The following is a 44,591-nucleotide window of genomic DNA, read 5'->3' on the forward strand; positions in this document are numbered from 1 at the left end:
CCCTGCTCCAGCCGCTACGGGCGGAGAGGGAAGCCCGGTTGGGCGCCGACTGCGGCCACGAGCTGGCTGAGCGGCCCGCAGTGCAACGCTCCAGCGTCCACGACGTTCTCCGTAGCGCCGGCCGGCCCCTGGACGACTCCACCCGCACCGATATGGAGTTCCGGCTCGGCGCTGACTTCTCGCAGGTGCGCATCCACGACGACACAGCCGCCAGGACCTCCGCGTCAGAGCTCGGCGCCCGCGCTTATACCTCGGGCCACCACGTGGTCATCGGCGACGGCGACAAGCACACCCTCGCGCACGAGCTGACCCACGTGATCCAGCAGCGTCAGGGGCCCGTCTCCGGCACCGACAACGGCTCGGGCCTCAGCGTCTCCGACCCGTCCGACCGCTTCGAGCGCGAGGCGGAGACGAATGCGCGACGCGCGATGAGCAAGCCCCAGCCGCTCCAGCACAGCGTGGCGCAGGCCGCACACGCCGACCGGTCTGTCACCGAGCTACCAGTGCAACGGATGCCCAAGGTGACTAAGGAGACTACGGAGTCCGAGGAGCCCAAGGCGAAGAGGGCTAGGACCGACAAGGGGAAGGTCGGTGGGCAGAGCCAGGTGAAGGAACTGTTGATCAAAGAACTCACGGACAGATGGGGGTGGAAGACGCACGGCGGCGGGCAGAGCCTGACCCTTCATCTCACGAACGCACTGGAGGAGACCAAGAAGACCGCCGCCACGAAAGTGGAGCAGATCTACGGGGCCAGTAACAACATACGGAAGCCGAAGTCCTACAAGAACAACCGGACCATGCAGAGCATGCGATGGATCTCCACGCTTGCGAAGGACTACCTGGACCGGAAAAATCCCTCCAACAAAGCGGAGGAGGTCCAGGCGACCGTCATCGGCACCACGATGTACATCTCGGCCAACCAGAACAAGCACAACACGCAGCTGGGCGAACTGGCCGCGAAGCACAACACGGGCGAGGAATTCGCGAGGGCTCTCGTCGCCGACCTCGGTAAGCCGGAGACAGATGCGACCGACCGCTTCTCCCGGCACGCCGGCAAACTGAGCAAGCGGGTGGCCAACGACGGTACCGGCGACTACGCCGAGATCGCTTCCAAAAAGGTGGCGGTCCCCGAGGACGTGCCGAAGGCCGACGACGGGTTGCACGCGGAACGGCGACTGGGCCAACTCGCTGGTTTCGACCCGAAGATGACCATCGGCATCAAACGTCCCTGCGTCGTCTGCTACTCACAGCTTTACGCGGTGGTCGACGCGGAACTGGTCGGCGGAGGCAACCTCAAGGTCTACCCGGGCCCGCTGTGGCCGAGCAAAGCGGCCAACAAGGGCATGGCCAGCTACGAGGAGAAGAGCGTCAGAAGAGCGTCTCGGAGTATGCCAAGTACCTCCATGAAACGGTGCAGAAGGCCGACGGCACCTACATCAGCTTCACCCGGGCAGGGAAGTATTCATGGGACCAGAACAGCGACTCTGACTCGGACGCCTGAATTCTCATCCGCCGGCTCGCTCTACGGCCTTCGTGGAATCCGGGGCCGCCGCCCTGGTGCCCGAACCGTTCGCCACCCTCATCCTGCGCTACCGCGAGTTGCGCCCGAACATGCGCACCGCAACCAACCCGAACTCCCGGTGGCTGTTCGTTGGTCAGACGGGTAGGACAGCCGATCCGCCCAGGCGAATCGACTAGGGTCTGGTTTGATTTCGGCTTTGTCGCCCGAGGCAAGGACAAGGTTGCTCGTACGCGGATCAAGTGGCCCGGCCATGACGAACATGCCGCTGGCGAACGCCTTGCCCAGATGATGGCGCCGCTGGCTCGTTTGGTGGCGGAAAGAGCCGGGCCGCGCCGTTTCCGATTTCTCGGCCTTTCCCTTACCGGTCAGCGCAAAGCCACCTTGCAGCTCGTACCACGCGAAGTGCCGACCTCGAACCGGGTTCCCCGCTCATCCAGGCAAGTTCTCCGTCATCGCTCCCCTCGCTCAGCCCGTGCCGTAGAACGCGTCGATGCCTTTGCGCCAGGCGGTGTCGAGATCGGCGTCGGGTGGGAAACGTTGGTTCAGCTCGAGGATGACCATGCCGTGCGCGAAAGCCCAGATGGCTCGTGCCCGTTCGCGGTCACCGCCGGTGGCGACGAGGAGCGGCGTTGCGGCCGCCTCCTCGACGCCGGACGTGAGCAAGTCGCGGCGCAGGGGCCGTTCGGTCATCAGCCGATAAAGGTTCGGCTGACGGCGCGCGAAGTCGCGGTATGCGGCGGTGAGGGCGGCGATCGGGGTGTCGGATCGATGGACGGCCTGCGCGAACAGTTCGGCCTGCTCCTCGAAGCCGACCGAGATCAGCGCTGCCTCGAGTGCCTGCTTGTCGCGGAGGTGCTCGTAGATCGAGGAGGCGCGGATCCCGAGTTTGGCGGCGAGGCGGCGCATCGACAGCGCATCGGGACCTTCCCGCTCGAGGAGTTGCCGCGCGGTCTGCACGATCTCCCGGGCTCGCGGGGTGAGCCGGCTCAGTGCGTGGGACGTCATCCATCCCGCCTTCCCAGAAGGACCTAACGGTGTTAGTTTAGATCCCTAACACCGTTAGGGTGAAAGGTGGCGTCGATGCCCGCTCGTGCCCCATCCCGTCACGTCAAGACCGGCAGCGGCGCCGCGCGGATCCGTGACCGCGTCGCGCGGGCACTGCTCGTCCTCGCCGCCGCTGGTGCCCTCGCCGCAGTGGCCGGCGCAGTGGGCGCCGTCGCGGACGCCGGACCAGCCACACGGATGGTCGAGACCTGGCGCATGCTCGGCTTCGGTGTCTTCGCGGGCGTGTTCCTGCTGCTGGTCTACCGCCCCCGGCTCTACGCCGGGATCTGGGAGCTCGCCATCCTCAACAAGCTCGCCCTGACCCTGGCCGCCTTGTCCTTCGGCAGCGGGACCGACGGCGCTGGCGCGGCGCTGATCGCCGACGGAGCGGTCACGCTCATCCTGCTGGCCGCGTATGTTCTCAGCCGGGGCTGGACGGCCTGGTCGACCGCAAGGGCCGTGGCGTGACGCAAGGCGTCCGCGACCGCCGCCGAAAGCCACTCCGGACACGCTGACCGCGTCCGCGCCACGCTTCCTGGCCGAGAGCATCGCCTGGGCCGTCGTGACACCGTATGAAACTGCAGCGGAAATCAGCCGGTTTGCGGCCCCGTTGTGTTTGGCTGAGATCAGCGAGCTGCGGGATTGCTTGCCGTGCGGCGACACCGAAGCGAGCAGCAACGGCCAGCGCCGCCCGTCTGCTGCGGTAGGTTTCCGCCGCTGTGCCGACCAAAGAATCATCGGCGTCCGCTCGACGACGCGCCCGCCTCCGCTCGTATGTCAGGCCGGCACACCGACCGCACACCGCAGCTCGGATATGAGCGAACGGACATCGGATGCGGCCGAGACAATCGGCGGAGCAACACCGGGCCCGACGAGCCTCGCCCACTTCCCGCCGATCGCTTCGTTGTCCGGAGGAACGGACCACAACGTTCGGGGACGGTCGGGGAGATCGACCCGGGCCCACGGCTGGTAGGTGGTGTCCTGATCCTCGGCATCGACCCGGACGACCACCGTGTCGAAGGCAGCCCGAACCGCTGGTTCGATCAGACCGTCACGAATCGCGTCGTTGTCGAGGCGCCCGTAGTGCAACGCGCACGCGATCGTGTAGGGCAGGCTCATCCGGGCTTCCGGGATTCCTGCGGGCCACGCCGTCGTCGTCTCGTCGGCAACGAGCTGCGGGACGGTGACATCGACGGTGCCGCGCCTGCTCAGCTCGGCTCGCAATGACAGAACGACCTCGACGGCCGGGTGCGTGCCGCTGCAGCTCGGGTAGAGCTTCGCAAGCATGTCCGATCCGTCCACGGTGTCGTCGCGAAGCGCCGCCGCCCGGAAACCGAACGCCGCAGCCATCGCCGGGAGTGACGCCTCCCCTGCCCAGCTCTCTTGCACCGCGATCCTGTGCGCCAGAAGAGCGTTCTCCGCCGCACGACCCGCGTGCACGCACTTGAGGCTCGACATGTTGTTCGCACGCAGACCGCCCATCAGCGAGCCCACGATCCCAAGCGCTCGACGGGTGCGCGCGTGGTCGTCGACCAGCGCCCCGTACGCGACGACCGCACCGAGCGCCGAGGCGGTCCCGGTTGCATGCCATCCCGCCCGCAGGTGGTTCGGCACGACGAACCCGCCGAGCATGCGGAGGAACCGATGCCCTGCCGTCGCTGCCCGGGCGACGTGGAGTCCTGGGGTCGCGGAGGGCACGACCGCGAGCAGTGTTGACCAGACGACGCTGGACACGTGTGCCGTCGTCGATAGCTGAGTGTCGTCGAGATCCTGGCTGTGGGCCGCCGCTGCGTTGACGAATGCCGCATCGTGGCCGGGCACGTCATCTAGCGAGGTGTGAGCGAGAAGCCGTGGCGGTACGCGCCGGGCCTCGGCGAGCGCGGCGACGAAAGGTTCGTATCGACCGCCGGCGATGCATGCGATCGTGTCGACCGCCGTGCGATCGGTGATGGCGGTTTCGGCGCGAGGTGTGGCGAAGATCCGGCTGAGAGCTTCCTCCGCAGCCTCGGTGAAGCTGAGTTCGTTTTCACTCATTGGTGGCCCCCAGCCGCGATTTGCCGGTCTCCGGTGCGTAGAAGTAGCACGCGCCACCGCCGAGAACGAGGACGACGACACACGCGAGCATCGCGACGTGGATCCCGAGAAATTCGGAGACAACCGGGAGCAGGAAAGTGCTGATGCTCGCGCCGACCCGACTCGCGGCAACGGCGGTGCCGACTCCGGTTCCTCGCAGATCGGTCGGGAACAGCTCCTGCGGATATATGAACGCAAGCGTGTCCCGCGCCGACAGGGCGAAGGCGAGTACCGCGAATAGGGCGATCGTCACCGAGGTCGGCAGGTTGAGCACGGAGAGCGGAAACAGCAGGACAGCTGAGGCGGCGAAGCTGCCGACTAGGAACGATCGACGTGCGATGCGGTCGATCACGAGCATGCCCACGACCGCACCGGCGAGGAGGAGCAGGTTGTAGATGGCTCCACCGAAGTACGGGTCGCTCACGCCTAGGGCTTTGAGGATCCGCGGGCTGAAGGTACTCAGAGCGAAGTAGGGCATGATGTGACATGCGTAGAAGACGCAGATCAGGATGGTACGACGACGCAACGGCGGCTGAAACAGTCTCCGGAACGTGTTGCCGTTCTCCTTCGCCCGTCCCGGGGCGTCTGCACCGATGGTCACATGCGAGCCGAGCTTCACCTGCAGGATGGCAGTGGCTTCCTGGGCGCGCCCCTTGGCGACGAGCCAGCGGGGCGACTCCGGGATCCCGATCCGCGCGAGGAGGATGGCCACTGCCGGAACCGCGCTACTCGCCAGCATCCACCGCCATGCGCCGTCACCGACATCTAGACTCACGATGAAATAGCCGACCAGGTATGCGGCGGCGTATCCGGCCGCCCACGACAGCGCGAGCAGGCTCATCATACGGCCGCGGGTTTGCCGAGGAGCGAACTCGCTGACGAGGGTCTTGCTCGCGGCGTAGTCCGCGCCAAGGACTACACCGAGCAGCAGGCGCAGGACGAACAGCTGCCACGGCGCTGCAACCCAGAACTGGACCAGTGACAGGATCGCCAGGACGATCATGTCGAATGCGAAAATTGGCCGCCTACCGATGCGGTCGATCAGGTAGCCGGAGAACAGACTTCCGACGAGAAGTCCCAGCATGGACGCCGCGCCGAGCAGCCCGAGCCAGATGGCGTTCAGGCCGAGGACGGAAGTAGCGGTCACCAACGAGATTCCGACGATTCCGAGAATGTATCCGTCGGAGAACTGTCCCCCTGACCCGGAGACGGCCACATGAAGGTGGAACCGCCCGAAGGGAACATCGTCGAACTGCACGGACTTTTCGGGATTGGCGACGCGCCCCACGGATGAGGTCGTCGACTGTGACGACGATTCGGTCATGAGAGTTCCTTGATAAGAATGGGTTTCGAAGTTCCCAGTGGTCGAGTGCGTCGGCGAGGTTGCGCTCGCGATGCGGGCCGTTCCAGGGCAGGCCATCGATACAGCGGTCCGCGAAGGTCCGTACGTCGGCGGTGAGGTCATCGAAGTCGACGATGACCGGTTCCATCAAGTTGAGCTCGGGCTCTCGGTCAGCGACGGCACGATCGCCGACCCTTCCCGTACGCGGAATCGTGAGATCGCCGAGTCCGCCGCAGGCCCGAAGACAGGAACCGGATATCAGCGGCGATCAGGTGGAAATGGGTGAGCGGAGCATCCTCATAGGCGAGAGCAGTGGTCGTGTTCTGGGTTTGGGTGCTCATACTGTCCGCTCCCTGTTCCCGGAATCCCCGCGCAGTCGGCCGGTTGCGGTCTCGTAGCCCTCGGAGGCGGACAGTTCCACCCACTGGTCCAGCGCGCCGGTCAGGTTGCGCTCCCGGTGGACGCCGTTCCATTCCACGCCGTTGACGCAGCGGCGGGCGAAAGTTACGGCAGCGGCGGTGATGTCGTCGAAGATGGTCGTCAACGCGTCCAGGATGACCGGCTCCATCACGTTGAGCTCGAGTTCGCCGGCCGCGACGGCACAGTCCACCGTGTGGCTCTGGCCCCGGACCCGATAGCTGAGCTGCATGACGTACTCGGGGATCACCGGGTTGACCTTGGCAGGCATGATGGATGACCCGGCCTGCACGGCCGGGATCGTGAGGTCACCGAATCCGCCGTGCGGGCCGGACGAGAGAATCCGCAAGTCGGCGGCGATCTTGGCCATGCCGATCGCGGCACGAGTTCCGGCCGCGGCGATCTCGGAGTACGGGTCGAGGTGCGCCAAGCTGTCGTAGCGGTTCTCCGCGCTGGTGACCGGACGCCCGGTCAGCGTGGCCAGCACCTCGGCGCACCGCTCGCCGAACCCCTCCGGGGCCCCGATACCGGTGCCGACCGCGGTCGCCCCGATCGGGACCGCACTCAGCCCTGCGGCAGCGTTCGCAAGCCCGGCCGTGACGCGGCTGATCGCCGCGGCGTGGCCCCGGTGGGTGTCCCCGGCGGTGAGGGCCACCGCGTCCTGCAGGCAAGTGCGTCCGAGGTGCGGCGTCTGGTCGAACTCGGCTGCCTTGCGCTCGAATGCGACGGACAGCTCGCGCAACGCCGCAACGGGTGCCTCGACGAGTTCGAGGATCGTCAGCGCCATCGCAGTGGGGTAGGTGTCGTTCGTCGACTGCGACGCGTTGACGTGGTCGTTCGGGTGGACCGTGACCCCGGCGATGGTGCTCGCCCGCGCCGCGAGCACCTCGTTGATGTTCATGTTCGCGGTGGTCCCGCCGCCGCCGTGCACCAGCGGGGTCGGGAACTGGTCGGCGTGCTCGCCCGCGATGATCTCTCGGCACGCGGCGACGATGGCATCGCAGCGCGCCTCGTCGAGCACACCTGACGCGTAGTTGACCCGTGCGGCCGCGAGCTTGACCCGGGCGTAGTTGTGCACGAACGGCATCAAGTCACCGAAGGCGCGGCCACGCACCGGGAAGTTCTTCACACCCAGCTCCGTCTGGGGCCCGTAAAGCTGATCTCGGGACGTCGTGGCGTCCACGTCGGCAGTCATCGGCCGTCCACTCTCCTCGTCTAAGCGACCTGCACCCGCAGTTGTTCGCAGTACCGCAACGCTAAGCACGCCCTACCTGAACGGTCCACAGACGTTGCTTTCAGAGCAACATATAAACGGCCGCGAACTGGGTAAACTCAAGTGCGAATGATCAAGATGTTGTCAATACAGCAACACGTGAGATGATTTGCGGCATGGCATCTGGAGCGGAACGCGTCGCCGAGCTTCTACTGGCCTTCGGCGTCGGGGGCGCCGGGAACGACCACGGAGTGAGCGACCTCGCTCGGGCCGTCGGGCGGGAGAGAAGCCAGGTCTCCCGGATGCTCAAGGCGCTCGAACGCGGCGGCCTGGTCGAACAAGATCCTCAGACCAAGCGCTACCGGTTGGGATGGACCCTGCTGGTGCTGGCTTCCAGCGCGGGAGACACGGCGCTGCTGCGCGCGGCCCGCCCCGCGCTCCGCGGGATCGTGGCACGCACCGGCGAGGTGGCGTTGCTGTCCGTACAACGGGGAAACCGATCGTTCACCGTCCTGCGCGAGGAATCCACCCAATCCCTTCGAGCCGGCGGGTGGGTGGGGCGAAGCTCCCCAATGCACTGCACAGCATCCGGGCGGGCTCTGCTGTTCGACTCCGACGACGAGCTGGTCGAAGCACTCACCGAAGAGGACCTCCGAATGCCGATCTCCGGCCCAGCGGCGCCCCGGACCCTCGACGAACTTCTGGAGCGACTGCACGCCGAGCGCTTCATGGGCTACGCGATGGCCAGCGAGGAAGTGGAAATCGGTCTGACGTCGGTCGGCGTCCCGATCCGCGACCACACGGGCGAGCTGACCGCCGTCATCAACATCTCCGGTCCCACATCACGCCTGATCGGCAGGATCGACGAATCGGTCCGCCGACTCCGAGTCGCGGCCACGGCGATCGAGAACGCCCTGAAACAGCCATACGGAAAGAAAGCCGGGTCGCCCGCCCGGCTAGGCGACTGAACCACCGACCAGGATCCATCCCCCGGGAACGACCTCGAACACTCTGGAGCGGCCCCGGATCGCCAGGACCTATCTCCTTATTTCTTGCTCCGCGCCAAGTCCAGCGTCGTCGGCGGACAACCGCGAACAGAGCCGAAGGTCGTTGATGTTCAGCGGTATCGGGGCCGATCGGGTGCGTAGGACGTAGCGACGCCGGCAACTGCAAGCGAATTGCGGAGCCCGCAACTCGGGGTCTGACGGTGCCAACTGTTCCTACATCGAGTAGCCGGAAAGGGAACCGTCACCGGCACCGGGTCTGTCGTCGGTCCGCCGGATTTTGGCGTACTGCCCAAACAGATGCAGGTGCTCTTGGAACGCTGATCGTGACGGAAAGTCGTTTGGGGTTGAACCGTCACGCTAAGGTACGGGCGGACGCCCCGTGACGAAGAACGGAGTACCTGGTGGCTAATAGCGCTGACATCGACTACACCGCACCGTCATCGCCGCGAATCTGGAACTACTGGCAGGGTGGGAAGGACTACTACGCCGTCGACCGGGCTGCGGGGGACGAGTGGATTGCGCTCCAGCCGGAGATCGTGCAGATTGCCAAGGAATCCCGGCAGTTTTTGATGAGGGCGGTGCACTATCTTGCAGCTGAGGCCGGTGTCCGTCAGTTCCTCGATATCGGGACGGGGCTGCCGACGCTGCAGAACACCCACGAGGTGGCCCAGGCGGTCGCGCCGGAATCGAGGGTCGTCTACGTCGACAACGACCCGCTGGTGCTGACGCACGCCCGAGCATTGCTGACCAACACCACTGACGCGGGCGTGACCGCCTTCGTGGACGCTGACTACCACGAGCCCGAGGTGATCGTTTCGGATGCCCGGTCCACGCTGAACTTCACGCAGCCGATCGCGGTGATGTTCATGGGCGTGCTCGGGCATGTCCCCGAGTTCGAGGGGGCGTTGTCGATTACGCGCCAGGTGATGGCAGCGGTTCCGTCCGGCAGCTACTTCGTGTTGTGGGAGAACACCAACTTCAGCGAGACGGCGCGCAAAGCCGCTGAGAAGTACGCGAAGAGCGGCGCGGTCCCGTACCGGCTGTGCTCGGTGGAGCAGGTGACGAAGTTCTTCGACGGGCTGGAGTTGGTCGGTCCTGGTCTGACCCCGATCAACCACTGGCGGCTTGGCGCTGACCAGACCGACGCGGGAGAGCCGTTGGACGCCTACGGCGCGATAGGCCGCAAGCCGTAGTGGCGTGGTGTCGCCTGCCGCTGAGCCGGCCTTTTCCTGGTGGCAGGGCGTTTTCTCTCGATGCCCGATGAGAGAAGGATTCTGTCTGTGAGCCGAAAGCATCGGTGTCCCTTTCCGGCCCCGTCGGGAGCTGGCCGGTCCCTTCGGGGCAGATCGACGATTCGCCCCAACTGCTCCCAGGCGAAGCCCTCCGCCGAGGACACGACGCACGCGTGGGCCATTCCTTGGGGATTTTCCTGCTCCTCGCCGTCCTGTGCGTGCTCGTTGTCGCGGTTCTTGCTTCCCGTCGGCGGCCGGCCAGGCTTTCCCCGAATAGCGTTAGCTCTGTGCGCACCGGGCCACCACCCGGTGATCGCGGCGAAGAATTCGGGTGGGTGTTATCGGTTTCTCGTAGTGGACTGGCGCCATCGCAGCTCAGGCTGCAGGACGAGGGGAACTGCCAAGGCGGGTTGACCTTTCAGGCGGCCTAGCAAGAGGTCGACTGCCCTGAGGGCGAGTTCTTCCAGAACGAGATCGACCGCGGTGATCGGTGGGTTGTTGGCGCGGGTGAATTCGCTGTCGGTGAGGGAGGCGACCATCAGGTCGTCCGGAACGTTCATTCCAGCCATCTCGGCAGCCTGGGCGGCACCGGATGCGAATCGGCTGGCAGCGGCCACGATGGCGTCCGGCGGCCGGTTTCCGGCCAAGATAGGTGCGATGAAGCGCACCGCCCCGTCAACGCCTTCTCCTTCGTAGAGCGCATGTTGTTGCGGTCGCATCCGATGCTTGCGCGCCCACGCGCGGTATGCCTCGGTTGACCTGCAGTTCCACGCGTTGTCCTCGGTTCCGGTGAGAAGCATGACGCGACGCGCGCCCTCGGCTCGCAATCTATCGAGGAGCCCGGTCACCGCGGCGCGGTGGCCGAGCGTGACCGACCACGCGAAGTCGGGACGGTCGGGATCTTCGTCGACAGTTACCACGGGGACATTGCGGCGCATCAATTCCCCGAGCACCTTGTCGTCCCCGTAGGGGTGCGCCACGATGCAGCCATCCATCGGCACGCGTTGCCCCGCAGGATCAAGCATGTCGGGAACGTGGATGAGCCCCAGGTTGCGCTCCAGCACTGTCGTGGCGATGGCGCCGGCCAGCCGGTTGAACGTTTGAGAGCCGGCCAGCGATCCATGCACGGCATCCCGGGGCCGCAAGATCAAGCCGTTGATGCCGGACCGCCCTGTTCGCAGCGACCGAGCGTGCGGGTCAGCGCCGTAGCCCAATTCGTCGACTGCTTCCAGCACGCGCTGGCACGCTCGTCGCCCTCGGCTGGATCTCCCTCGACGACGCCACCACCATCGCAATCATCACCGCCGTGGCAGCGCTGGCCTCCGTCGCGCTCAACTTCTGCCACTTCGCGGGGATGCCACGCTCCGCGATGACCTGCATGAACTGTGCGCCGGTCGGGGGCATGTGCTCCACCTTTCTCTAATTTGCATCGACCTACGCCGGAGCGATCAGCTACGACTACACGCTCCTGACCATCCCCTCGCCTGGGTCCACGCCTGACCTGGAGTTCGTCTACGTCGAGTCCTTCGACGATGCCCGATACCTGGACAGTAAAGACGCTGTGAGCGCCTACGTTAGTTTGTGGAGCAGGCTGCAAGCCGCCGCTCTCGGGCCGAAGGAGTCGCTTGACCTGCTCGGGGCGGTGGCGAAGCAGTTCAGCTAACCGCAACGAAAGGTCCAAAACCGATGCAGAACATGCCCGACTTCGCGGGCGCTCAGTGGTTCAAGAGCACCCGGTCCCAGACGCAGAACGCCTGCGTTGAGGCGGCGCTCATCCCCGGCTTTACCGGGGTCCAGGACACCAAAGACCCGGAGCGCAAGGACCGCCTCGTCTTCGATTCGAAGCAGTGGCAAGCGTTCATCGCGAACGTGAAGGCAGGTAACGCGGACCTGTGAGTCCGCTGCGCCACAAGAGAAGCGCCCGCCCCTGGTATCGCTGCTACCGGGGGTGGGCGCTTTCTTGTAGTGCGGGCGGGTGGCCACCCGAAGGGGCAGCGTACCGAGCGCGGGCGATGAGCGCTCCCCTCGACGCGCTGCGGCACGAAAAACCCGCCAGAAGGGCAGGTCGCGTCAGGTGACCACGAGTCGTCACGGTGGCGGCACGAGTTCACACGCTGGTGGCGGGGCTTGCTGTGACGGATAGCCCGCCGGTGAGGCGATCAGCTCAGCTTCTGCAGTGCTGCACGCACTGCGGCGAGGCTGGCGTTGGGTTCGTCCCAGAAGACCATGTGCCCGGCTCCGGGAACTTCGACGAGGTCGGCGGCGGGATTGGCCTTGGCGGCCTCCTGCGCGCCAGCAGCGGTGACGACGGGACTGTCGGCTCCGTAGACGAGAACCGCTGGGGCGGGCACGTTGGGCCAGTGGGCGAAGAAGTCCTCAGTCTCGAAGCCAGCGTGAGTGGCGGCGATCGCGGTCCGGGAGCAGGAGGACAACCAGCTGGCGCGCAGCTCCTGTTCCCTGCGGGGCCATCGGGGCCAGGACTGCGCCACCTCGTCGGCGTTTGTGCCGCCGCGGGCTTGGTCGAGTTGGCGGAGGAAGGCTTCGAGGGTCGTGGGGTAGGGATCCCTGCCCGGGCCACTCATCGGGGGGTCGACCACAACGGTGCCTCGTAGTTCGTGGTGGCCGGTGGTCGCGGCCATCGCCGCGATCCGAGCCCCCATTGAGTGCCCGAGCAGGATGGGGCGTTCCAGCTGTAGCCCGGACACGACCGCGTCGACGTCCGCGGCGTAGCTGGCGAGGTCGTATCCGTGCAGTGCAGCGGCACCGTTCGCGGTATTGGGCGCGGGCGCGTTGTCGGAGAGCCCACGGCCCCGGATGTCGAGTACGAGCGGGCGCACGAGGTCGGTCAGTTCTCGCGCCACGAAGTCCATCGTGATGGCGGGGCTGGTGATGCCGGGCAGGATCAGCACCGGCACGCCGTCGGCTGGCCCGTAGTCGAGCAGGTGCAGCCGGAGCGATCCCGAGCGCACCCATCGGCTCGCCGCGGGGATGTCGCCGAGATCGGCCAGGGCCAATTGGCTCAGGGTGCGGACGGTGGGTGGTTCGGTCGGGATCGGGGGGCGGGATGTGGTCACGGGTGACCTTTCTGTCTCGGCAGGTCGGCTCAGTGGTCGGCGCTCTGTCCAGCCGCGGATGCGAGGTGGCCGGTGGTATTGCGCCCGGGAAGATGGTCGAGGTAGGCCAGTGCGTCGTAGAGGCCGACGACATCGGCGTACTTGGCTTGCAGGTCGAACAGGGCAGCATCGTGCGGTCCCCGGGCCCGGTCACCGCAGGCTTCTCGCACGATGAGGGTGTTGAAGCCGCACTGCACGGCATCGACCGCTGTCGCGCGGACGCAGCCGGAGGTGGTGGCGCCGCAGACGAGCAGGGTGTCGGTGCCCAGGCTGATCAGCAGGGTGGCCAGGCCGGTTCCGTGGAACGCCGACGCGCCCTTCTTCAGGACGAGGTGATCGCTGGGGTGGTGTTCGAGCCGGGGATCGAGCGCGACCTCTTCGCTTCCTTCCCGCAGGGCTCGCATGCCCGGTGCTTTGCGGAGCCAGGCGATGGCGTCGCCGTCGGCCTCGGCAGGCGTGTAGCTGATTGCGGTGTAGATCACCGGGACGTCGTGTTGCCGGGCCGTGGTCACGAGGACGGCCGCCGCGGTCACTTCCCTGCTGAGGTCGGTCCCGGAGGGAAAGCCGGGTTCGGTGAATCCGCGGGTCAGGTCGACTACGACCAGTGCGGGGCGGCGGCCGCGCGGAACGGCGGCACCGAACCCGGCCCGGTCGTAGGTGGTGTCGGTCTCGGCGCCGTGCAGGCCGGCGGATCGGTGGTCATCGACGGGCACGCTGCAGCTCCTTGATCAGTTTGTCCTGGGTGCGGATCCTGCCGAGCAGCCAGCCTTGGAAGAACCCGAGTGCTGCTGCGGCCGCCACGACGGCGTATCGCTTGGTCTCGGGGGGAAGCAGCATCGCTAGCCCGTCGAGGGCCTCGCCGCTGTCGGTGGCGGTGGGCCGCGCAGCTGGGACGGGTCCGGCGCCATCGGTGGCTCGGATCCCGGACGCCGGTTCGGGAACTGCGGCCCCTGTCTGCTGCCGCAGTTGGACGGCGAGGTTGCGGGCGAACTGGTCAAGCAGCCGGTTGGAGACGGTGTTGATCGCGCTCTTGCCGAACTGGGCGAGCTTTCCGCGCACGGACAGGTCGGTGTGCAGGTTGAGCGTGGCTCCTCCGGGAGCTTCGGTCACGGTCAGGGTGACATCGGCTTCGGCGTCTCCGTTGCCGTGGCTGTCCGCTCCCCGCGCGAGCAGTCGCAGCCGTCGATCGGCGGCGGCGACCTCGCTGAACCTGTGCCGGAGTATGCGGCGCTGATCGGACCGACCTTGAACTTGACGCGGCCGTGGTAGGCGTCGCCCTCCTGCCCGTCGAGGGTCGCGCCGGGTAGGCAGCCTGCCACCCGCTCGACGTCGTTGATCAGGGCGAAGACGGCGTCCGGGTCGGCCGGGACGTCGAGGTGGTTTTCCAGGATCACGGTGCGACTTCTTTCTCGGAGCTGGCGGGGCTGCCGGTGCCTGCGGGTTCGGTTGCCGGGGAGGACCGTCGACGAGCAGCGGTCGCGGCGATCGCGTCGACGATCGTCTGGTAGCCGGTGCAGCGGCACAGGTTGGCCGAGATCGCCTCGCGGATCTCCTCGCGATCAGCGTCCGGTTGCTGGGCGAGGAAGCCTTCGGCGAGCATGAGGAACCCGGGTGTGCAGAACCCGCACTGCAGTCCGTGGTGGGCGCTGAAAGCCTGCTGCAGATCGGAGAGCTCGCCGTCGTCGGCAAGCGACTCAACCGTGCGGATGTCGCAGTTCTCGGCTTGTACGGCGAACATCAGGCAGGCCCGCACCGGTTCGCCATCGACGAGGACGGTGCAGGCCCCGCACACTCCGTGCTCGCATCCGGCGTGGGTGCCCGTAAGGCCGAGATCGTGGCGCAGGACGTCGAGCAGGGTCTTTCGCGGTTCGACGACGGCCTCGTGTGCTGCGCCGTTGACATTCAGCCCGATCAGGTGTCGATCGATCATGACGGCGTATTCGCCTCCTCACGGCTGGCGGCCTGCTGGGAGTCCTCGCCCGTGCGGGCAGTTTCCAGCGCGGCGAGCACGGTCTGCGGGTGCACGGGGGTGGTGTCGAGTTCGACTCCGGTGTGGCGCAGCGCGTCGTTGATCGCGTTCAGCACGGCGGCCGGAGCGCCGATGGTGCCGCCTTCGCCGGCGCCCTTGGCACCGTTCTCGGTGAACGCGCACGGCGTCTCGAGGTGGGAGACGGTGATGTCGGGGATCTCCGTTGCGGTCGGCGCGAGGTAGTCGATGAAGCTGGCGGCCGAGGGCTCGCCGTTGTCGGCGTAGGTGATTTCCTCGAACAGTGCTCCGGCAATGCCCTGGGCGATCCCGCCGCGGCATTGACCGTCGACGACCTGCGGGTGGATCACCACTCCGCAGTCCTCCACGCAGGCGTAACGCAGGACTTTGATCTGGCCGGTGCCCGGATCGGCCTCGACGACCACGGCGTGGGTGGCGTTGGAGAACGTGCCGTCGCCAGCGACGTCGAAGCTCGCGGTCGCCGTCAATGCCGGTTCGACACCCTTGGGTAGCAGGTGGCTACGCAGGTAGGCCACGTCGGCGATGTCCTCAAAGGACAGTCGCCGGGCGGGGTCGTCCGCCTGGACGACGCCTCCGTCGCCGTCCAAGCGGACGTTGTCGGGGCTGGTCTCGAGCAGGTGCGCGGCGATGGTGCGCAGAACCTCGCCGAGACGCCCGGCCGCGATGGACACGGCGGAGCCGCCGATGGTCACCGACCGCGAGGCGAAAGTGCCCCATCCGTAGGCGATGCGCTCGGTATCGCCCTGGCGCAGCTTGACCTTGTCGAGGTGCAGTCCCAGTCGCTCGGCCACGATTTGGGCCAGGGTCGTCTCGTGCGACTGCCCGTGGTTAATCGTGCCGCTGGTGACCACGACGGACCCCGTGGTGTCCATCCGGATTTCGGAGATGTCGAAGCCGGGGACCACCCTCATCTTGCGTTTGGCGAAGGCTTCGGAACCGTAACCGGTCCGCTCCGAGAAGCAGCAGAAGCCGATGCCGATGTGCCGGCCCTCGGCGGCGGCCTTCTCGCGGAGTTCGTACCAACCCTCATCACGGAGGGCGGCCTCGGCGAGGTCGAGCGACTCCCGGTAGGTCCCGGGATCGTAGGTGATGTTGTTGACGCCGGTGTAGGGGAACTCGGTGATCACGTTGCGCCGGCGGATCTCGACCGGGTCGACGCCGAGTTCGCGGGCGGCCCGCTCCATGACGCGTTCCATCGCCATGACGTATTGGGGGCGGCTGACCCCGCGGTAGGGCGCGGTCGGCGCCTTGTTGCTGGTGATGGCGCGGGCCCGGACCCGGTAGGCGGGTACCTGGTAGACGCTCGGCATCTCGGCGGAGGCCATCAGCGGTTCGATACCGGCGGTGAACGGGTAGCAGGAGTAGGCGCCCATATCGCAGACGATGTCGACGTCCAGGGCGGTGATCCGGCCCTCGGGGTCGAACGCCGCGCGAGTGCGGTAGCGCTGCTCCCGGGCCAGGAATCCGGCGGTCAGCGCCTCCCGGCGGTCTTCTATCCACTTCACCGGCCGGTCCAGCCGTCGGGCCGCCGCGGCCACCGCGATCTCCTCGCGGCCGACCACGCACTTCTGGCCGAATCCGCCGCCCATGTCGGGGACGGTGACCCGCACGGTGCGCTCCGGGATGCGCAGCGAGCGGGCCAGGACCGTGCGCACCTGGTGCGGGACCTGCGTGCAGGTCTGCACCAGCAGCTGGTCGTCGCGGTCGTCCCAGGAGGCGACCACACCACGTGTTTCGAGCGGCAGTGCGTTCTGCCGTCCGCTTCGCGTGACGATCTCGACCACGCACCCCGGTCCGGATCCGGCGGCCTCGAACGCGGCGTCGACGCCGGGCGTGTCGAACATCGACACGTCCAGGAGGACGTTGCCGGGGGCTTCCTCGTGCACGAGCGGTGCGTCTTCGGCGAACGCGGTCTCCTCCGAGACGACGGCGTCGAAGGGCTCGTAGGTCACGACCGCGGCTTCGATGCCGTCTTCGACGCTGTACGGGTCACGAGCAACGACCACGGCCACCGGCTCGCCGACGAAACGCACCTTCTCCCGGGCGAGGATGGGCATCGCGGTGGGGACGAACTCCTCTGGTGGGCGGTCGAGGAGCGCCACGATGTCGCCGAGGTCGAGGTCCATCGCGGTGTAGGCGGCGACGACGCCCTCGACCGCACGGACAGCGGACAGGTCGATCCCGTGGATCCTGCCGTGCGCGACGGTCGAGCGGACGAAACCCGCGTGCAGCATCCCGCTCAGCCGGATGTCGTCGACGAACCGTCCCCGACCGCGCAGCAGGCGAGGGTCCTCGCGGCGGGGAACGGACGCCCCGACCCAGCGTCCACGACTCCCATCGAACTGCGGAGACCCGTGCCGGGCAGCGGTACCGGGTGCGGGAATGCGGCCATCATTCGACCGAGCGGTCATCGCGTCACTCCTTTCTCCCACGCCTGGTGCAGGGCTTGGGCGACGAGCGTCCGGGTGAGCCGGCGGCGGTAGGAGCCGGTACCTGCTGCGTCGTCGGGTGGATCGATGGCCGCGGCGGCTGCCTCGCCGCAAGCGGTGAACAGTTCGGGCCCGGGGATGCCGCCGGCCAGGACGGCCTCGGCCTCGGGAACCCGGACCGGCGCCGGGGCCACGCCGCCGAGGATCACCCGGCCGCCGGCCAGCGGAGCCTCGTCGCCGGCGCGGGTTGCGGGATCCGCGTCCAGCGCGACCGCCACGTCGACGATCGCGAAGTCCCCGTGGCGGCGGGCGAACTCGGTGAGCGCGGCCCGGGGTGCCGGGCGGGTGAAGCGCACTTCCGTGACGACCTCGTCAGGTTCGACGGCCGTGGCGTAGAACCCGTGGAACATCTCCGCGGCCGGAATCTCCCGTTGCCCGTTCGGTCCGTCGGTGACGATCACGGCGTCGAGCAGCAGCGAGAGCAGGCACCATTCGGCGGTGGCATCGCCGTGCACGACGCTGCCAGCGACGGTGCCACGGGAGCGGATCGGCAGGTGTCCCACCCACCGCATGGCCCGGGAGATCACATCGAACTCCGGCCCCAAGATGCGACCGGAGATCTCCACCTCGCGATGGGTGACCATCGCCCCGATCCGGAGTCCCGAATCGTCGCGCCGAATCGAACTCATCGCCGGATCGCGGCGCAGCGGCCCCAGGTCGACCAGAGCCGTCGGTCGAGCGAGCCGGAAGTTCATCATCGGTATCAGGCTCTGGCCGCCGGCGATGAGTTTCGGCTCCTCGCCCGCCGCAGAGAGCTCGCCGAGCAAGCCAACGGCATCGGCGACGTCATGCGCCCGGTGGTAGATGAACGCTGCGGGCTTCACGCGGTGTACCTCCTCGTCCGTTGGTCGCCTCCTGGCGCAGATCTCGCCGTCAGGGCCCCGAGGTTTCCGTCGTCGCAGCGGCCTCCGCAGCCGCCAGCGTGGTGGGCGACGGTTCGGCGGGATCAGCGATCCGGTCGAGTTCGCGACCGCTGGTCTCCGGTGCCGCGACCATCATGAACACGACCGCGGCCACCACGAGCACACCAAGCACGGTGAAGGTCAGCGGCAGGCCCAGCACCGGCCACAGCACGCTGCCGAACAGCAGCGGGGCGAAGCCGGTGACGGCGCGACTCGACGATGACGCCCAGCCGAAACCCGAGGCACGCAGCTCAGTTGGGTAGAGCTCGGAGACGTAGGCGTACATGACCGGGATGACCACCAGGGCGAACAGACCGAAGGCACCGATCGCCACGACCGCCCCGGCAGGCGATCCCAGCAGCAACGAAAACACCACCAGCGTCACCGCCGTGATCGGCCCGGCGACCGCGATGACCCTCTTGCGGCCGACCTTGTCGACGACGAGCACCGCGAGTGCGACGCCGACGATGCCCACCGCGTTCATCAACGCGGTCGAAGCGAAGGCGGCGATCTCGCCAAAGCCCTGAGCTCGCAGGATCGACGGCATCCAGCTCAGCGCGGCGTAGTAGACCAGCATCACGCTGACGAACAGCGACCACGCCACCGCCGTGATCCGCGGGTTGAACGCCCACACCCGCCGCAGCTGGTCGAAGGCTGCCGTCACTGCCCCACCGCGGGTGTCTTCCACGACCGCCGGCGGGATCGCGTAAGGCTCCGCGGTTGCTCCGGTGCGACTGACGAGGTCGTCGATGACGGCGCGAGCATCCGCCTCCCGGCCCTTGCGGACCAGGTAGAGCGGAGACTCCGGAACGCCGCGTCGCACCCAGAACAGGAGCACCGCGGGCAGGATCATCAGCACCAGCATCCAGCGCCAGTTCCCCTCCACCGGGACCAGCAACGTCGCCGAGACACCTGCCAGCGTGGTCCCCACCGGCCACCAGCCGTCCATCGCCGAGAGCACCCGACCCCGTTGGCGGCGGGGCGAGAACTCGCTGACGATCGCGTAGTCGACCGGGATGCACCCGCCGAGGCCGATCCCGGCCAGGAAGCGCAGGAGCAGGAACATCTCCAGGCTCGGCGAGAGTGCCCCGAGCGCGGAGAACAGGGCGAACAGCAGCAGCGTGATGCTGAAAGCCCGCTTGCGGCCGATGCGGTCGGCCACCGTGCCCCAGGCGATCGCACCGACCGCCATGCCGATCAGATTGGCGGTGGCCACCAACCCCTTCTGCCCTGGCGACAGCCCAAACTCGGTCCCGACCAGCGGGGTGAGGAAGCCGTTCAGGGCGACGTCCCAGGCATCGAACATGTAGCCCAGGCCACCGATCAGGAAGATCTTGCCTTGTACATTCCATCGCCAGGGCAGGTCCTGGACGATTTGGTCTCCGGTACGCATGAGTCGCTCCGTTGCGATGTCTCGGCGGCGTTACACGTCAGCGTGCGAACTGGTAGTGGATGGATTCGGTGTCCAAGTCCGTGAGCGGGCTGCCGTTCCAGAGCCAGTCATAGGAAACATCGGACTCACCGTCGAAGCGACGCAGCTTCTCGTCGCGCTCACGCTGCTCCGGGCCGTCGGGCAGGTGGTAGAAGCTCATGTTCTGGAGGGACGCATCCTGGACCATGCCCGCATGCTTCGCCCGTCGATCGACGTAGCGGACCAGGGCGGCCTCGATCCCGTCGCGGGTGACCCTGCCGAGCTCCTCGGCGAGCACAGCGGCGTCCTCCATCGCTTGGGAGGCGCCTTGCGCCTGGTAGGGAAGCATCGCATGGCAGGCATCGCCGAGGAGAGCGACCCGGCCGTCGACCCAGACCGGGTCGCGACGCCGGCGGTACATCGCCCAAACCGACACGTCCTCGTCCTTGGCCTTGGCCAGCACGGTCGGAACGCGGTCGTCCCAGCCCTTGTACTCGGCGGCGAGCTCCGCAGCGGTTGCTGGACCGCTCCACTCCCGGGCGATCGTCTCGCTGCACGGGACGATCGCGACCACGTTGAGGTACTGACCGCCGCGGATCATGTAGTGCACCAGGTGCTTGTCCGGGCCGTACCAGATCGTGGAGTGGTACCGGTCCACGAGGAACCGGGTCGCCGGGTCTGCAGCCACGAGGTCGCCGGGGATCAGAGCGCGATACGCCATCTCCCCGGAGAACACGAGGGTGTCGTCGAATCCCGCCAGCTCGCGCACTGCGGACCGGATGCCGTCCGCCCCGATCACTACGTCCCCGGAAATCCGGCGCCCGTCAGCGGTCACCACGGCCGGGCGTGCCGGGTCGGCGCGATCGAGCTCGACCACTCGCGCCGAGGTCGCGACCTGGACCACCGGACCAATGCCCTCCGGGGCCAGGCATGCCTCGAGCAGGACCCCGTGCAGGTCGGCACGGTGGTAATGCCAGTAGGGCGCCCCGTACTGATCGATCACCCGCTGCCCGAGCGGCAGCTGGGCGATGATGCTCCCGTCAGCCCAGCGCCGGCGGACCTGGTCCTGGGGTTCGGTGCGCACGCGCTCGAGCTGAGCGCGAAGGCCCAGCCCGATGAGGATCCGGCTGGCGTTCGGCGCCGTCTGGATACCCGCGCCGATCTCCCCCAGCTGTGGTGCGGCCTCGACCACCGTGACCCGCAGGCCCCGCTGCCGCAGCGACAGCGCGGCACAGAGGCCGCCCAAGCCGGCACCGACAACAACCACTTCGAACGACTGGCTCGCAGCCACGCTGACCTCCTCGTCCTCGCAGATACGTCCATCGGCCGCGCCGGATCGGTTGATCCGAACACGTACTATCCGGATGTGCAAGGATTTGTTTGAATGTGATTTCCGCGCTCCCGTTGCTTCTTAACGGCGCAAAGACGACGCAGGCGATCTGGATGCGGACGAACGAGCCAAGGGCTCGAAGGGGGCGAGTTGCCATCGCTATCCGAGAAGCCGGGACCTGGCAGCCGCGCGCGGTCCCGGCCCCGCACATCGCGCGCTGGATAGTCAGGGCGCGTGGGTCGGCCCCTCCGGGTTGGCGACCGCTCCGCTGAGCAGCCTGCCGGCGTCGGGAACGTAGGGATCGAGTCCGAGTTCGGACAAGATCCGGAACGTGGTGGCGGTGGCGGCCGACAGCACCGGGATCGCAACCTCGTCCTCCACCGGCTGGATCGAGGGCAGGGACGGCATCTGCACGCAGGCCGACAGGACCAGCGCATCGGCGTTGGACAGGTCGAGCTTGCGGTGATGCTCGCGCAGATCGGCCGGATCCAGCCGCGCTACGGCAAGGTTGTCCGGCACCTCCAGCGACAATGCGTCCACCACCTCGACCCCGGCGTCCTCGATGTAGTCCGCCACCGCCTTCGTCAGCGGCTTCAGGTACGGCGTGAGGATCGCGACCTTTCGAGCGCCCAGCGCGGCAATCCCGGACAGCAGCGCACCAGCGCTGGAGACGACCGACGCAGTGCAACCCTCAGCGCGCAGCGCTCGGGTGATGTCATCCTCCGCGGTGCAGTGGTAGCCAGGGCCCTGGGCCATGATCGCCACCAGGCAGGCGGTGGCCACGACATCTGGGCGGGCGTCCGCCAATTCCGCCGCCGCCCGTGCGGCCTGGGCATTCATCGCCCGCAGCTGCTCCGGAGTCACGTGCTGCATCCGCGCCCGTGCGGAGTGGAAGACGAACCGATCACCCGGTTCAGCCTGTTCCCGGGCTCGCAGCATCCGAGGCAGCTCGGTCTCCATAGTCAGATTCGAGCTGGGCACGATCATCCCGATGTGATGATCGCGCGCTGCCGTTTCCACGCCCGCGCTCATCGGCGGCCGACCGGGCGCATCTCGGGGACGGTCAGCTCACCTGCGTCGACGATCAACTCGTCATCCAAGTACAGCGAGTTGCCGCGCATCGGGATGTCGAAGTGACAGGCGGTGTCGTTCGGGCCGCCCAGTTCGTTGTTGGGCCCGATGGAGAACATCACGTTGCCGTAGAAGCTGCGCAGCTCCATGCCCATCCCCCCGGGGAACTGGGTCAGGCCGTGCCAGTGAGCGCGCTCGTCAAGGCCCCAGCCGACGTGACTCATCCCGTAACCGCGCGGGTCGTCGAAGCTCTCGATGTACGAGCTCAGCAGGTCCGCGTCCAACCCGGACGTCCCAGCTCCGCCACGGATGTCCCGGATGAAGCCTTCCTCGATGCTGATCTCCACTGGGGTCTGCACGTAGGTGTTGAACGGCAGGAGCACGTCCCCTGGCGAGAGCACGATCTTCCCGTCGACGCCGTCGTCAGCCCCGCCGGTGAACACGAACGCGGCCGGCCAGTGGTCCCATCGGCCGGGGGTGTCGGTGTAGCCGTACTCGGACATAGTCGGGTACATGCCGAGCTTGTAGGTGACGTCGGTGCCACCTGGGCTGGTGATCCGCATCGTGCTCGCTTTGGACAGCAGCTCGGCGCCGATCTCCACCCGCTCGCGCAGCTCCGTCGTCGGCATCAGCCGGGCCAGCAACTCCGGTGGCTCGACGGCGGTCAGGATCCGGACACCGGCGTCCTGGATGGCGAACTGCTCCTTGCTGAACAGCAGGAACGTGCAATCCACAACCATGTCGACCCCCTTGAGTGCCTCCACGGCCCTGGGGATGTTCCCGAGGCCGGAGTCACCCACGGCCCACGCCCCCGAGGCGCTGGCCGGCGGGGGCAACCGCATGTGGAACGCCGCAGCTCCCAACTGCTGAGCGGCCCACAGGAACGCGTCGGCATACTCCGCGCGCTCCCCGCCGCGGGTGAGCACGACCACCGTCTCACCGTCGTGCACCCCGGACAGGCGCAGTTGCCGCAAGCAGATGTCGTTGAACAGGTTCTGGTCCACCGTTGACCACCTCCGCATGTAATCCGAGCACGGATTATCCGAGCACGCAAGAGTAGTTTTCGCCGAACCTGTCTGCGCCGAAGCCGCGAGCAAGATCCACCCGTCGGCAACGGCGCTTGTACACATCACCTCACCCCGCTGGCGTCAAAGCGCCCGATGTCAACGCCCTGCCGGCAGCCGACGACTGCACTCGGAGAGCTGGTCAACCTGATGGCATGGCGGATAAGCGATCCCTTGCACAGCCAGAGTTGCGCAGGTAAGCCCGCCCGCACCCAGCCCGACCCGACACGGCCTGGCCCGCGCCGAAATGGCTTGCGTTCGCCCCGGTCGTACCCACCTCGTGCTCGCACTACCGTCCGGGCACGTATTATTGCCCGGAGACCTGGCCTCGGGTCCCGGGCTGTATGGGAGGAATGCAATGGGGGAGCCAGCGCGCGCGGACCGACGTGTGGCAGCAGGTAAGCCTGCCGTCGCTCCTGCGCCACCCGCCGATCTGCTGGCCGCCCCCGGCTACGGCGCCCGCCGTTTGTACCAGGCTTACCTTGCCGCTTGGAACCGCCACGTGGACTCGGTGTTGACCGGCCCGCAGTTCGCAGTGCTCTCCGCCGTTCGCGCCTATCCGGGTAACGACCAGAGCTCACTGGCCGGCGCCGTCGCCCTCGACACCTCGACGATGGCCGACTTGTGCCGCAGACTCGAACGGCGAGGCCTCATCCGGCGCATCGAATCCCCGCGCGACGCACGGCGCAAACTGCTGTCCCTCACCGATGAGGGCGAAACTGTACTTGCCCAAGTGAACCGCCGAGCCCGCCGACTGGACAAGGCGCTGCTCGACGGCGACGACATCGCCAGCGACGTCGACATCGCAGCACTGCTCAACGCCCTCGGTGCCCGATGGGAAGCTGTCGCCGCGTTCGACGAATTGGACTGAGACCAACGCCGGAACGGGATCCGCAAAACCATTAATGGGACGCACGAGGCGTTCGACCGAGTCATCGGGCATCAACGCTTCCAGCACACGTCCCGCTTCGGCCAGTTCGGCGGCACGTTGCCGCCTCACACACCTTGACTTGGCCGCAATACCGTCAGTGGTGGTGGGGCGCAGTCAGCGGCCCACCACCACTGTCACTCAGCGCCGGTGAGTGGCACGGGCGGGTGGGGCAACCCCGACGCCGACCTTCATCGCCGATGTCCGTTGGGCGAACTGCGCGGTCAACCTGGTGAAGTCCCAGTGGTGCTGCGGCACGCTGCTGCAGGTGCCCAAAGTCTGTCCGTTGGCGGGCGGTGTGCATGGGTGGTCTCGGTTGAGCGACCAGAACGTGTACCGGGACATGCCGCGGCTGATCGAGTAGTCCAGCAGCGTCTGGAAATCGGCTTGGGTGTAGTACTCGCCGAAGTCCGAGCGCCCATTCATCAGCGACATGCCCTCATGAGCGAACGCGGTCGCGCTGTCCCAGCCGAATGTGCTCATCAGGACTCCGTGAAACGCCTCGATCGCGGCGATTTGGCTGCGGACGTCCGGGAAACCGTTGAACGGCATGATCGAGTAGTTGTTCGGCGTGAAGTGCAAGGACTTGGCCGTGTTCAGCAGGTTCTGCCCCTGCGGTGTCGTTCCGCTGGGTGCGGCCACGGTGGTGACCGAGATGTACAGGCCAGGGTTCCTCCGCTGCAGGATCTGCGCCGCTCGCACTTCCTTCCTCGTCGCGACGGGGTCCGAGTACTCCGGCTCTTCGAGGTTGAAGTCGAGCGCCCGGAGAGCGTACTTGTCGATCACTTGCTGGTAGGCGCTGGCCGTAGCCTCCGCGCTGCCGCAGGTTTGGCCCAAGTTCGTGCCGCCGTAGCCGCCGATCGAAACGGAGACGTCACCGCCGGCCAAGCGCACACCGTCGATGATTCGAGCGACGGCGGTGTCCGTGGACACCGGGACCGCGCCATCCCAGGTGGGCGTACAGCCTCCACCGCCCCTAGGGGCCTGGATGAACGTCAGCTGGAAGGTCTTCTGCCCTGTCGCAGCCATCACCTTCGGCAGATCCGGCGGATTTCCGTACAGCGGCGTCACATACGGTGCCGACCCATACCAGTTGGCCGGCAACGTCGGCGGTGCGATGGTCACCGGGTTCGTAGAAGCAGCGCTACTGGGCATCGTCCACGATGCTGTTGCAACTCCAACGGAAACCGCCACTGCGGTGGCGAGCGCGGAAAATTTGGGCACATGTCCTCCTCATCGGACGGCGCCCTGGCCACGAGGCGGCGCCCCCAACGACGAGAACACCCCAGCGCATCTCGAACGTGTGGAACTCCTGCCACGACGCGGGACACAGGAAAGCTGCACGGCACCACTCGCCGCTCGTGGTCTCAGGGCTGTCGTTCTCGGTGGCACGACCGACCACAGCGGTTCCAGTGGCAGAGGACAGCGCGTCCTCAGGTCGTGCCAGGGATCAGAGCTTCTCGATAAGCGCCGAGCTCAGCGCCAACAAGGCCAACAAGCCGAGCCCCGTCGCTCGCTCATCGCCGTTGAGATGCTCTCAACCAGTCCTCGTGGACCTACATCCTCATCGGGTGCACGACGGGATTCGAATCGCTAATCCTTGGCAAACTCACGCACTGAGATTACGGCGAACGGGTGACTACACCCAAGACATCAAAAGCCACCTTGCACCTGTAACCGCGAGAGCTTGCACCTTCTTCTCGGTTCGCCCGCATCAGAGATGGTTGCAAGCCGTTCCTCGGAAGGCGTTACTCGTCGAGTCCTTGCGGGGTCGTGTGGACGGTCTCTGGCGGGCGCTGGAGGCGGTGGGCGGGGAATCCTGTATGGGCAGCGGCTGGTGGCGGGCCCGCCCAGCCCTGACGGTTCTGGCGTTGACCGCCGGTGCTGGCGGTGCTGGCGGTGACCGCCGGTGCGAAGACGTTCATCGAGTCCGCCTCGGCGGAGAGAATCCGCAAGTTCCATTGAAATCGAACCTTCGATTTCAATGGAACTTGCGGACCGTCGGCGTGTCGCACCCCGACACGCCGATGCCTGTGGACAACCTCCGCAATTTCAATGGAAATCGTGGGCGGGTACGGACGTGCCAGGACCCGCAGCCTGGAAGGTCTTTGTTCTGGACGGAAACTTGCGAACCGGATATGGCGCTGGCGCCGACCGAACGGCACAGCCGCCGGTATCGAAACGGTCCACCACCTGGGCAACCTGCCACCCACCTTCCCGCCCGAAACTACCTAAACCGGATAGGTCAACCTTGCACACGCCCTGCCCATGCACCGGTGGCGGGGTTTGCCTGACGTTCGCCGCCATGCGCAACGACGCGGTTGCATCCATCTGTCGTAATGCTCTATGGCAGGCCTCGCAAAATGAGCGATCCGGATACGACGATAGTGCGAATCTTCTTGCAGCGAAGACCGTCATTATTTCATGATCTATGGGGTGTGCGACCCAAAAGAGGGGGATTGTGACACGCAACGATGACAAGACGTCGCCGGATTCCGCTATCGATCCGCACAGGGCAGGAGGAACTGCGTTGGCGCCCTCCTGATGGTGCCAAATGCGTCAGGCTGAACCTCAGCGCCGCCAGTGCGGTCGGCCTGCGGGGTTTTCAAATCCAACCTGGCTTGGCTCTTGCCGTGCGCCGATAGAGGCACTCCTTCGCCCTAGCGGCATGCGCCGCCCAGAATGAGCGCTGACCACTACTGTTCAGCCTCAAAGGTTGTGCGTGGTGCGGAGTTCACTACCCTCCCGTTGGAGGGGGCTGTGGTGTGCTCGTCGAAACTGCCGAGCACGGGATTTCGCCTTAAGACGGGATTTCGCCTTAAGGTTGACACGCCTTCCCTGCACCTGTCGCACCTTTCCGGACATTTTTCCGCCGACGAATTTCCGCGGACGACCGAACGCACCGCTGCAGCGCAGGACTGCCGTGTCGGCGAACCCAGGTTAAGTTTTCGCAGAAAGAAGGAAGCATGACTGTCGCGCTCGACGAATTTCTCGGCGGGCTGTACCGCAGCTTCGGGCCCCCGAAACAAATGGGCGAGTCTGCGCCAGCCTCCGATCGGCCCCATTTCTTCCTGCACCGGAACTTCCTGGGTGAGCAGGACCTGGCGATCCTCTTCAACACCAAGCGATGCCGATACCAGTGCAAGTTCTGCGCGCTTCCGTTCAAGTCCTCCAGGGAGTGGATTCCGGAAGACCAGGTGCTCGCCCAGTTCAAGTACGTGCTGGAGGAAGACAAGCACGCGCTGGGCGTGTTGGAGAGGGTGACCATCGCCAACGAGGGCTCGGTGTTCGACGAGACGACCTTTCCCGCCGAGGCGCTCACCCAGATCACGGCGGCCACCCGCAAGCTTCCCCGGGTGCGCAAGCTGGTGTTGGAGACCCGGCTGGAGTTCCTGACGGTCGAGCGTCTGCGGGAGATCGCCGAGAACAGCAACAAGCAACTCGACATCCTCACCGGATTCGAGACCGTCACGGTGGACCTGCGGGAGCGCGTGCTAGGTAAGCGCGAGCCGCTGGAGAACTTCCTGCGTGGGCTGGACGCGATGGCCGCCGCCGAGTGCGAGCTGACCGCCTACGTGCTGTTCAAACCAGACCCGGCGATGACAGACGAGGAGGCCTGGATCGAGGCGGAGAAGGCCATCGACTACCTGCACGAGCACTGCGCCATGCGCGGCGTGCCGCTGACCATCAGGCTCAACCCGATGTACGTGGCCCGCGGTACCCAGTGGGCGCGCCGGGCCGAGGAACTGAACGGCTACCAGCCGCCGCGACTGTCGGACATCATCGCGCTGGCCGAGAAGAAGCGGAAGGAAGGCATCCCGGTGTACCTCGGCCTGACCTCCGAGGGACTGTCCGACGAGGAGAAGACCTACCGCGCCCGCGAGGACTTCACCCGAGGCCTGCTCAAGCAGGGGATCATCATGAACGGCGACGGCTCGGTCAGTCCCCGCCAGCACCTGCTGCCGATCACCGACGTCAGCTCCGGCGCTGCCGAGCCGGTGCTGGAACGCAAGTGACCGGCACGTCGACCTCCTTCGTCCCGGTCATCGACTGCTCGGTGCTGCGCACCGATCCGGCAGATCCCGCGCTCACCGAACAGATCGAGGAGGCGTGTCGGGATTTCGGTGGTTTCGTCGCCAGCGGCTGCGAGCTCACCGCTACCGGCGAGGCGTTCCGCCAGGCCCGGCGGTTCTTCGAACTACCGGAAGAAGCCCGGCGGGCGGTCGCGGCCGACCACAACAACCGCGGCTGGACCGAGCACCGCTCTGAGACCAGCCACGGGCGGGAACCCGACGTCAAGGAGGCGTTCCAGGTCGGGTGCGACCTCGGGTCCGAGCATCCGCTGGTACGGGCCGGCGTTCCGCTGCATGGGCCGAACCGGTGGCCGGAGCTGCCTGGCTTCCAGGTTGGCGTGGAGTCGCTGTTCGAGCAGATTCAGGGGCTTTGCCGGGGTCTGAGCGTGCCGCTGGCCCGCGGACTCGGCCTGGATTCGGACGGGCTGTGCAAGCACCTGGCCGAGCCGTACGCGTCGATGCGGCTGCACCGCTACCGGATGGTCGAACCCGAGACCCCGCGCACCGGCGACGAGTTCGGGCATGCCCCGCACACCGACTTCGGTCTGCTCGGCATCGTTGTGCAGGAGGAAGGCGCCGGGCTCCAGGCAGAACGTGGCGGCGAGTGGGTTGACGTGCCCGGCGGCGGTGACCTGATCACCGTGATCGTCGGCGACCTGCTGGCTTGGTGGAGCGGTGGCAGGTACCGGGCCTTGCGGCACCAGGTGCCCACGCCGCGGCAGCGGGACCGGTACTCGATCGCGGCGTTCGTGAATCCCGCGTTCAACCGGTCGTTGCACCCGCTGAACAACGCCGAAGCGCAACCGCAGCGGTGCGGGAAGTTCATCCTCAATGCCGCACATGGCTCAAAACCGCTCCGACCAGTGAGAACGGCTAGGTGAGGCAGATGGAAGAGGCGTTCAAGCGCGGCCGCGCGCTGCTTGCCGAGCTGGGGTCCGTGGACGGTCAGGTCGCCGAGCTGGCCAAGCGGCTCGCCGCGGACGAGGGCTCGCCGGACAACGAGCAGGACCCGTGGGTTTGGCTGTGCTGCGTGCTCGGGTTGGTCTCGGTGCAAGAGGGCAACTACGGCGTCGGCGCGGTGGTCGTGCGCGGCAGCGAGCTGATCTGCGAGGGCCGGAACAAGTTGCTGAGGCCTCGGCTGAACACCTCCGCGCACGCGGAGGCGCAGGCACTGGACACGTTTGAGGCGCGGTTCGGGGACTTGGCGGCCGGGCACGGGACGGTGCTCTACACCTCGCTGGAGTGCTGTCCGATGTGCACGGTCAGGTTGCTGAACTCAGGCATCCGCACGGTGCGGTACGTCGCGCCGGACGGGGACGGCGGCATGGTCGCCAGGATGGACTGCCTGCCGCCTTATTGGCAGCGCCTTGCCGCCGGGCGGGAACCGCGGCAGGTGTTCGAACCGGCCGACTGCTCTCCCAGGCTGGCCCAGCTCGCCGCCGACGTCTTCGCCGCGACCGAAAAGCGGCTGAATGACGAGGTCGTCCGGTCCTGATCCCACGCACAGGGTTTCCGCACCGTCGATGTGACAGCCGTGCGCAGGCCGGTGCGCCCGGGCAGCGACCCGCCGGCGGCGCTGCTGCTGGCGCACTCGATGCACGAACAGCGCCCAGCGCAGCGAAGCGCGCGAGCGCTGCGGACATGGCTTGCGAACAGCACACGAACCCCGGAACGAGGAACGCCATGACTCCGGCGCCCCATCCACCGAGTACCTCGACCCACCCGAACGAAGCCCCGTGCCTGCGGCGGTTCGCCCCCGTGCGCAGCGGAACGCACTGCGTCTACGCCCCATCCTCCCGGCTGTGGGGCGCTCCGGAATGGGACCGCGACCGCACGCCCGAGGAGAATCTCGGCGCGATGCTGCCGGTGCTGTGCGACTTCATCGACCAGGCCCGCGCAGCCAACTTGGACGGATTCGTCATCGAGTTGCGCGAGCCCCGCTTCGGCACCACCGTGGACGCGCTCGCGCAGACCACGCACGCAGTGTTGAGGTTCCTCAGCGACCACGATCCCGCCAGCGGCCACACCATGAATGCCGCGATCGAGACGGTTTCTTGGTGCTTCGGCTTCGGTGGCGAGTTGTTCTTCGTGAACACCTTCGGGCCTTGCTACCCGGCGGAGCATTCGCGGTACGCCTTCGGCGCGGATGCGAGCTACGTTCTGCTGCAACCGCGGCACTCCTTCGGCCGGGTGCTGCGCCCCGGTGAGACTGTGCTGCCAGCCGTCGTGCGGGAGCGCATCCGCCGTGACTACGACCGCCACGACCGCGGCTATGACCCACACATCAGCTCCAACCCGTGCGAGGCGTGGCGGGTGGTGCGGCCGCTGGGCGCGGACGATCCGGTGGTGCGCTGGTGGGAGCTGCCGGCGGTGTTCCCGTGAACCAGCCGGCCGGCACCGCCTGGGCCGAAGCGGACGTCGCGGACCTGGCCAGGTTCGCACTCGGCGACCGGCCCGAGTTCATCGTCGAGTTGCATCTGCGCCCGCGCACCGAGGTGGTGCCGCTGATCGAGCATCGCTCGGCGCGCGACCGGTACGCGCTGCTGCTGGATCCGGTCGGCGCGTTGCTGTTCCGTACTCGCAAGCCGCGGCAGTGGATGCTGGCCCAGCAGCTCAGGGCCTTCCCCACGCGGGCGTTCACCGCGGTGCTTGACCTGTGCCCGTTACGCGGGGACGTGGAGACGACGCTGTTCAGCTACGCGGTTCCGGAGGCGGGCACCGTGCTGGCGCTGCGCGAGCAGCGGGCCGGCGGGCTGACCCTGGACATCGCCGGGGAGCAGGTGCCGTTTGACGTGTTCCTCGACTACGCGCAGTGGCAGCGGCTCGCGGTCACCTGGGACTCCGGGACCGGCCAGGCTCGTCTGTACCAGGACGACGGCGCAGCACGGGTCACCGCCGAGGCAACCGGCAAACCGCTGCCGCCGCTGGACGTCCCGGTCTCGACGCGGACAGCGGCGCGCGGTGCGGAGCTGCCGCCCGGTGGCTCGCTGGTCGTCGGGCAATACCAGGGCGCGCCCGGGGTGCTGGGCGAGTTCGACCTGCGGCGCGGCTTGCGCGGCGCGGTCTCCGAGGTCGATGTGTGGGCGGACAGCGGCGGACCGGTCAATCGTCCTCAGTGGACCTCCGAGCCGAGTCCGGGAGCTGTCGGACGCTGGCGGTTCACCGCGGGCGGCCTCGCCGTCGGTGAGGCGCCAGGCTCAAACGGAGCGGCAAGCCCCGCGCATTTGGGCGGATTCGGCCCGGGCGAACTGCGCGACGTGCGCGCCTACCGGGTGGTGGCAGTGCTCGGCAACCGCGCGTGGACGTCCCGGTCCGCATTGCCCGTCGGCGGCACCCATCGGATCGAACTGCGCGGCACTGGCGGAGACCCCGAGCTGCTCGTCGACGGGGCGCCGCTGGCGCTGGATCCGCTCGATCCCCGCGACCTGCCCTGTTTCGACGCCCCGCGGTTCCGCATCGGACCGGTGCAGGACGTGAGCCGGGTGCGCCTGGATCGCGGCGGGGCGAAGGCGCATGAATTCATCACTGCCGACCGCTCCGGCGACCGGCTGATCGCCCGATCCGGCAGCCCAGATCTGGGCTTCGAGCAATGACCCGTGCAAACCCGCCCAGACCACCGAGGAGCTGATCTCGCGTGCTGATCCTGTCGTTCAAGGAAGGCCACGACGGCGCGGTCGCCGCCATCGAGGACGGACAGTTGCTGTTCTCCCTGGAGGCCGAGAAGGACTCCTACCCACGCTACGACCGGCTCACCGCCGAATTGCTGCTGCGGGCCGCCGATCGGCTGCCCCGCCAACCCGATGTCGTCGCGGTCGGTGGCTGGGTGAAGGGCTGGCACTCCGTCGAGCCGCCGTCGCGCACCGGCTACTTCGGTACCGGGCCCGGTTCGGTCACCGACGAGCTCGGGCGGTTCTTCGGCCACGAGACGCGGATCTTCTCCTCGACCCACGAGCGCTCGCACATCATGACCGCTTACGGACTCGGGCCGGTGCCGACCGGGGAGCCCGCCTATTGCCTGGTGTGGGAGGGCAACATCGGCTCGTTCTACCGGATCGACGAACGCGGCGAGGTCACCCACCTCAAGCACGTGCTCACCGACCCCGGCAACAAGTACGCGTACTTGTTCGCGGTGGCCGACCCGAAGTTCCCGGACTTACCGGGGCATTTCCGGTTCCAGGACGCCGGCAAGCAGATGGCGTTGACCGGTTTCGCCGAGCAGGGTGCCGTGCTGCCGGAGGAGAAGGAGCTCATCGAGTTCCTTCTCGCCCAGGACGGCATCGTGCTCGGACTGCCCAAGGCCGATGTGGCGTGGTCGCCGTACCACAACGTCGGGATCCAGTCGCAGGAGTACAAGAACATCGCGGCGAAGCTCTCCGATGCGATCTTCGACCGGTTCTACGACTACGCGGCCCAGTACCTCACGGAGGGCCTGCCTCTGCTGATCTCCGGTGGCTGCGGGCTGAACTGCGAGTGGAACCGGCGCTGGGCCGAGTGCGGGCTGTTCCCGCAGGTGTTCGTACCGCCGTGCCCGAATGACAGCGGCTCCGCGCTCGGCACCGCTATCGACGCGCAGTTGCACCACACCGGGTCCGCGCAGGTCAGCTGGGACGTCTACGCCGGCGAGGAGTTCGTCGAGGACGCGACCTTCGACCCCGCGGTGTACGACGTACGACCCCTGGACCATGCCGCCGTCGCCAGGTTCTTGGAACAGGGCAACGTGATCGCCTGGGTGCAAGGACGCTACGAGATGGGGCCGCGTGCGCTGGGCAACCGCTCCCTCCTCGCCGCGCCGTTCAGCCGAGAGATGCACGAGCGGCTGAACACGATCAAGCAGCGCGAGGGCTACCGACCGATCGCCCCGATCTGCCTGGAAAGCGACGCTCACAAGTGGTTCAGCGGGGCAATCCCGGACCCGCACATGCTCTACTTCAGTGACGTCCGCACCGACGCGCTGCAGGCGGTCACGCACGTCGACGGCACCGCACGCACCCAGACCGTCACACCGGAGCAGAATCCGCAGGCGGCGCGGCTGCTCACCGCGTTCCGGGAGATCACCGGGTACAGCGTGCTGTGCAACACCTCCCTGAACTACTCGGGTCGTGGCTTCATCAACCGCACCAGGGATTTGATCGACTACGGCGAAAAGCACGGCCTGGACGGATACGTCGTCAACGGCACCTTCGCCACCCGGCGGCACTCGTGAGCGCACCGCCGACCACCACGACCTGCATCGCGCTCGCCAGGGCGCAGGCGGCGCGAGAGCCAGACGCACCGGCGGTGATCTGCGAGCGGGACGGGCGCACGCACCGGCTCAGCCACGGCGAACTGCACGGCCGGGCGAACCGGCTGGCCGCGGCGCTGCTGAGCACCGGCCTTCCTCGCGGAGCGCCGGTCGCGGTGCTCACCGCGCGGACCGAGTGGGCGATCTCCGCACTGCTCGGCGTCATGTCGGCCGGATTCGCGCACCTGCCGCTGACCACGGAATACCCGGTGGAGCGGATCCGGCTGCTGTTGAGCGAAAGCGGCTGCCGGGTGGTCGTCGCCGACGAAGCGGGACGGCAGGCGCTGGCGGGGCTCTGCGAGTTCCTGGAGCTCACCGTGCTCGCTCCCGACCAGTCCGACGCGCCCATGCCCGACGTGGTGCCGGAGCCCGGAGACATTGCGGCGCTGCTGTTCACCTCGGGTTCGACCGGCACCCCGAAGGGCGTGCTGGTCGAGCACGGCGGTCTGGCCAACTTGGTCGAGGGGTTGCAGGAGATGCTCTACGCCCCGCTGGGCGGGCGGACCGTTGAGGCGCTGTCCGCCCCGCTGGTGTTCGACGCGGCGCTCCAGCAGACGCTGTCCTGCCTGTCCAACGGCGGCACGCTGCTACTGATCGGGGACGCCGACCGGCGCGATCCGCGGCTCTTCCTGAATCTGATCGCACGGCACCGGGTCGGGCTGATCAACGTCGTCACGCCGTTCCTCGGTGCATTGGTCGACGCCGGGCTGGGCGAGGACGGCGGGCTCGCGCTGCGGCACGTGGTCACCGGCGGGCAGGCGGTACCGACCGCGGTGGTGCGTCGGCTGCTCGACCGGCCGGCTGGGCGGGATCTGGTGATCTGGAACATGTACGGCCCCACCGAGGCCACAGTGGACGCGACCTGCCTGCGGGTGGATCGGGAGACCCCGCTGCCGGGTAGCACCCTCGCTCTGGGCACCGCGCTGCCCGGTGTGACCGTCGACGTCCGCGACGAGCGGCTGGAACCGGTCGCACCCGGTGAGATCGGGGAGATATGCATCGGCGGCGCCGGCCTCGCCCGCGGCTACCTGCGCCCGACCCGGCCGGGCGCGGCTGGGTTCACCACCTTGGGCAGGGCGCGGATCTACCGCACCGGTGACCTCGGGCGGCTTGACGCGGACGGCGGGTTGCAGTTTCTCGGACGGCTGGACGACCAGTACAAGGTGCGCGGCTACCGCATAGAACCCGGCGAGATCGGGAACGTGCTGATGTCCTGCGCAGGCGTGACCGAGGCCGCGGTGGTGGCCGTGCCGGACGGGGCGGGCGACACCGACCTGGTCGCGTTCCACATCGCTGAGGACTCGGTATCTGATGAGGACGTGCGGGCGTACGCACGCGCCCAACTGCCGCCGTGGATGGTGCCGAGCCGGTTCCTGCGCAGGGCGGCGCTGCCGCACACACCGAACGGGAAGATCGACCGCGCGACCCTCGCGGACGAGGCCGCAGCGCTGCTGCCCACTGTGCACGACCCCGTCGCGGCGCTGCCCGCACCGGCCGAGATCGACGCCACCGAGATCGCCAGACTCTTCGACGCCGTGCTGGGCACCAGCGGGCTGTCCCCGGATGCGGACTTCTTCGCCTCCGGCGGGCACAGTCTCAAAGCGATGCGGCTGGTCAACGCGATCTCAGCGCGCTGGCGGCGCATCGTCGCGCTGGGCACCGTCTACAGCCACCCCAACCCCCGGGAACTTGCCCGCGCGATCAATGAGCAGGACCGTGTCGACGCCGCGCCGTCCGGACTCCCCCGGGCGGAGGTGGCCGAGGACTATCCGCTCTCCTATGCGCAGCAACGACTTTGGACACTGCACCAGCTCGGAGGCGCTCTGGCCTACAACGTGCCGATCGTGATGGAACAGGGCGAGGTGGACCGGGCCGCGCTGGAGGAAGCTCTGTCCACTGTGGTCGAGCGACACGAGAGTCTGCGGACCTCGTTTACCGTCCGCAGTGGCGAAGTCCGGCAGCGCGTGCACGCCGAGGGCGCCATCCCGCTGCGTACCGTCGACCTCTCCACCGCCGTTGACCCTCGGCAAGCCGCCGAGCAGGTGGTGCGGGACGACTGCGAGACCCCGTTCGACCTTGCCGACGCCCCGCTCGGCCGGGCGGTGCTGATCCGGTTGCCGGACCGGCGGAGCTGGCTGGTGCTCACCCTGCACCACATCATCTGCGACGGCTGGTCCATCGTCGTGCTGTCCCGGGAGCTCAACGAGGCCTACCGCGCGAGCCTCCACGGCACCCGGCCCGAGCTGCCGAAACTCCCCGCCCGCTACCGGGATTTCGCGGTCTGGGACCGCGGCCGGGACCTCGCCTCCCGCGCGCCCGCCTGGCGCGAACGGCTGGCTGGAGTGCCCGACCACCTGCCGCTCCCGGTGGACTTCTCCGGCTGGGATGAGCAGGACGTGTTCCGCGGCGGCACCCGCAGCCACACCTTCGATGAGGAGCTGTCCGCGCGGCTGCGGGTGCTGGCCACCGACGCCGAATGCACGCCCGCCGCGGTGTTCCTCGGGTTGTTCGGCTGGCTGCTGCACCGGCTGACCGCGCTGGAGGACATCTGCATCGGGATGGGCACCGCCGCCCGCATCCACCCGGACATCGAGCGGCTGGTCGGTTTCTTCGTCAACGTCCTGCCGGTCCGGCTGTTCCCCGGACCGGACATGGACTTCCCGGAGCTGGTCGCGCACACCTCGGCGGCCCTGACCGCGGCGCTGGAGCAGCAGGACTGCCCGGTCGACGTGCTCGTGCAGGACCTGAACCCGAAGCGCACCGCAGGCACCCAGCCGCTGACCAACGTGATGTTCGCCTACCAGAACTTCGCCGACGTCTTCGCCGCCTCACCGGAGGGGCCTGGGAGCACCGACGGCGTCGCTGACGAGCTGTTCCTCGACCAGTCCAGGTTGGTCGAAATCCCCTTGGACACCGCCAAGTTCGACCTGACGCTCTACGTGCACGACACGGGCGGCGCGCTCCGGGTCGAGTTCGAGTACGACGGTCGGCTGTTCCGTCCCGGCACCGTCGACCGCTACCTGGCCGCGTTGGAGCGGCTGGCCCGAGCCGTCACATCGGAGGTCCGCGCGTGAAACTGTCCGACATCCAGCTGTGGGAAGCCGACGACGAGGCCGCCGACGCCGCGCGTATCGCAAACGCCACCGCACGCCCATTTCCCGCCGACCGCACCGTCGGCGAGCTGTTCGCCGAGCAGGTAGCCGCGACCCCGGACGAGGTGGCCGTGGTCGACGGCCCCGCCCGGCACACCTATGTCGAGGTCGCCGCGGACGCCGACCTGCTCGCGCGCTTCCTCGTTGACCAGGGCGTGCAACCTGGCGTGCACGTCGGGGTGCTGCTCCGCCGCTCCTACCGGCTGGTCGTGGCGATGCTCGCGGTGCTCAAAGCGGGCGGTGCCTACGTGCCGCTGAACCCCGAACTACCCAGTGCGCGGCTGCACTCACTGATGCGGGACACCGGCCCCCTGGTGCTGATCTCGGAACGGGAGCTGGTCGCCGCCTACAACGACCTGTTCTGGAACAGCGCACCCACCCGTGCCTGCATCTGCGTGGACTCCACCGACGTACTCACCGAGTTGGAGCCGGCGGGCACCCGGATGAGCCTGGAGCTGTGGAACTACGTCGCCGACCACGCTGACGACCCGATCTCGGCGAACGGCTGGCGCAGCCCGTACACCGGGGCACGCATCAGCGACCAGACGCTGAACACCTATGTGCGGGCTACCGCGGGAAAGATCGCGGACTACCTGGGCCCAGCCAAGGCAATGCTGGAAATCGGGTGCGGTACCGGCACCACACTGCGCGGACTCGCGCCGCGAGTGGGGCGCTACGTCGGCATCGACCCGGCCGCCGGGGTACTGCGCTGGGCCGAGCGGGCGCGCGAGGAGGAGGGACTGGACAACGTCTCACTGCACGAACTCGGTGCGCTGAACCTCGACGAGCTGCCGCCCGGCTCGGACGGCCCGTTCGACATCGTGGTGTTCAACAGCGTGGTGCAGAGTTTCGGCGGGGTGAATTACCTGCGCACCGTGCTGCGCGAGGCCATCGGTCGGGTCGGCGAGCGCGGCGCGGTCTACCTCGGGCACGTGTGGGACGCCGCACGCCGTGAAGAGTTCCTCGCTTCGTTGGCCGCCCGGCACAGGCCCGAGCACGGCGGGCGGCCGATGTCCGCAGCGGACGCGTTGTTCATCCCATCGGCGTTCTTCGATGACCTGCCGAACCACTTTCCGGAGTTGTCGGCCGTCGAGGTCACGCCGATGGCATTCCACGACGAAGAGCTGACCACCTACGCCTACGACGTGTTGCTGCACGTCGACCGCACGGCCACGGCCCGCCGCCGACCCGCGCCAGCGAAGATCCAGTACGACACCCAGGCGCTGAACACCCTGGCCGCGGTCCGCCCGCCGGTGAACCGGCACTCACCCGACGCCACCGCCTACGTCATCCAGACCTCCGGCTCCACCGGCGCTCCCAAAAGCGTCGCGGTGGGAATGCGGTCGCTGGTCAACCTGCTGTGGTGGTATCGGGACTTCTGCGAGCTGGACGTGGGCGGCCGAGTTGCGCAGATCATCACCTGCGGCTTCGACGCGTCGATCAAGAACTACCTGGCCCCGCTGGTCTCCGGCGCGGCCGTGGTGCTCGCACCCGACGCGGCCTACGACCCGCGAGTGCTGCTAGAGCTGGTGGATCGCGACGAGGTCACAGTGCTCAACCCGGGTGTGCCCTCGGCGGTGTATCCGCTGCTGGACCTCGCCGCCGCGGACGGCTTCCGGGCGTTGCGCTCGTTGCGGCACCTGGCGCTCGGCGGTGAGACGCCGGACCTGGCGCGGCTGCTCCCGTGGCTGGATTCCGGCGCGTGCAAGGCGAAGGTCCACAACATCTACGGGCCGACCGAGGCCACCGACATCGCGTGCACCGCGGAGATCGCCCCAGCCACCGCCGCCGAGGGCGGACCGGTGCGGATCGGTTTCCCGATCCCGAACGTCTCCGCGCACGTGCTCGACCGGCACCTCATCGAGCAGCCGGCCGGTATCGTCGGCGAACTGTACCTGGCAGGCACCGGGCTGGCCGCCGGTTATCTGTCAGACCCCGAGCTCACTGCGGAGAAGTTCACGACGGACTCTCCCGCACTGCCCGGTCAGCGGCTATACCGCACCGGCGACCGCGCTCGGCGGCTGCCGGACGGTTCCCTGGTGCTGGTAGGACGGATGGACACGCAGGTCAAGCTGCTCGGCCACCGCACCGAACTCGGCGAGGTGGAGCAGAAGCTGAGCGAACTGCCTGGTGTGCGGGAGGCTGCCGCAGTGGTCCGCCCAGTGCCCGGTTCCGACGAACTGCGGCTGTGCGGCTACGTCCTGCCCGAGCCGGGCGCCGAGCCGGACACCCTCGGTCTGCGCGCGGCGCTGACCCGGTTCCTGCCGGCCGCGGCGGTGCCAGCGGACGTCGTGGTGGTGGAGAGCTGGCCGCGCAACGCGAACGGCAAGATCGACCGGAACGCGCTGCCATCCCCCGAACAGGCCCGCCGGGCCGCCGCGCGGCCGCCGCGCACCGAGACCGAGCGGGTCCTCTTGCCGCTGTGGCACGAGGTGCTGGCCGACGACACGGTCTCGCTGGAAGAGAACTTCTTCGTCGCTGGCGGGCACAGCCTCGGCGCGGCGTTGCTGGCCATCCGTATCCGCGAGGAGCTGCACCGCGATGTGTCGATTGTGGACGTATATCGGGCGCAGACCGCGGCTGCGCTGGCAAAGCTCATCGACCAGCGCCCGGCGGCCGACAGCCCGCTGAAACTCCTCGCCGACGGCGAAGGCAACGCGGTGTACTGCTTCCCACCGATCGCCGGGCATTCCTGGGCGATGGCAGGGTTCGCACAGCATCTCGGGTTTCGCTGCTACGGCTTCGACTTCCCCTTCGACGCCGGCACCGACGCGGCCGGAACAGCGGCAGAGCTGATCACCGCGACCCGGGTACGCGGCCCGCGGTTCCTGGTCGGCTACTCCGCCGGTGGTGTGTTCGCGGCCGCCACCGCGCTGGCGCTGCGGAACCGCGGCGAGCGGGTCGACGGGCTGGTGCTGCTTGACTCCAAACCCCCGCAGCAGCGCGAACCGGCCTCCGGCACGACGGCCGCGAAGATGGTGCAGGAGGTCCTGTCCGACCCGAACCTCGCCGCGCACGTCCGGCAGACAGGCCGCGAGCGCGTCGCCGCCGTCGTCGAACGCTACGCCCGCTGGTACGCGGGCGTCCCCGTGCCACCAGAACTGGACACCGATGTGCTGCTGTTGGTCGCCGACGGCGATGACACCTCCTGGGCCGCCGACTGGCAGCGGCTGACCACCGGCGAAGTCCGGGTGCAGACCGGCACTGGCGGCCACGCCGACCTGCTGTCGGGCACCAACGCGGTCGCCAACGCGGACCCCGTCCGCACCTGGCTCGCGCAGCGCAGCAGCACCACCGACGAAGTTCGCATGATCGGCCCCGGCATCCCCGAGCTCCACGCCGAGTACTAGCCGACACCCTGCCCCCACATCAGTCCCGCCCCGACCGGTTCGGGGCGCTACGAAACGTGCGCTCATGACGAAGATGATCAAGGTCGCGCTGGTTCAGCAGGGCGTCTGGCACATGGCGAAGGAATCGATGCCGCTGGCCGCAGGCTACCTCGCGACGATGACCCGCGAGCAGCTCGGCGAACACTGCGATGTGCGGATCTTCAACGCGTCTGGCTCGATGACCCCGCTGGAGATGGCGGTGGACATCCTGCGGGACGGGGTGCCCGACGTGATCGGGTTCTCCGTGCTCGGTTGGAACGTGCGCCAGTTCGCGTCGGTGGCTGAGACTGTCAAGCAGGCCAACCCAGAGGCCGTCGTGGTCTTCGGCGGAAACCACGTGGCCAACCAGTCCGAACGGGTGCTTCGCCGGGACGTCGCCGTGGACGTCGTGGTCAACGGCGAAGGCGAAATCACCTTCGTCGAGCTGCTGCGGGCGGTGCTGGAGGGCACCTCGTATGCGAATGTCCGCGGCATCTCCTACCGCGGTGAGGACGGCTCGATCGTCACCACCGAGGAACAGCCACGGCTCGACGACCTAGACGTGATCCCCTCTCCGATCCTCACCGGCGCGCTGCCGCTGGTCGACGAGCGCGGCGAGTTCCGCTACGACGTCGCGCTGATGGAGACCAACCGCGGTTGCCCCTACCACTGCTCGTTCTGCTTCTGGGGCGGCGCGGTGGGCCAGAAAGTTCGCGCGTTCTCCCGCGAACGGCTGCGGGCCGAACTGGAGGTGCTGGCCAAGGCGAAGGCGCACACGGTCGTGCTCTGCGACGCCAACTTCGGGATGCTGCGCCAGGACATGGAGTTCATCGAGGACTTCATCGAGGTCCGCGACCGGTACGGCTACCCTCGGGCGCTCGAGACCTCCTGGGCGAAGAACAAGTCCAAGGTGTTCCGCGACATCGTTCGCCGGATGCGCGAGGTGGGCCTGGGCAGCTCGTTCACACTCGCCCTGCAGACGCTGAACGACTCCGTGCTGGACCTGATGAACCGCCGCAACATGAAGATCAACCAGTGGAGAGAACTGGCGGAGTGGTTGGCCGCCGAAGGGCTGGACTGCTACGCCGAGCTGATCTGGGGCGTGCCCGGCGAGACCCCGGAGTCCTTCCTCGAGGGCTACGACGAGCTCGCCAAGCACGTCTCCCGCATCGCCGCCTACCCGCTACTGCTGTTGCCTAACACGGACTTCTCCGATCGGCGGGAACTGCACGGCTTCATCACGGTGCGCGGGCAGCGGGACGACTTCGAATACGTGCTCTCGGCCCGCGGGATCTCGTTGGAGGAGAACATCCGGATGCAGCGCTTCCTGTTCTGGGCACGGCTGCTGGCTGAGAACCTGGTGCTGCGCGAGGTCTGGCCGGTGTTCCGCGCCGTGCTCGGCTGGACCCAGTCCACCTGCATACTCTCACTGGCCGGCTTCGTCGAGGCACAGCAGGGCCACCTGGGAGCCGCACTGCTGCGCCAGGCGGCGGAGAGCTCCACCGCCGACCCGGATTCGCTAGCCCCCGCGCTGGAGTACTGTTTCGCCACCAAGGAGTTCGCCGAGCTCGTCGAGCAGTGGTGGATCAGCACCGTCGAACCTGCGGCCCCCGTGCAGTGGCGTTGGGCACTGCAGGAGGTGGTCCGCTACGACCTGGACACCCGCCCGCTGCCGGAGCCGGTGCGTCGCGGCCTGCACGACGCGGAGCTGATCAGCGTCGATGGCGAAGACCATTGGTCGGTTGAACGCACTTACCGCCTGGACGTCCCCGCGCTCGCGCGTTCCGCCCGGGAGCACGGCGAGGTACCCGAGCCGATCCCCGACGACCACCACGTCCGCCTGCTGTACAAGCACGGCTTCGCCGAACTCGTCCGCTCCACCAACCACGAGGAAACCGCGCACTTCGTCGCCCGCCCAGACCCCGTACCCGCCCCCGCCGCACACCTGCTGCCCCACAGCAGCCAGCCGGAGCGCCCAGCCGCCCGGCCGGGAAACCACGTGTCCTAATTGGACGACAGCGGTTACTGAGTCAGCGGGACAGTTGCTGGAGAAAACCCGTCTGTCCACTCCATTCATCGACGATACAACCGTAGAAACCAACAATGACGCCCCGGTGCCACGGGGGCGTCATACATTCAGCAGTCGAAACGACCCTGCTGCACCGCACAAACGAACGTCGACACGTCCACGCTCAAAGTCGGCCCGTACGGGTCTTTGGAATCGCGGATAGCGTCCAGTGCCGTAGTTAATTCGACACAGTTTCCATTCGCACTGGAGTAGCTTGATTTAATCCATTGTGGAATTAACATTTCAACTCCATTCATCCAAGATACAACCGCAGAAACCAACAATGACGCCAAGGCACCACACACCGGGGCGTCATACATTCAGCGGTCGAAACGACCCTGCTGCACCGCACAAACGAAAGTGCCCACGTCGACAGCCAGCGTCGGCCCACCAAGGTCCTTAGAATCGCGGATAGCGTCCAGTGCCGTTGTTAATTCAACACAGTCTCCATTCGCACTGGAGTAGCTTGATTTAATCCATTGTGGAATTAACATTTCAACTCCATTCATCCAAGATACAACCGCAGAAACCAACAATGACGCCAAGGCACCACACACCGGGGCGTCATACATTCAGCGGTCGAAACGACCCTGCTGCACCGCACAAACGAAAGTGCCCACGTCGACAGTCAACGTCGGCCCGTTCGGGTCTTTCGAATCGCGGATTGCGTCTAACGTGGTGGCCAGTTCGACACAATCACCGTTAGGCCCGGAATAACTAGACTTGATCCAGTGAATTTCTTTCTCCATTTTCACTCCATTCATCCACAATAAGTCGCGCGATGAACTCGTTTGAATCACGCGCACTCAGGGCAAAGCTTGCCAACCTTTTTATTGCGTTTCGATACGCTTTTACGTCGTCCTCATTTTGATCGAACGCACCCGAACTGTAGTGCTCAAAATGCACGACGGAAGGTGAATCGGCAAAGTCATATAGGACAAAAGGACCCATCAGGCCGGGATGCCATCCGACCCGCTGCGGAACTATCCTTATTGCAACGTTTGGCCGTTCCGCGATGGTGAGCAAGTCGCGTAGTTGATCCACCATGACCGTAGGGTCACCAATCGGTTCGCGCAATGCAGTTTCGGCAACCAGGGCCTTAAACGTCACAGGGTCACGCTTAGTGAGAATTTCGCGCCTGGAAAGTTTGACCATCACGCGTGATTCAACTTCGTGTGTTTCCAGTCCGCTAGCTACCGCGATTGACCGTGCATAGTCTGTAGTTTGCAGCAATCCAGGTACGACGCAAGGATTCCACGCGGTAATCAATGACGCTGCGCGTTCGCACTCCCATGCCCCGGCTAGTTGATGCGGTATCCCTGGAATGCCGACAGTCAGCCAATTCGGTTCGCTTACGTTACGAGCTAGGGCGAGAATCCTTTCGCGGTCAGTCGCCGATAGGCGAAGCGCGCCGATAATCGTCGCTGTAGTTTCTACATTTGGAACACGCTTGCCGGTTTCCAGGTTCGACAGATACGAGTAGTTCAGTGATACGCGTTTCGCTAGGTCACGCAAGCTCAATCCTAGATCTTCGCGTGCTTTACGCAAAGCTGCTGATAGTGCACGTGCGCGCGGCGATCCTATCGCTGTAGGCATGCGATGCATCCTTCGTGTCATTACGGCGTATCACCCGTTTAGGGTATTGCCGTTGTCATTCTGGAGACTCCCAACCTGTTACCTGATCATCCGGTCTGTTCATGCACAGCGTACTTGTCAGGTCAACACTCGTGGGAGGCATCATGGCGGATCTCAGCGCAGTTTCTGGTCCACCTGGCCCAGCTGTTCCGCCCGACCAGACGCCCGAGGGTATCGGCGTGCGGTGGTTCCGCTACAAACATGGCGTTGAAGAGGCATTGCGGGAAGAGTCACCCGCCGAAGTGGCTATCGGACGGCATAGGCGTACCGCATAACCCCAGACGCGGCCCGGTGCCGGTCGTCACTGGATATCCAAGTGTCGTGCCCCCCGGCCCGGCATCGGTCCGTCGCGGCCGGTTGGCGGCAGATCCTCCAGCCGCCAACCGGCCGGCCCCACGTGATTCCCTCATTTTCATACTAGTACGAACGGTATTAATGTAGTGCGAACGTCACCGCAAAGATTCAGCACAGACAAGTTGATAAATCTCACCAAGGAAGAGAGGGACGTCATATATTGTATCGCCTGCGAACTTACCGACAATGAAATTGCGATGCGGTTGCACATCGCGAAAGATACCGTAAAGTCCCGAACGCGTAACATCTACCGCAAATTTAATCTACGCAACCGTGTCGGTGCTGTGATTCTGGGATACGAGCTAGGAATCCTCAAGCCGTCAAATTCCGAGCAATTCAGAAATGTCGAATATTCGCCGATTGACCATACATCCCGCATATGTCTGCCGGTCTGTCAACAAGACATGAAAGAAATCGAAGCTTTGGCGGATCTTCTTGCCAGGCGCATGAAAAAATATCTCCACACTGAGGCCATGAGCCGACAATGGGAACAA

The 44,591-nt window shown here is 66.9% G+C and carries 38 protein-coding genes and 1 pseudogene (1 of these 39 only partly in view); 19 read left to right on the forward strand and 20 right to left on the reverse strand.

What is annotated here, in order from left to right; all coding sequences use genetic code 11:
• Positions 1–1,667, forward strand: partial view of an eCIS core domain-containing protein gene (locus tag SSPN_RS49615; RefSeq protein ID WP_083822285.1) — the 3' portion only. It extends 232 nt beyond the left edge of the window; only the last 1,667 of its 1,899 coding nucleotides appear in the window; its start codon lies off the left edge, out of view; the stop codon is at positions 1,665–1,667.
• 320 nt (positions 1,668–1,987) lie between these two features.
• Here SSPN_RS49615 and SSPN_RS0135455 read toward each other — a convergent pair whose 3' ends face one another.
• Positions 1,988–2,479, reverse strand: coding sequence for a TetR/AcrR family transcriptional regulator (locus tag SSPN_RS0135455; RefSeq protein ID WP_202798979.1), 492 nt, complete (start codon positions 2,477–2,479; stop codon positions 1,988–1,990).
• Positions 2,480–2,602: 123 nt separating this feature from the next.
• Here SSPN_RS0135455 and SSPN_RS0135460 point away from each other — a divergent pair, with 123 nt between their 5' ends.
• Positions 2,603–3,034, forward strand: coding sequence for a hypothetical protein (locus SSPN_RS0135460; protein ID WP_010314388.1), 432 nt, complete (start codon positions 2,603–2,605; stop codon positions 3,032–3,034).
• A 309-nt stretch (positions 3,035–3,343) separates the two neighbouring features.
• Here the strand turns inward: SSPN_RS0135460 and SSPN_RS0135465 are convergent, their stop codons facing one another.
• Positions 3,344–4,600, reverse strand: coding sequence for an MmgE/PrpD family protein (locus SSPN_RS0135465; protein WP_010314390.1), 1,257 nt, complete (start codon positions 4,598–4,600; stop codon positions 3,344–3,346).
• Positions 4,593–5,963, reverse strand: coding sequence for an MFS transporter (locus SSPN_RS0135470; RefSeq protein ID WP_010314392.1), 1,371 nt, complete (start codon positions 5,961–5,963; stop codon positions 4,593–4,595). The genes SSPN_RS0135465 and SSPN_RS0135470 overlap by 8 nt, the downstream gene beginning before the upstream one ends.
• Before the next feature lie 70 nt (positions 5,964–6,033).
• Here SSPN_RS0135470 and SSPN_RS57265 point away from each other — a divergent pair, with 70 nt between their 5' ends.
• Entirely contained in the window at positions 6,034–6,267 is a 234-nt protein-coding gene (locus SSPN_RS57265; RefSeq protein WP_170121598.1) for a hypothetical protein, read from the forward strand.
• A 51-nt stretch (positions 6,268–6,318) separates the two neighbouring features.
• Here SSPN_RS57265 and SSPN_RS0135480 read toward each other — a convergent pair whose 3' ends face one another.
• A complete protein-coding gene (locus SSPN_RS0135480; protein ID WP_010314395.1) occupies positions 6,319–7,593 on the reverse strand; it encodes a lyase family protein in 1,275 nt (424 codons plus the stop codon).
• 194 nt (positions 7,594–7,787) lie between these two features.
• Between SSPN_RS0135480 and SSPN_RS0135485 the strand changes: the two genes are divergently transcribed.
• Entirely contained in the window at positions 7,788–8,579 is a 792-nt protein-coding gene (locus tag SSPN_RS0135485) for an IclR family transcriptional regulator (RefSeq protein WP_010314397.1), read from the forward strand.
• Positions 8,580–9,019: 440 nt separating this feature from the next.
• Positions 9,020–9,811 carry an SAM-dependent methyltransferase gene (locus tag SSPN_RS0135490; RefSeq protein ID WP_010314399.1) on the forward strand — a complete coding sequence of 264 codons (792 nt, stop codon included), beginning with the start codon at positions 9,020–9,022 and terminating at the stop codon, positions 9,809–9,811.
• A 377-nt stretch (positions 9,812–10,188) separates the two neighbouring features.
• Here SSPN_RS0135490 and SSPN_RS0135495 read toward each other — a convergent pair whose 3' ends face one another.
• Complete coding sequence (locus tag SSPN_RS0135495; RefSeq protein ID WP_010314401.1) at positions 10,189–11,085, reverse strand: LacI family DNA-binding transcriptional regulator; 897 nt, start codon at positions 11,083–11,085, stop codon at positions 10,189–10,191.
• 29 nt (positions 11,086–11,114) lie between these two features.
• Between SSPN_RS0135495 and SSPN_RS63115 the strand changes: the two genes are divergently transcribed.
• The 3 genes from SSPN_RS63115 to SSPN_RS0135510 are packed head-to-tail and all read left to right on the forward strand — an operon-like array spanning position 11,115 to position 11,746.
• Entirely contained in the window at positions 11,115–11,273 is a 159-nt protein-coding gene (locus tag SSPN_RS63115; protein WP_420188575.1) for a hypothetical protein, read from the forward strand.
• 24 nt (positions 11,274–11,297) lie between these two features.
• Positions 11,298–11,513, forward strand: a complete 216-nt coding sequence (locus SSPN_RS63120; RefSeq protein WP_275296521.1) for a Scr1 family TA system antitoxin-like transcriptional regulator — start codon at positions 11,298–11,300, stop codon at positions 11,511–11,513.
• A 23-nt stretch (positions 11,514–11,536) separates the two neighbouring features.
• Positions 11,537–11,746 carry a DUF397 domain-containing protein gene (locus SSPN_RS0135510; RefSeq protein WP_010314406.1) on the forward strand — a complete coding sequence of 70 codons (210 nt, stop codon included), beginning with the start codon at positions 11,537–11,539 and terminating at the stop codon, positions 11,744–11,746.
• Positions 11,747–12,009: 263 nt separating this feature from the next.
• Here SSPN_RS0135510 and SSPN_RS0135515 read toward each other — a convergent pair whose 3' ends face one another.
• The 10 genes and pseudogenes from SSPN_RS0135515 to SSPN_RS0135560 all read right to left on the reverse strand — a co-directional run bounded on the left by SSPN_RS0135515 (position 12,010) and on the right by SSPN_RS0135560 (position 23,178).
• Complete coding sequence (locus tag SSPN_RS0135515; RefSeq protein WP_010314409.1) at positions 12,010–12,924, reverse strand: alpha/beta fold hydrolase; 915 nt, start codon at positions 12,922–12,924, stop codon at positions 12,010–12,012.
• 29 nt (positions 12,925–12,953) lie between these two features.
• Positions 12,954–13,676, reverse strand: a complete 723-nt coding sequence (locus tag SSPN_RS0135520; RefSeq protein WP_010314411.1) for an isochorismatase family protein — start codon at positions 13,674–13,676, stop codon at positions 12,954–12,956.
• Positions 13,663–14,357 (reverse strand): annotated as a pseudogene (locus SSPN_RS47435) (SRPBCC family protein). Before SSPN_RS47435 ends, SSPN_RS0135520 begins: the two are co-directional and overlap by 14 nt.
• Positions 14,354–14,893: a (2Fe-2S)-binding protein gene (locus SSPN_RS0135530; RefSeq protein WP_010314412.1), complete on the reverse strand. Its 540-nt coding sequence runs from the start codon at positions 14,891–14,893 to the stop codon at positions 14,354–14,356. The pseudogene SSPN_RS47435 and the gene SSPN_RS0135530 overlap by 4 nt, the downstream one beginning before the upstream one ends.
• Positions 14,890–17,382, reverse strand: a complete 2,493-nt coding sequence (locus tag SSPN_RS0135535) for a xanthine dehydrogenase family protein molybdopterin-binding subunit (protein ID WP_010314414.1) — start codon at positions 17,380–17,382, stop codon at positions 14,890–14,892. Before SSPN_RS0135535 ends, SSPN_RS0135530 begins: the two co-directional genes overlap by 4 nt.
• Positions 17,379–18,284 (reverse strand): FAD binding domain-containing protein, encoded by a 906-nt coding sequence (locus SSPN_RS0135540; protein WP_010314417.1) that lies wholly within the window; start codon positions 18,282–18,284, stop codon positions 17,379–17,381. Before SSPN_RS0135540 ends, SSPN_RS0135535 begins: the two co-directional genes overlap by 4 nt.
• A 49-nt stretch (positions 18,285–18,333) precedes the next feature.
• Complete coding sequence (locus SSPN_RS0135545; RefSeq protein WP_010314419.1) at positions 18,334–19,755, reverse strand: MFS transporter; 1,422 nt, start codon at positions 19,753–19,755, stop codon at positions 18,334–18,336.
• A gap of 37 nt (positions 19,756–19,792) precedes the next feature.
• Positions 19,793–21,064 (reverse strand): FAD-dependent oxidoreductase, encoded by a 1,272-nt coding sequence (locus SSPN_RS0135550; protein ID WP_010314421.1) that lies wholly within the window; start codon positions 21,062–21,064, stop codon positions 19,793–19,795.
• A 264-nt stretch (positions 21,065–21,328) separates the two neighbouring features.
• A complete protein-coding gene (locus SSPN_RS0135555) occupies positions 21,329–22,090 on the reverse strand; it encodes a maleate cis-trans isomerase family protein (RefSeq protein WP_170121667.1) in 762 nt (253 codons plus the stop codon).
• A 41-nt stretch (positions 22,091–22,131) separates the two neighbouring features.
• Entirely contained in the window at positions 22,132–23,178 is a 1,047-nt protein-coding gene (locus tag SSPN_RS0135560; RefSeq protein ID WP_010314424.1) for a 2,5-dihydroxypyridine 5,6-dioxygenase NicX family protein, read from the reverse strand.
• 418 nt (positions 23,179–23,596) lie between these two features.
• Here SSPN_RS0135560 and SSPN_RS0135565 point away from each other — a divergent pair, with 418 nt between their 5' ends.
• A complete protein-coding gene (locus SSPN_RS0135565; protein WP_010314426.1) occupies positions 23,597–24,109 on the forward strand; it encodes a MarR family winged helix-turn-helix transcriptional regulator in 513 nt (170 codons plus the stop codon).
• A 198-nt stretch (positions 24,110–24,307) separates the two neighbouring features.
• Here the strand turns inward: SSPN_RS0135565 and SSPN_RS47440 are convergent, their stop codons facing one another.
• Complete coding sequence (locus SSPN_RS47440; RefSeq protein WP_010314428.1) at positions 24,308–25,291, reverse strand: glycoside hydrolase family 18 protein; 984 nt, start codon at positions 25,289–25,291, stop codon at positions 24,308–24,310.
• Positions 25,292–27,132: 1,841 nt separating this feature from the next.
• Between SSPN_RS47440 and SSPN_RS0135580 the strand changes: the two genes are divergently transcribed.
• The 9 genes from SSPN_RS0135580 to SSPN_RS0135620 all read left to right on the forward strand — a co-directional run bounded on the left by SSPN_RS0135580 (position 27,133) and on the right by SSPN_RS0135620 (position 42,048).
• Positions 27,133–28,182 carry a radical SAM protein gene (locus SSPN_RS0135580; RefSeq protein WP_010314431.1) on the forward strand — a complete coding sequence of 350 codons (1,050 nt, stop codon included), beginning with the start codon at positions 27,133–27,135 and terminating at the stop codon, positions 28,180–28,182.
• Positions 28,179–29,120, forward strand: a complete 942-nt coding sequence (locus SSPN_RS0135585) for a 2-oxoglutarate and iron-dependent oxygenase domain-containing protein (protein WP_010314433.1) — start codon at positions 28,179–28,181, stop codon at positions 29,118–29,120. Before SSPN_RS0135580 ends, SSPN_RS0135585 begins: the two co-directional genes overlap by 4 nt.
• Positions 29,121–29,125: 5 nt before the next feature.
• On the forward strand, positions 29,126–29,734 hold the full coding sequence (locus SSPN_RS0135590) for a nucleoside deaminase (protein ID WP_010314435.1): 609 nt from the start codon (positions 29,126–29,128) through the stop codon (positions 29,732–29,734).
• A gap of 188 nt (positions 29,735–29,922) precedes the next feature.
• Positions 29,923–30,621, forward strand: a complete 699-nt coding sequence (locus SSPN_RS0135595; protein ID WP_010314438.1) for a YqcI/YcgG family protein — start codon at positions 29,923–29,925, stop codon at positions 30,619–30,621.
• A complete protein-coding gene (locus SSPN_RS0135600; RefSeq protein ID WP_143539681.1) occupies positions 30,618–31,832 on the forward strand; it encodes a LamG domain-containing protein in 1,215 nt (404 codons plus the stop codon). The genes SSPN_RS0135595 and SSPN_RS0135600 overlap by 4 nt, the downstream gene beginning before the upstream one ends.
• Before the next feature lie 41 nt (positions 31,833–31,873).
• A complete protein-coding gene (locus SSPN_RS0135605) occupies positions 31,874–33,442 on the forward strand; it encodes a carbamoyltransferase C-terminal domain-containing protein (protein WP_010314442.1) in 1,569 nt (522 codons plus the stop codon).
• The gene (locus SSPN_RS0135610) at positions 33,439–36,594 is read left to right on the forward strand and encodes a non-ribosomal peptide synthetase (protein WP_010314444.1); all 3,156 of its coding nucleotides are present in this window, start codon (positions 33,439–33,441) and stop codon (positions 36,592–36,594) included. The genes SSPN_RS0135605 and SSPN_RS0135610 overlap by 4 nt, the downstream gene beginning before the upstream one ends.
• Positions 36,591–40,022: an AMP-binding protein gene (locus tag SSPN_RS0135615; RefSeq protein WP_010314445.1), complete on the forward strand. Its 3,432-nt coding sequence runs from the start codon at positions 36,591–36,593 to the stop codon at positions 40,020–40,022. The genes SSPN_RS0135610 and SSPN_RS0135615 overlap by 4 nt, the downstream gene beginning before the upstream one ends.
• A gap of 64 nt (positions 40,023–40,086) precedes the next feature.
• The gene (locus SSPN_RS0135620; protein WP_010314446.1) at positions 40,087–42,048 is read left to right on the forward strand and encodes a KedN5 family methylcobalamin-dependent radical SAM C-methyltransferase; all 1,962 of its coding nucleotides are present in this window, start codon (positions 40,087–40,089) and stop codon (positions 42,046–42,048) included.
• A gap of 128 nt (positions 42,049–42,176) precedes the next feature.
• On the opposite strand, the gene SSPN_RS52875 is transcribed toward SSPN_RS0135620, so the two are convergent.
• The 4 genes from SSPN_RS52875 to SSPN_RS52890 form a co-directional block, all read right to left on the reverse strand.
• Complete coding sequence (locus tag SSPN_RS52875) at positions 42,177–42,350, reverse strand: DUF397 domain-containing protein (protein ID WP_010314449.1); 174 nt, start codon at positions 42,348–42,350, stop codon at positions 42,177–42,179.
• Positions 42,351–42,428: 78 nt separating this feature from the next.
• Positions 42,429–42,602: a DUF397 domain-containing protein gene (locus tag SSPN_RS52880; protein WP_010314450.1), complete on the reverse strand. Its 174-nt coding sequence runs from the start codon at positions 42,600–42,602 to the stop codon at positions 42,429–42,431.
• Positions 42,603–42,680: 78 nt separating this feature from the next.
• On the reverse strand, positions 42,681–42,872 hold the full coding sequence (locus SSPN_RS52885; RefSeq protein WP_420188558.1) for a DUF397 domain-containing protein: 192 nt from the start codon (positions 42,870–42,872) through the stop codon (positions 42,681–42,683).
• Positions 42,826–43,704: a helix-turn-helix domain-containing protein gene (locus tag SSPN_RS52890; protein WP_029536059.1), complete on the reverse strand. Its 879-nt coding sequence runs from the start codon at positions 43,702–43,704 to the stop codon at positions 42,826–42,828. The genes SSPN_RS52885 and SSPN_RS52890 overlap by 47 nt, the downstream gene beginning before the upstream one ends.
• Before the next feature lie 479 nt (positions 43,705–44,183).
• Here SSPN_RS52890 and SSPN_RS52895 point away from each other — a divergent pair.
• Positions 44,184–44,591 (forward strand): response regulator transcription factor (locus SSPN_RS52895; protein WP_237710918.1); only part of this gene is annotated, 408 nt, incomplete at its 3' end.

The organism is Saccharopolyspora spinosa NRRL 18395 (assembly GCF_000194155.1).
Lineage (GTDB): Bacteria > Actinomycetota > Actinomycetes > Mycobacteriales > Pseudonocardiaceae > Saccharopolyspora > Saccharopolyspora spinosa.

Bases quoted from the DNA above. Each gene is read 5' to 3' on its own strand.
- SSPN_RS0135460 (WP_010314388.1), top strand. From the start codon at position 2,603: ATGCCCGCTCGTGCCCCATCCCGTCACGTCAAGACCGGCAGCGGCGCC.
- SSPN_RS0135465 (WP_010314390.1), bottom strand. From the start codon at position 4,600: ATGAGTGAAAACGAACTCAGCTTCACCGAGGCTGCGGAGGAAGCTCTC.
- SSPN_RS0135470 (WP_010314392.1), bottom strand. From the start codon at position 5,963: ATGACCGAATCGTCGTCACAGTCGACGACCTCATCCGTGGGGCGCGTC.
- SSPN_RS57265 (WP_170121598.1), top strand. From the start codon at position 6,034: ATGCGGGCCGTTCCAGGGCAGGCCATCGATACAGCGGTCCGCGAAGGT.
- SSPN_RS0135480 (WP_010314395.1), bottom strand. From the start codon at position 7,593: ATGACTGCCGACGTGGACGCCACGACGTCCCGAGATCAGCTTTACGGG.
- SSPN_RS0135485 (WP_010314397.1), top strand. From the start codon at position 7,788: ATGGCATCTGGAGCGGAACGCGTCGCCGAGCTTCTACTGGCCTTCGGC.
- SSPN_RS0135510 (WP_010314406.1), top strand. From the start codon at position 11,537: ATGCAGAACATGCCCGACTTCGCGGGCGCTCAGTGGTTCAAGAGCACC.
- SSPN_RS0135530 (WP_010314412.1), bottom strand. From the start codon at position 14,893: ATGATCGATCGACACCTGATCGGGCTGAATGTCAACGGCGCAGCACAC.
- SSPN_RS0135535 (WP_010314414.1), bottom strand. From the start codon at position 17,382: ATGACCGCTCGGTCGAATGATGGCCGCATTCCCGCACCCGGTACCGCT.
- SSPN_RS0135545 (WP_010314419.1), bottom strand. From the start codon at position 19,755: ATGCGTACCGGAGACCAAATCGTCCAGGACCTGCCCTGGCGATGGAAT.
- SSPN_RS0135555 (WP_170121667.1), bottom strand. From the start codon at position 22,090: ATGATCGTGCCCAGCTCGAATCTGACTATGGAGACCGAGCTGCCTCGG.
- SSPN_RS0135565 (WP_010314426.1), top strand. From the start codon at position 23,597: ATGGGGGAGCCAGCGCGCGCGGACCGACGTGTGGCAGCAGGTAAGCCT.
- SSPN_RS0135580 (WP_010314431.1), top strand. From the start codon at position 27,133: ATGACTGTCGCGCTCGACGAATTTCTCGGCGGGCTGTACCGCAGCTTC.
- SSPN_RS0135590 (WP_010314435.1), top strand. From the start codon at position 29,126: ATGGAAGAGGCGTTCAAGCGCGGCCGCGCGCTGCTTGCCGAGCTGGGG.
- SSPN_RS0135595 (WP_010314438.1), top strand. From the start codon at position 29,923: ATGACTCCGGCGCCCCATCCACCGAGTACCTCGACCCACCCGAACGAA.
- SSPN_RS0135620 (WP_010314446.1), top strand. From the start codon at position 40,087: ATGACGAAGATGATCAAGGTCGCGCTGGTTCAGCAGGGCGTCTGGCAC.
- SSPN_RS52875 (WP_010314449.1), bottom strand. From the start codon at position 42,350: ATGTTAATTCCACAATGGATTAAATCAAGCTACTCCAGTGCGAATGGA.
- SSPN_RS52880 (WP_010314450.1), bottom strand. From the start codon at position 42,602: ATGTTAATTCCACAATGGATTAAATCAAGCTACTCCAGTGCGAATGGA.
- SSPN_RS52885 (WP_420188558.1), bottom strand. From the start codon at position 42,872: ATGAATGGAGTGAAAATGGAGAAAGAAATTCACTGGATCAAGTCTAGT.
- SSPN_RS52890 (WP_029536059.1), bottom strand. From the start codon at position 43,704: ATGCCTACAGCGATAGGATCGCCGCGCGCACGTGCACTATCAGCAGCT.